The organism is Allobosea sp. AAP35, assembly GCF_001295925.1.
Classification (GTDB): domain Bacteria; phylum Pseudomonadota; class Alphaproteobacteria; order Rhizobiales; family Beijerinckiaceae; genus Allobosea.
This window is the reverse complement of sequence record NZ_LJHQ01000003.1, coordinates 1-54,379: the sequence shown is the minus strand read 5'-3', so window position 1 is coordinate 54,379 and position 54,379 is coordinate 1. Positions and strand designations below refer to the sequence as shown.

General features: G+C 66.4%; 61 protein-coding genes and 1 pseudogene (1 of these 62 cut by a window edge). 19 read left to right on the top strand and 43 right to left on the bottom strand.

All coding sequences use genetic code 11. The features are described from left to right. Positions 1–634, top strand: partial view of a hypothetical protein gene (locus tag IP69_RS01270; protein WP_054140997.1) — the final stretch only. Its footprint begins 827 nt before the window's first position; only the last 634 of its 1,461 coding nucleotides appear in the window; its start codon lies off the left edge, out of view; its stop codon occupies positions 632–634. Between the two features lie 39 nt (positions 635–673). Continuing rightward, positions 674–1,438: a hypothetical protein gene (locus IP69_RS01265; protein WP_054140996.1), complete on the top strand. Its 765-nt coding sequence runs from the start codon at positions 674–676 to the stop codon at positions 1,436–1,438. A gap of 18 nt (positions 1,439–1,456) precedes the next feature. Here the strand turns inward: IP69_RS01265 and IP69_RS01260 are convergent, their stop codons facing one another. Further along, positions 1,457–3,175, bottom strand: a complete 1,719-nt coding sequence (locus IP69_RS01260) for a methyl-accepting chemotaxis protein (RefSeq protein WP_054140995.1) — start codon at positions 3,173–3,175, stop codon at positions 1,457–1,459. Between the two features lie 257 nt (positions 3,176–3,432). Here IP69_RS01260 and solA point away from each other — a divergent pair, with 257 nt between their 5' ends. From solA to IP69_RS01245, 3 genes are read left to right on the top strand one after another with little or no spacing between them, the layout of a single operon-like run. Beyond that, positions 3,433–4,572, top strand: a complete 1,140-nt coding sequence (solA, locus tag IP69_RS01255) for an N-methyl-L-tryptophan oxidase (protein WP_054140994.1) — start codon at positions 3,433–3,435, stop codon at positions 4,570–4,572. 31 nt (positions 4,573–4,603) lie between these two features. Beyond that, on the top strand, positions 4,604–5,506 hold the full coding sequence (locus tag IP69_RS01250; protein ID WP_197279610.1) for a DMT family transporter: 903 nt from the start codon (positions 4,604–4,606) through the stop codon (positions 5,504–5,506). Next, the gene (locus IP69_RS01245) at positions 5,503–6,693 is read left to right on the top strand and encodes a multidrug effflux MFS transporter (protein WP_054140992.1); all 1,191 of its coding nucleotides are present in this window, start codon (positions 5,503–5,505) and stop codon (positions 6,691–6,693) included. Before IP69_RS01250 ends, IP69_RS01245 begins: the two co-directional genes overlap by 4 nt. Before the next feature lie 27 nt (positions 6,694–6,720). Here the strand turns inward: IP69_RS01245 and IP69_RS01240 are convergent, their stop codons facing one another. The 7 genes from IP69_RS01240 to IP69_RS01210 all read right to left on the bottom strand — a co-directional run bounded on the left by IP69_RS01240 (position 6,721) and on the right by IP69_RS01210 (position 11,999). Then, positions 6,721–7,587, bottom strand: a complete 867-nt coding sequence (locus tag IP69_RS01240) for an NAD(P)-dependent oxidoreductase (RefSeq protein WP_054140991.1) — start codon at positions 7,585–7,587, stop codon at positions 6,721–6,723. A gap of 125 nt (positions 7,588–7,712) precedes the next feature. After that, the gene (locus IP69_RS21255; protein WP_082358752.1) at positions 7,713–8,006 is read right to left on the bottom strand and encodes a type II toxin-antitoxin system RelE/ParE family toxin; all 294 of its coding nucleotides are present in this window, start codon (positions 8,004–8,006) and stop codon (positions 7,713–7,715) included. Beyond that, complete coding sequence (locus IP69_RS01230) at positions 7,994–8,266, bottom strand: CopG family transcriptional regulator (protein ID WP_054140990.1); 273 nt, start codon at positions 8,264–8,266, stop codon at positions 7,994–7,996. Before IP69_RS01230 ends, IP69_RS21255 begins: the two co-directional genes overlap by 13 nt. A gap of 64 nt (positions 8,267–8,330) precedes the next feature. Then, complete coding sequence (locus IP69_RS01225; protein ID WP_054140989.1) at positions 8,331–9,047, bottom strand: ABC transporter permease; 717 nt, start codon at positions 9,045–9,047, stop codon at positions 8,331–8,333. Beyond that, entirely contained in the window at positions 9,044–9,772 is a 729-nt protein-coding gene (locus tag IP69_RS01220) for an ABC transporter permease subunit (RefSeq protein WP_054140988.1), read from the bottom strand. The genes IP69_RS01225 and IP69_RS01220 overlap by 4 nt, the downstream gene beginning before the upstream one ends. Before the next feature lie 74 nt (positions 9,773–9,846). After that, a complete protein-coding gene (locus tag IP69_RS01215) occupies positions 9,847–10,629 on the bottom strand; it encodes a transporter substrate-binding domain-containing protein (RefSeq protein ID WP_054140987.1) in 783 nt (260 codons plus the stop codon). A 167-nt stretch (positions 10,630–10,796) separates the two neighbouring features. Beyond that, positions 10,797–11,999 carry an MFS transporter gene (locus tag IP69_RS01210; protein WP_054141394.1) on the bottom strand — a complete coding sequence of 401 codons (1,203 nt, stop codon included), beginning with the start codon at positions 11,997–11,999 and terminating at the stop codon, positions 10,797–10,799. Between the two features lie 242 nt (positions 12,000–12,241). Here IP69_RS01210 and IP69_RS01205 point away from each other — a divergent pair, with 242 nt between their 5' ends. Further along, on the top strand, positions 12,242–12,916 hold the full coding sequence (locus IP69_RS01205) for a hypothetical protein (protein WP_054140986.1): 675 nt from the start codon (positions 12,242–12,244) through the stop codon (positions 12,914–12,916). Positions 12,917–12,950: 34 nt separating this feature from the next. Here IP69_RS01205 and IP69_RS01200 read toward each other — a convergent pair whose 3' ends face one another. The 3 genes from IP69_RS01200 to IP69_RS01190 form a co-directional block, all read right to left on the bottom strand. Beyond that, complete coding sequence (locus IP69_RS01200; RefSeq protein WP_054140985.1) at positions 12,951–14,150, bottom strand: Fic family protein; 1,200 nt, start codon at positions 14,148–14,150, stop codon at positions 12,951–12,953. Between the two features lie 177 nt (positions 14,151–14,327). Further along, positions 14,328–15,380 carry an agmatinase gene (gene speB / locus IP69_RS01195; protein WP_197279609.1) on the bottom strand — a complete coding sequence of 351 codons (1,053 nt, stop codon included), beginning with the start codon at positions 15,378–15,380 and terminating at the stop codon, positions 14,328–14,330. Between the two features lie 21 nt (positions 15,381–15,401). Beyond that, positions 15,402–15,914 (bottom strand): GNAT family N-acetyltransferase, encoded by a 513-nt coding sequence (locus IP69_RS01190; RefSeq protein WP_054140983.1) that lies wholly within the window; start codon positions 15,912–15,914, stop codon positions 15,402–15,404. A 191-nt stretch (positions 15,915–16,105) separates the two neighbouring features. Here IP69_RS01190 and IP69_RS01185 point away from each other — a divergent pair, with 191 nt between their 5' ends. Both IP69_RS01185 and IP69_RS01180 read left to right on the top strand, forming a co-directional pair. After that, entirely contained in the window at positions 16,106–17,191 is a 1,086-nt protein-coding gene (locus IP69_RS01185; RefSeq protein WP_054140982.1) for a TRAP transporter substrate-binding protein, read from the top strand. Between the two features lie 154 nt (positions 17,192–17,345). Continuing rightward, the gene (locus IP69_RS01180; protein WP_054140981.1) at positions 17,346–17,732 is read left to right on the top strand and encodes a hypothetical protein; all 387 of its coding nucleotides are present in this window, start codon (positions 17,346–17,348) and stop codon (positions 17,730–17,732) included. Between the two features lie 29 nt (positions 17,733–17,761). On the opposite strand, the gene IP69_RS01175 is transcribed toward IP69_RS01180, so the two are convergent. The 4 genes from IP69_RS01175 to IP69_RS01160 form a co-directional block, all read right to left on the bottom strand. Then, positions 17,762–18,388: a uracil-DNA glycosylase family protein gene (locus tag IP69_RS01175; RefSeq protein ID WP_054140980.1), complete on the bottom strand. Its 627-nt coding sequence runs from the start codon at positions 18,386–18,388 to the stop codon at positions 17,762–17,764. A gap of 20 nt (positions 18,389–18,408) precedes the next feature. After that, the gene (locus IP69_RS01170) at positions 18,409–18,879 is read right to left on the bottom strand and encodes a hypothetical protein (protein ID WP_054140979.1); all 471 of its coding nucleotides are present in this window, start codon (positions 18,877–18,879) and stop codon (positions 18,409–18,411) included. Continuing rightward, the gene (locus IP69_RS01165) at positions 18,879–19,490 is read right to left on the bottom strand and encodes a glutathione S-transferase family protein (RefSeq protein ID WP_054141393.1); all 612 of its coding nucleotides are present in this window, start codon (positions 19,488–19,490) and stop codon (positions 18,879–18,881) included. Before IP69_RS01165 ends, IP69_RS01170 begins: the two co-directional genes overlap by 1 nt. Positions 19,491–19,590: 100 nt before the next feature. Then, complete coding sequence (locus IP69_RS01160; protein WP_082358749.1) at positions 19,591–20,142, bottom strand: thermonuclease family protein; 552 nt, start codon at positions 20,140–20,142, stop codon at positions 19,591–19,593. Between the two features lie 86 nt (positions 20,143–20,228). On the opposite strand from IP69_RS01160, the gene IP69_RS01155 reads away from it, so the two are divergent. After that, positions 20,229–21,746 carry a HAMP domain-containing sensor histidine kinase gene (locus tag IP69_RS01155; protein WP_054140978.1) on the top strand — a complete coding sequence of 506 codons (1,518 nt, stop codon included), beginning with the start codon at positions 20,229–20,231 and terminating at the stop codon, positions 21,744–21,746. A gap of 88 nt (positions 21,747–21,834) precedes the next feature. Further along, entirely contained in the window at positions 21,835–22,956 is a 1,122-nt protein-coding gene (locus tag IP69_RS01150; protein WP_054141391.1) for a D-alanine--D-alanine ligase family protein, read from the top strand. Positions 22,957–23,065: 109 nt separating this feature from the next. Here IP69_RS01150 and IP69_RS01145 read toward each other — a convergent pair whose 3' ends face one another. The 3 genes from IP69_RS01145 to cobT form a co-directional block, all read right to left on the bottom strand. Next, the gene (locus IP69_RS01145; RefSeq protein WP_054140977.1) at positions 23,066–23,296 is read right to left on the bottom strand and encodes a hypothetical protein; all 231 of its coding nucleotides are present in this window, start codon (positions 23,294–23,296) and stop codon (positions 23,066–23,068) included. Further along, a complete protein-coding gene (locus IP69_RS01140) occupies positions 23,283–23,546 on the bottom strand; it encodes a BrnT family toxin (protein ID WP_054140976.1) in 264 nt (87 codons plus the stop codon). The genes IP69_RS01145 and IP69_RS01140 overlap by 14 nt, the downstream gene beginning before the upstream one ends. A gap of 71 nt (positions 23,547–23,617) precedes the next feature. Next, a complete protein-coding gene (gene cobT, locus IP69_RS01135) occupies positions 23,618–24,637 on the bottom strand; it encodes a nicotinate-nucleotide--dimethylbenzimidazole phosphoribosyltransferase (protein ID WP_054140975.1) in 1,020 nt (339 codons plus the stop codon). 87 nt (positions 24,638–24,724) lie between these two features. Here cobT and IP69_RS01130 point away from each other — a divergent pair, with 87 nt between their 5' ends. After that, positions 24,725–25,603, top strand: coding sequence for an adenosylcobinamide-GDP ribazoletransferase (locus tag IP69_RS01130; RefSeq protein ID WP_082358743.1), 879 nt, complete (start codon positions 24,725–24,727; stop codon positions 25,601–25,603). A gap of 5 nt (positions 25,604–25,608) precedes the next feature. Next, positions 25,609–25,797, top strand: a complete 189-nt coding sequence (locus IP69_RS01125) for a DUF1289 domain-containing protein (RefSeq protein WP_197279643.1) — start codon at positions 25,609–25,611, stop codon at positions 25,795–25,797. Here the strand turns inward: IP69_RS01125 and IP69_RS01120 are convergent. From IP69_RS01120 to IP69_RS01110, 3 genes are all read right to left on the bottom strand, one after another. Further along, positions 25,792–26,187 (bottom strand): type II toxin-antitoxin system VapC family toxin, encoded by a 396-nt coding sequence (locus IP69_RS01120; RefSeq protein WP_054140973.1) that lies wholly within the window; start codon positions 26,185–26,187, stop codon positions 25,792–25,794. The two genes, IP69_RS01125 and IP69_RS01120, sit on opposite strands and share 6 nt — an antisense overlap. Then, complete coding sequence (locus IP69_RS01115) at positions 26,184–26,453, bottom strand: hypothetical protein (RefSeq protein ID WP_054140972.1); 270 nt, start codon at positions 26,451–26,453, stop codon at positions 26,184–26,186. The genes IP69_RS01120 and IP69_RS01115 overlap by 4 nt, the downstream gene beginning before the upstream one ends. Positions 26,454–26,592: 139 nt before the next feature. Further along, positions 26,593–27,426: a sulfite exporter TauE/SafE family protein gene (locus IP69_RS01110; protein WP_054140971.1), complete on the bottom strand. Its 834-nt coding sequence runs from the start codon at positions 27,424–27,426 to the stop codon at positions 26,593–26,595. 341 nt (positions 27,427–27,767) lie between these two features. Between IP69_RS01110 and IP69_RS01105 the strand changes: the two genes are divergently transcribed. Continuing rightward, positions 27,768–29,009: an SMP-30/gluconolactonase/LRE family protein gene (locus tag IP69_RS01105; RefSeq protein ID WP_054140970.1), complete on the top strand. Its 1,242-nt coding sequence runs from the start codon at positions 27,768–27,770 to the stop codon at positions 29,007–29,009. Positions 29,010–29,129: 120 nt separating this feature from the next. Here the strand turns inward: IP69_RS01105 and IP69_RS01100 are convergent, their stop codons facing one another. The 4 genes from IP69_RS01100 to dusA are packed head-to-tail and all read right to left on the bottom strand — an operon-like array spanning position 29,130 to position 31,495. Next, positions 29,130–29,570, bottom strand: coding sequence for an SRPBCC domain-containing protein (locus tag IP69_RS01100; protein ID WP_248306661.1), 441 nt, complete (start codon positions 29,568–29,570; stop codon positions 29,130–29,132). Positions 29,571–29,593: 23 nt separating this feature from the next. Beyond that, positions 29,594–29,974 (bottom strand): metalloregulator ArsR/SmtB family transcription factor, encoded by a 381-nt coding sequence (locus IP69_RS01095; protein ID WP_054140969.1) that lies wholly within the window; start codon positions 29,972–29,974, stop codon positions 29,594–29,596. Positions 29,975–30,023: 49 nt separating this feature from the next. Further along, positions 30,024–30,479, bottom strand: a complete 456-nt coding sequence (locus IP69_RS01090; protein WP_054140968.1) for a PaaI family thioesterase — start codon at positions 30,477–30,479, stop codon at positions 30,024–30,026. 11 nt (positions 30,480–30,490) lie between these two features. After that, entirely contained in the window at positions 30,491–31,495 is a 1,005-nt protein-coding gene (dusA, locus tag IP69_RS01085; RefSeq protein WP_082358738.1) for a tRNA dihydrouridine(20/20a) synthase DusA, read from the bottom strand. Positions 31,496–31,634: 139 nt separating this feature from the next. Here dusA and IP69_RS01080 point away from each other — a divergent pair, with 139 nt between their 5' ends. Beyond that, positions 31,635–32,927 (top strand): NAD(P)/FAD-dependent oxidoreductase, encoded by a 1,293-nt coding sequence (locus IP69_RS01080; protein WP_054140967.1) that lies wholly within the window; start codon positions 31,635–31,637, stop codon positions 32,925–32,927. A 3-nt stretch (positions 32,928–32,930) separates the two neighbouring features. On the opposite strand, the gene IP69_RS01075 is transcribed toward IP69_RS01080, so the two are convergent. Beyond that, positions 32,931–33,962: a DNA topoisomerase IB gene (locus IP69_RS01075; RefSeq protein ID WP_054141387.1), complete on the bottom strand. Its 1,032-nt coding sequence runs from the start codon at positions 33,960–33,962 to the stop codon at positions 32,931–32,933. Between the two features lie 259 nt (positions 33,963–34,221). Here IP69_RS01075 and IP69_RS01070 point away from each other — a divergent pair, with 259 nt between their 5' ends. After that, positions 34,222–34,917, top strand: coding sequence for a GntR family transcriptional regulator (locus tag IP69_RS01070; RefSeq protein WP_054140966.1), 696 nt, complete (start codon positions 34,222–34,224; stop codon positions 34,915–34,917). Between the two features lie 78 nt (positions 34,918–34,995). Further along, positions 34,996–36,192 (top strand): mannonate dehydratase, encoded by a 1,197-nt coding sequence (gene uxuA / locus IP69_RS01065; RefSeq protein WP_054140965.1) that lies wholly within the window; start codon positions 34,996–34,998, stop codon positions 36,190–36,192. A gap of 189 nt (positions 36,193–36,381) precedes the next feature. Here uxuA and IP69_RS01060 read toward each other — a convergent pair whose 3' ends face one another. From IP69_RS01060 to IP69_RS00985, 16 genes are all read right to left on the bottom strand, one after another. Next, positions 36,382–36,954 carry a HupE/UreJ family protein gene (locus IP69_RS01060; protein ID WP_054141386.1) on the bottom strand — a complete coding sequence of 191 codons (573 nt, stop codon included), beginning with the start codon at positions 36,952–36,954 and terminating at the stop codon, positions 36,382–36,384. Between the two features lie 31 nt (positions 36,955–36,985). After that, positions 36,986–37,618: an urease accessory protein UreG gene (gene ureG, locus IP69_RS01055; RefSeq protein ID WP_054140964.1), complete on the bottom strand. Its 633-nt coding sequence runs from the start codon at positions 37,616–37,618 to the stop codon at positions 36,986–36,988. Positions 37,619–37,706: 88 nt separating this feature from the next. Further along, positions 37,707–38,381 (bottom strand): urease accessory UreF family protein, encoded by a 675-nt coding sequence (locus IP69_RS01050; RefSeq protein WP_054140963.1) that lies wholly within the window; start codon positions 38,379–38,381, stop codon positions 37,707–37,709. Between the two features lie 29 nt (positions 38,382–38,410). Further along, positions 38,411–39,109: an urease accessory protein UreE gene (locus IP69_RS01045; RefSeq protein ID WP_054140962.1), complete on the bottom strand. Its 699-nt coding sequence runs from the start codon at positions 39,107–39,109 to the stop codon at positions 38,411–38,413. Between the two features lie 27 nt (positions 39,110–39,136). Continuing rightward, positions 39,137–39,445, bottom strand: coding sequence for a putative quinol monooxygenase (locus tag IP69_RS01040; protein WP_054140961.1), 309 nt, complete (start codon positions 39,443–39,445; stop codon positions 39,137–39,139). Between the two features lie 128 nt (positions 39,446–39,573). After that, the gene (locus IP69_RS01035; RefSeq protein WP_054140960.1) at positions 39,574–39,825 is read right to left on the bottom strand and encodes a hypothetical protein; all 252 of its coding nucleotides are present in this window, start codon (positions 39,823–39,825) and stop codon (positions 39,574–39,576) included. Positions 39,826–39,898: 73 nt separating this feature from the next. Further along, entirely contained in the window at positions 39,899–41,635 is a 1,737-nt protein-coding gene (gene ureC, locus IP69_RS01030) for an urease subunit alpha (RefSeq protein WP_054140959.1), read from the bottom strand. 8 nt (positions 41,636–41,643) lie between these two features. Beyond that, complete coding sequence (locus IP69_RS01025) at positions 41,644–42,042, bottom strand: type II toxin-antitoxin system VapC family toxin (protein ID WP_082358730.1); 399 nt, start codon at positions 42,040–42,042, stop codon at positions 41,644–41,646. Then, a complete protein-coding gene (locus IP69_RS01020; protein ID WP_054140957.1) occupies positions 42,039–42,326 on the bottom strand; it encodes an AbrB/MazE/SpoVT family DNA-binding domain-containing protein in 288 nt (95 codons plus the stop codon). The genes IP69_RS01025 and IP69_RS01020 overlap by 4 nt, the downstream gene beginning before the upstream one ends. A 58-nt stretch (positions 42,327–42,384) precedes the next feature. After that, positions 42,385–43,005: an urease subunit gamma gene (locus IP69_RS01015; RefSeq protein WP_054140956.1), complete on the bottom strand. Its 621-nt coding sequence runs from the start codon at positions 43,003–43,005 to the stop codon at positions 42,385–42,387. Beyond that, on the bottom strand, positions 43,002–43,340 hold the full coding sequence (locus tag IP69_RS01010) for a hypothetical protein (protein WP_054140955.1): 339 nt from the start codon (positions 43,338–43,340) through the stop codon (positions 43,002–43,004). Before IP69_RS01010 ends, IP69_RS01015 begins: the two co-directional genes overlap by 4 nt. A gap of 10 nt (positions 43,341–43,350) precedes the next feature. Further along, complete coding sequence (locus IP69_RS01005) at positions 43,351–44,199, bottom strand: urease accessory protein UreD (RefSeq protein ID WP_054140954.1); 849 nt, start codon at positions 44,197–44,199, stop codon at positions 43,351–43,353. 112 nt (positions 44,200–44,311) lie between these two features. After that, positions 44,312–45,205 (bottom strand): PfkB family carbohydrate kinase, encoded by an 894-nt coding sequence (locus IP69_RS01000; RefSeq protein ID WP_054140953.1) that lies wholly within the window; start codon positions 45,203–45,205, stop codon positions 44,312–44,314. Then, positions 45,202–45,633: a type II toxin-antitoxin system VapC family toxin gene (locus tag IP69_RS00995; RefSeq protein WP_054140952.1), complete on the bottom strand. Its 432-nt coding sequence runs from the start codon at positions 45,631–45,633 to the stop codon at positions 45,202–45,204. Before IP69_RS00995 ends, IP69_RS01000 begins: the two co-directional genes overlap by 4 nt. Then, positions 45,633–45,878: a type II toxin-antitoxin system VapB family antitoxin gene (locus tag IP69_RS00990; protein ID WP_054140951.1), complete on the bottom strand. Its 246-nt coding sequence runs from the start codon at positions 45,876–45,878 to the stop codon at positions 45,633–45,635. The genes IP69_RS00995 and IP69_RS00990 overlap by 1 nt, the downstream gene beginning before the upstream one ends. 66 nt (positions 45,879–45,944) lie before the next feature. Next, positions 45,945–46,394: a VOC family protein gene (locus tag IP69_RS00985; protein ID WP_054140950.1), complete on the bottom strand. Its 450-nt coding sequence runs from the start codon at positions 46,392–46,394 to the stop codon at positions 45,945–45,947. 141 nt (positions 46,395–46,535) lie between these two features. Between IP69_RS00985 and IP69_RS00980 the strand changes: the two genes are divergently transcribed. The 3 genes from IP69_RS00980 to IP69_RS00970 all read left to right on the top strand — a co-directional run bounded on the left by IP69_RS00980 (position 46,536) and on the right by IP69_RS00970 (position 53,255). Then, entirely contained in the window at positions 46,536–47,981 is a 1,446-nt protein-coding gene (locus tag IP69_RS00980) for a cation diffusion facilitator family transporter (protein ID WP_054140949.1), read from the top strand. Between the two features lie 117 nt (positions 47,982–48,098). Further along, positions 48,099–50,744 (top strand): aminopeptidase N, encoded by a 2,646-nt coding sequence (pepN, locus tag IP69_RS00975; protein ID WP_054141385.1) that lies wholly within the window; start codon positions 48,099–48,101, stop codon positions 50,742–50,744. A 213-nt stretch (positions 50,745–50,957) separates the two neighbouring features. Beyond that, a complete protein-coding gene (locus IP69_RS00970; RefSeq protein ID WP_054140948.1) occupies positions 50,958–53,255 on the top strand; it encodes a PAS domain-containing sensor histidine kinase in 2,298 nt (765 codons plus the stop codon). 13 nt (positions 53,256–53,268) lie between these two features. Here the strand turns inward: IP69_RS00970 and IP69_RS00965 are convergent. Then, positions 53,269–54,379 (bottom strand): annotated as a pseudogene (locus IP69_RS00965) (bifunctional [glutamine synthetase] adenylyltransferase/[glutamine synthetase]-adenylyl-L-tyrosine phosphorylase); the annotation flags it as partial.

Here is a 54,379-nt window from a genome sequence, read left to right as displayed (position 1 = left end):
CGTCGCCTTTGCATCGGCGGTGAAAGGGTATTCCGCCTTCGGCAGCTATCCCGGCCATGGCAACGCCTACAAGCGCTGGCGGCAGCGCTGGGACGCCGTCGAGGAGGAGCGCCGCCGCTTCGATGTCGAATTGCTTCCCGAACTCGAAGCGCTGCGTTCGGGCATCGACGGCTTCAAGGATGATTGCGCTCAGGAGCTTGCCGGGCTGCAGGCCTCGAAAGCCGCCGCCGACCAGATCCGCGACCTCTATCAGGCGCGCCTCGCGCAGTTGCGCTCGGCCAAGGATGCGGCGCTGATGCAGTATCGCGAGGCCAATCTGCGCGTGCGCACCGATGTACCGCCCGCCTATTTCTCGCAGTCGCTCAATGTCCCCGAACTGGACCAGCCGTACGACCTGGCGGAGCACCGCGCCGTCAGGGCCCTGATCGCCGATTGCGAGCGGCAGCTTGCCAATATGCCGGCGCTGGTCGAGACCAAGCTGCGCGAGCGGCTCGCTCTGGTGCGCGGGCTCGATCTCGCCGGCGAGATCGAGCGGCTGAAGACGCGCGCTGCAGAAGCCGGCCGCGATGCCTTCGAGCAGGATGAGGCGGCGCGCCGGCAGATGGATGCAGAATTTGCCGCAATGCCGCGCTAATGCCGCCCCGCCCCTGAAGCGCGAGATGAAGAGCACGACATGAAGAGCGAAAGCTGGGCGATCGTCGCCTCGATCCTGGCGGGCGTCGCGCTGGTCGGCTTCTTCGCCGCGCCGTCCTTGCTGAAAGGCCCACCGCGCGATACCGAATCGCTGTGCCTGAAGACGGGCGCGGTCGGCCATACGCTGGTGCTCGTCGACAAGAGCGACCCCTGGAGCGAGATCCAGGCCGGGCGGCTGAAGCGGCTGGTCAAGCAGATCGGCGACGATCTGCCAGCCGACCGGATGCTGTCGATCTATGTCTTCAACGACGCGTTCGAGCCGGGCTTCCCGCCGCTTCTGTCCCTGTGCAATCCGGGCCGAACCGCCAGCGAGTTGATCGGCAATCCGCGCCGCGACTATGTCCGCTGGGTCGAAAAGTTCGGCCGCCCGCTCGACGAGGCTTTGTCGGTGCTGACGCAGCCGGCGAAGGGCAACCTCTCGCCGATCGTCGAAGCGTTGGGCGATGTCGTGTCGCGACCCGAAACGCGGGTGCGCGAGGGCGACAAGGCGCTCGTCCTGGTGTCCGACATGCTGCAGAACTCGCCGCAGTTCACGGTCTTTGGCGGCAACGCCACGGCGCGCGATCCCGAGCGGCTGAAGCGCCTCGTCGGCAAGGTCTGGCAGGACACCGGCGCGAAGGATTGGAAGCTCCAGATCCATCAGGTTCAGGGCGTCTACGATCCCCAGCGGCTCGAACAGGCCGGCACCTTGTGGCAGCAGGTGCTGCGCGGGGCCAATATCCCCTTCGTCTGGGAGCGGCTCTGAGCCCGCGCGGTGGCGGCGCTACATGCGGTAGGCCATGCGCACGCCGCCCCAATGCCGGCCGTTCACCCTGAGCGGCGCATCGACCTCGCGCACCATCTGCGTGACGCCCCCGCCCATGTCGCGCGGATAGGACTGGACCAAGAAAGGCCGTACGGAGCGCGCGGCCGCGATGCCGGCGCGGTCGTCGAAAATGCGCATGTTGCGTGAGTGAGATGCATTCCAGACGGGGTCTTCGCGGCGCTGCTGCAGCGCATAGGCCGCGTTATGAACCGGGATAAAGCCGTTGCGGTCGATCGGCACGGTGAAGAGCAAACGCATGTCCGAGGCCAGGGTACGGGCCAGAACGGGCGGCAGGATCGCCTCCAGGGCCACCAGGGCGCGGTTGCGGTATTGCTGCGGATCGGTGTCGGGCACGGCGGTGTATTCGACGTCGAAAAGATCGGCTTCGGACAGGCGGCGCGCGCCGAGTGCGTCCTCGATCAAGGCTTCGACCTCGGCGGAGAACGCCTGCGCCCGCTCGATCAGCGGACGATAGGAACTCTCGATGGTTTCGATCAGGCCGTCGAGCAGCTGCGCCTGGTGAATTGCCGGACGATCGAACGCCATGTGCAGGCCAAGCTCGCTGGTCGCTGCCATTCGGCACGGCATCGGCGGCAGATCGGCGATCTCGATGACGCCCGACAGACCGGGCCTGAGCTCGCGGTCATCGGGGCGGGCAAGCAGCACGCCGCCGCGGCCGAGATCGATGGTCCGGCTGGTGAAATCGAAGGCGCCGAGCCGTGCCTTCGCGCCATGCTCGACCGGGAAGCGGTCATGCTGCCGACGATCGGCGAAGGAGGAATGCCGCAAGGTCGGGATGAAGCGCCGCAGCATCCCGCCGGCCTGACTCGCGCCCTTGGTCGTCGCCTTGCGGGCCTTTGCGCTCTCCGTTGCGGCCGACAGGGCCACGGCGTCGATCTCGTCGACGCGTTGCGCGACAGTCTCAATGAACCGGGCCGTCTCGCCGGCACTGCGCGACAATTCAGCGGTCGCCGCCGCCTGCTCCTGGGATGCGCTGCCGATGGCGGCGATCACCGGATTGACGTCGCGCACCATTTGGAGCGCGTCGGTGACGATCGCCGCCGAACCATGCGCGGCCTGGGTCAGGCGGTCGACCCGGTTGCGGATGTTCTCGACCGCCTCCCGCACCTCGACGGATAGCGACTTCACCTCTTGCGCCACGACGCCGAAGCCGCGGCCGGCCTCGCCGGCGCGGGCGGCCTCGATCGACGCGTTCAGGGCCAGGAGATTGGTCTGGCGGGCGATCTCGGCAATTGAATCGACGATACCGCGGATCTCCGCCGTCGCCATGGCGAGACCGGTCATCATCTCCGTTGCTTCGCCGGCCCGGGTCGCGGCAGCATCAAGCCGGTCGCGCGCATGGCACATCGAACTGCCGATTTCCTCGGCGGCATTGGAAACCTGCTGCGATGCCGTGACCAGGGCTGCGGAATTGGCACTCGCGGTCGCGGTTGCGGCGCGCATCCCCAGGACGCTCTCGTGGATCGCGCTCGAACGCGTCTCGGATTCGGCGGAAAAATGCTCGGCATGACTGAGGTCGAGCGTCAGGCGGCGCATCGCCGCCACGACATCCTGTTCAAGGACGGTGACCGCCTCGCGATCTGCGGCGCTTGTCGCCGGCCCGGACTCGACGACCGCGCCGACAGGCGGCGTGGCCCCGACCGGTGCGGGTTCCACGGCGTCCGTCCGGCTTCGACTGCTCAGCCAGCGTCGAACCCTGCGGTGCATCACCCCATCCAGTCCCTTCAAGCCATGTGCCTTTATGGGTCGATGTCGTTAACAAAGGCTAACCACCGCGCGCTGGCGACAAGGCGACCGGGCAGCAGAGCGCATGGATTCTCATGGCCTGTCCTTGTAAGTCTCGACGACACCGACTGCTTCGCCCACCGACGCCTCCTTCCCCCTTCTCGTCGCGCCTTCCGAGCTATCCCGCCATGACCAGCAACAGCTATGACGTGATCGTCGCCGGCGTCGGCGCCATGGGATCGGCCGCCTGCTGGCACCTCGCCCAGCGCGGTCTGAAGGTGCTCGGGCTGGAGCGCTTCGATCTCGGCCATGCGATGGGATCCTCTCATGGGCTGACGCGGATCATCCGGATCGCCTATTTCGAGGGCTCGCATTACGTGCCGATCGTCCAGCGCGCGCATGAGCTGTGGCGGCAGACCGGCGATGAGGCCGGGATGAAGCTGCTTCATGTCACGGGTTCGCTCGATCTCGCGCCGGCAGGCGCCGGGCAGGTCGAATCCTCTCTGCAATCCTGCCTCGATCACGGGCTCGTGCATGAGCAACTGGATGCCAAGGCGCTCGCGGCGCGTTTTCCCGGCTTCCAGCTGCCGGCAGGCCATATCGGCCTCTGGCAGCCCGATGGCGGCTTTGTCGCATCGGAAAAGGCGATCTACGCCCATGTCGGGCTGGCGCAATCGCGCGGTGCGGACATCCGCACCAACGAGCCCATGCTCGACTGGGCGCCCACGGCCGATGGCGGCGTGACGGTGCGCACCGCTCGCGGCAGCTATTCGGCCGGGCGTCTCGTCATCACCTCGGGCGGCTGGATCGCGGATGCGGTGCCCTCGCTGGCGAAGACCGTCACGACGGTGCGGCAGGCGATCGGCTGGTTCACCACCCGCCGGCCGGAGCTTTACCGGGAAGGCGTCTTCCCGGTGTTCATCCTCACGGTCGAGGAGGGTAGTTTCTACGGTTTCCCGCTCTACGAACATCCGGGCTTCAAGCTCGGCGGCCCGCATTTCGGCCGCGAGCCGATGGATCCGCGCGACGATGACCGCACGCCGAGCCCGCGTCAGGTGGCGCTGATCCGCGACTGCCTGGCGCGCTACCTGCCCGATGCGGCCGGCGAGCCGCTGACCCTGAAGGGTTGCGTCTACAGCGTGACGCCGGACGAGGATTTCATCATCGACACGGTGCCCGGCGTCCCGCAGGCCGTCTTCGCCTCGTGCTGCTCCGGGCATGGCTTCAAATTCGCCAGCGCGATCGGCGAGATCCTCGCCGATCTCTCGACCTCGGGGCAATCCGCCTTCGATCTCGAGCCCTTCTCGCTCCACCGTTTCGCGGCCTGAGCCAGGCCCGCACACAAAACCGGACGCCGCCTTGGCCAGCCCAGACGAAAACCGCCGCGGCATCCTTGCCATGTTGGCCGCGATGGCACTCTTCGTCTGCAACGACGCGCTGATGAAACTTGCCCGCGAGGTCTATCCCGCGGGTCAGGCCATCACCCTGCGAACGATCGTTGCCGTCGCGACGGGCTTTGCCATGGTGCTGCTGCTGCGTGAAGGCGGAAAGCTCAGGCTGGCGCTACGGCCGGTTGTTTTGCTTCGCGGGCTGATCGAAAGCCTGGTTGCGCTCAGCTTCATCTGGTCGCTCGGGCTGCTGCCGCTGGGAAACATCACCGCGATCCTGATGACCTCGCCGCTGATCATCGTCGTGCTCGCCGTCATCCTGCGCATCGAGCGGGTTGGCTGGCGCCGCACGCTGGCGGTGGCGGTCGGCTTCTGCGGCGTGCTGCTGATCGTGCGCCCGGCCGCCGACGGCTTCAATATGGCGGCCATCGTGGCGTTGATCAGCGCCGTGCTGGTTGGAGGGCGTGATCTGCTGACACGCAGCATCGGCAATGAGGTGCCCTCCACCGTGATCTCGCTGACCACCACCGCGCTCGTCGGCATGGTTGCGGTCGTCTACGGCCTGTCGGAGGCTTGGCAGCCGATCTGGCGCATCGAGACGCTTTACGTGGCCGGCGCTGCCGTATTCGTCGCGACCGGCAGCTACTTCATGGTCGGCGCGTTCCGCAACACCGACATCGGCGTCGTCTCCGGCTATCGCTACAGCGTCGTCGTTTTCGCCGTCATCCTCGGCTATTTCGTCTGGGCCGAGGTTCCCGATGGTCTGGCCAGCGTCGGCATCGCGCTGATCGTCGCCAGCGGGCTCTACACCATGCACCGCCAGCGCGTTTTGCCCGAATCCAAGCTCAAGATCGCGAGCACGCCCCCTGCATGACCGCCATGGCGCCAAAGCCGACCTTGACCGTGCTGGTCGCGATTTCGGCGCTGCAGCCGCTCGCGCTGAATTTGCTGGCGCCGGCGGCTCCGGCGCTGTCGCGCCATTTCCTGTCGAGCTACGCGACGATCCAGCTGACGCTGACGCTGTTTCTGGTGGCCGTAGCGCTGACCCAGCTCGTCAGCGGGCCGCTATCGGACCGTTTCGGTCGCAGGCCTTGCGTGAATGCCGGAATCGCGCTGTTCGTGGCGGGGTCGGTGCTCGGTGCGCTGGCGCCCTCGATCGAGGTGCTGCTGTTGGCGCGCATCCTCGAGGGCGCCGGCTCGGGCTCGGCTTTCGCCCTGTCGCGCGCCATCATCCGCGACACTGCGAGCCGCGACGAATCGGCAAGCCAGATCGCCAGCGTCACCATGGTCATGGTGATCGCCCCAATGCTGGCGCCCTGGCTCGGCGGGCAGATCGAAACCGCGTTCGGCTGGCGCATGATCTTGTGGTTCATGACCGGAGCTGGTGTCGTGGTCCTGGCGCTGACGCTGGCACGTCTGCCGGAGACGGCGCCGAATGTCGGGCAGAGAACCCCGCTTCTGGGGGTGTTCCGAGCGTTTCCCGCGTTGATCGCCAACCGCGTCTTCGTTCTGAATGTGGTTGCCGTATCGACCAGTTCGGCGGCGTTCTTCGCCTTCATCGCGGCGGCACCCTATATCGTGGTCGAGACGATGGGGCGCGGCAGCGACACCTATGGTGCCTTCTTCATCCTCAGCGCCGCGGGCTACATGGTCGGCAATTTCGCCATGGCGCGGCTTGTGGTGCGCATCGGCGCCCCGCGCATGGTCTGGATCGGGCTCGCCATCTCCTCGGCGGCGATGACGATCGCGGTGCCGCTCTCGCTGAGCCCCGGCTGGTCGCCGCTGATGCTGTTCCTGCCGCTGGCCTTCAACGCCATCGGCAACGGCATGACGATCCCCGGCTCGACCGCCGAGGCCCTCTCCGCCCGGCCCGAGCTCGCCGGTTCGGCCGCCGGGCTGATGGGCGCCATACAGCTCGGGCTCAGCGCCCTGATGACGGTTCTGATCAGCTGGCTGGTGACGATCTGGCCGCCATCGCTGGTGGTGCTGATGTGGCTCTTGACCGTGATCGGCCTGGGCGCGATCTATCTGGGCCGTCGCGGAACTGCCCCGCGCATTTGACGCGGGGCGTGCTCTGTCGCGGACGTCTCAGTCTTCGAGACGGGCGAGCAGGCTCGATGTATCCCAGCGCCGGCCGCCCATCTTCTGGACCTCGGCATAGAACTGATCGACTAGCGCGGTGACCGGCAGCTGCGCGCCGTTGCTGCGCGCCTCCTCGAGCACAATGGCGAGGTCCTTGCGCATCCAGTCGACGGCGAAGCCATAGTCGAACTTGCCGATATTCATGGTCTTGCCGCGGTTTTCCATCTGCCAGGAGCCGGCGGCGCCCTTCGAGATCACCTCCAGCATGGCCTCGACATCGAGCCCTGCCCGCTTGGCGAAATGCACGCCTTCCGACAGGGCCTGGACGAGACCGGCGATGCAGATCTGGTTGACCATCTTGGTGAGTTGGCCGGAGCCGGCAGGGCCCATCAGCTTGCACATGCGGGCATAAGCCGCGATCACCGGCTCGGCGCGGGCGTAAGTCTCAGGCTCACCGCCGCACATCACGGTCAGCACGCCGTTCTCGGCGCCGGCCTGGCCGCCTGAGACCGGGGCATCGACGAAGCCGAAGCCGCCGAGTTGGGCCGCCGCAGCGAGTTCGCGCGCGACATTGGCCGACGCCGTGGTGTGATCGACGAAGATCGCCCCTCGCTCCATGCCGGCAAAGGCGCCGTGCTCGCCCAGCGTGACGGAGCGCAGATCCTCGTCATTGCCGACACAGGCGAAGACGATCTCCTGGCCTTTGGCCGCGTCAGCGGGCGTCGGCGCCGAGATGCCGGCATGCTGCGAAACCCAGGCCTGCGCCTTCGTCGGGTTGCGGTTGTAGACCGTGACCTCGTGGCCCTTGGCCTTGAGATGGCCGGCCATGGGATAGCCCATCACGCCGAGACCGATGAAGGCGACTTTGGTCATGTTTCGCTCCGCTGGATTTTTTGTCTCGTGAAGGGGTCTAGCGCGCCGAATGGCCGGCGCAAAGCGGCGCGTATGCGATATCGGGTTGCGCGGAAGGGGGCGGAGGCCGCCGGTTCGGAAATGCTTCAGTCATCGAATTCGTGTTGATAGCGGAACCCTGTGACGACCACCCGGTCGGCTGTCGCATCAAACCGATACCGGGCGACATAACCTGAAGCGCCAAAGTCAATGATGAGTTCGCGAAGCCCGGGCCTGTCGGCCACCAGCCGCCCGATTTCTGGCTGCGATCTGAGCACGGCGATTTTGCGCTTGATCGCCTGAGATGCTGCATCGGCTGCCCTTGGATTTCGGGCGAGCAGGAAAGTTCGGCAGCGACGGATACCCGACAACGCCTCTTGCGAGATCGTCAGGTGTGGCAAGCGGGAGGCTCTTTTTCAGGATCGGTGCCCCAGGTGTCCAGCCAGGCAGACAATTCATCACCGGTGATGTGCAATCCCGTCGCCTGATAGTCGCGCCAGGAGGCTTCTTCTTCCTCGTCGAAGCTGAGCCGCGCTTCCGCGCGCGCGACATATTGCTCGATCGCCTCCACCACGACCGAATCGGCAGAGCGCTGCTGCCGTTCCGCCAGCTCACGGATCCGCGCTTCGAGTTTCGGGTCGAGATCGAGTGAAGTGTCCATGCCGTCCTCGGCGCGCGACGATGATCGCCTCCAATCTAGGCGCCAGGGTCTCCGCTGTCCAACCTCAGCGCAGCGCCATGTGCCGCGTCAGCCGGAGCTCCAGCCGGTCCCAGACGCGCCGGATGACCTCGACCAGCACGAGATAGATCAACGCGGCATAGAGGTAGATCGTCAGGTCGAAGGAGCGGGCGAAGGCCAGACGCGTCGCGCCCATCAGGTCGAACAGTGTGACCAGCGAGGCGACCGCGCTCGACTTGATCATCACGATCAACTCGTTGCCGAGCGGGCGCAGGGCCAGGATCATCGCCTGGGGCATGATCACGTGGCGCAGGCTCGCCCAGCGATGCAGACCGAGCGCGAGCGCCCCCTCGAACTGGCCGCGGGGAATCGACTGGATGGCACCGCGCAGGATCTCGGCCTGATAGGCGGCGGTGTTGATGGTGAAGGTCAGGAGCGCGCAGTAGAACGGCTCGCGGAAGAACCACCACAGGCCGACATCCGTCCAGAACAGCCGGAACTGGCCCAGCCCGTAATAGACCAGGAAGAGCTGGCAGAGCAGCGGCGTGCCGCGAAAGAAGGTGGTGTAGCCGTTGATCAGGGCCTGCGCCCAGCGCGGGCCATAGAGTCTCGCGACCGCCAGCCCAACCGCAAGCGCGAAACCGAGCGTCACCGAGATCGCCACCAGCTCGAAGGTCACCCAGAGGCCGGAGAACATCCGGCAGCCATAGTTCTGGAAGACCTCGCTGCCGACGATGTAGCCTGGGTATTCGCACCACCTCATCGCGTCGCGCCCCCGAAGGCCGCGTATCCGCGGTTGGTGCGCGCCTCCAGCCGGCCCAGCCCCCAGGCCGAGACGAGGGAGAAGAAGAGATAGATCAGCATCGCCGCCCCGAAGAACAGGAACGGCTCCTTGGTCGCGACATTGGCGCGGGTGGTGATGAACATGATGTCGGGCAGGGTGATGACCGAGACCAGCGAGGTCTCCTTCAGCAGCACCATCCAGTTATTGCCCAGCCCCGGCAGCGCGACGCGGACCAGTTGCGGCATCACCACCAAGCGAAAGGCCTGTCCTTTGGAGAGGCCGAGCGCGGCGGCGGCTTCGCGCTGACCCTTCTGGATCGAATTCAGCGCGCCGACCCAGACCTCGCTGGAGAAGGCCGAGAGAACGACCCCGAGCGCCACCATGCCGGCGACGAAAGGCGGCATCGAGAAGGAGCCGGGCAGGCCCAGCCACTCCCAGAGCCGCTGCAGCAGGATCTGGACGCCGAAATAGATGATGTAGAGCGTCAGAAGTTCGGGCACGCCGCGGAAGACGGTGGTGTAGCCGGTCGCGAGCCAGCGCAGCACGGCGTTGTCCGAGCGCTTGCCCAGCGCCACGATCAGCCCGAGCGCCAAGCCGAAAGGCAGCGTCGCCAGTGCGATCGAGATGGTGATGCCGGCGCCGTGCAGCAGGGCGAGGCCCCAGCCGCCATCGCCGAAGCCGAGCAGGGCGAGCTTTTCGATCATGGCGACCTATGCCGGCGCGACGGACGCGGGAACCACCCGCCGGCACGAGGCCGGCAGGTGCGGACACTGGCCAGTCAGTTGGTGGCTGCCAGCTTGAACCACTTCTCCTCGAGCTTCTTGTTCGAGCCGTCAGCGAGCGTCTCGGCGATCGCCTTGTCAAACAGGGCCTTCAGCGCGGTATCGCTCTTGCGGATCGCGCCAGCGACGCCGGGGCCATGAATCGCGGCGTCGCGCGGCACCTCGGCGATGAGCTTGCAGCAGTCCTTGCCCTTGCCGTTCAGGAAATCCGAGAGCGCGAGCGCATCGGCGACGATATAGTCGAGCCGGCCGTTGATCAGGTCGAGATTGGCCTCTTCCTGTGTCGGGTAGAGGCGCGGATTGGAGCCGGTGTAGAACTTCTCCAGGAAGTTCGCGTGAATGGTCGAGCCCTGCGCGCCGATCGCCTTGCCCTTGAGCGCAGCGGGCGTGATGTCATTGGTCTTGGTCGCCTTCGGCCCGACCATCCAGATCGGCGTCTTGTTGTAGACGGCGGTGAACTCCACCTGCTTCTTGCGCTCGTCGGTGGCGTTCATGCCGGCGATGATGATGTCGTATTTGTTGGCGAGAAGGGCGGGAATGATGCCGTCCCAGTCCTGCACCACCCAGGTGCATTTCACCTTCATCTTCTCGCAGAGCAGGTTGCCGTAATCGATCTCGAAGCCTTCCAGCTCCTTCTTGGCGTTGAGGTTGTTGTAGGGCGGATAGGCGCCTTCGGTGCCGATCCGGACCTCCTTCCACTCCTTGGCCTGGGCCAGGGCGCCGGTGGCGCTGACGGATGCCAACAGCGCAGCGGCGACGAATTTCACGAAACCCTTCATCGGGACCTCCCACACAGATTTGGCCGGGCGGGCTGTCAGCGCTGCCCTTGCCGGCTGTGCCCACAGATTGGGCGATGGCGTGCCCTGCCCGCAAGTGGGCATCCGCAGCTTTTCTGAGCCGGCACGCCGAATTATGCGGCAGGACGCGCAGGGCCGTTCGATGGCCGTCAGGTTCGCCGGACCTTTGCGTCTCGGCGGTCGTCGAGCACGGCGACGATCCAGATCGCGAAGCCGCCGAGCGCGAGCGCGGTGCCGACCCAACCGGTCGAACTCCAGCCATGGCCAGCCGCGATCGCCATGCCGCCGAGCCAGGGGCCGAGCGCATTGGCGGTATTGAAGGCCGAGTGGTTGAGGGCCGCCGCCAGCGTCTGGGCGTCCCCTGCGACGTCCATCAACCGCGTCTGCAGCATCGGTCCGAGGCCGCCGCTGGTGCCGATGAGGAAGACCACGGCCGAGATCGCCCAGATGTTGCCCGTCGCAAACGGAAACAGCGCCAGCGAGGCAACTGTCCAGAGCAGCATGCCGGCGATAGATGGCATCAACGCCCGATCGGCCGCCCAGGCACCGACGAGCGTGCCTGCCGTCAGGCCGAGCCCGAAAATGCAAAGGACGAGGGGGACCAGCGCGGGCGAAACCTGCGTGACCTCCATCAGCGTCGAGGCGAGATAGGTGTAGACGGCAAACATGCCGCCGAAGCCGACCGCGCCGATCGCGAGCGTCAGCCAGACCTGGCGTCGCTTGAGCGCGCCAAGCTCACGAAAAGGGCTGGCTCCGGGACGAATGGTGTCGCGCGGCGCATAGGCGAAGAGCAGCGCCATGGTCAGCAGCGCGAGCAGGGCAACGATGCCAAAACCCCAGCGCCAGCCGAGCGCCTGCCCGATCCAGTTGGCGAAAGGCACGCCGATGATGGTGGCGACAGTGAGACCCAGCATGACGCGCGCCACCGCCTGAGCGCGCCGGTTGGGCGGCGAGATCGACGCGGCAACCAGCGCTGCAACGCCGAAATAGGCGCCATGCGGCAGGCCGCTCAGAAATCGGAAAGCGAGCATCCAGCCATAGCTCGGTGCCAGCGCGCTCAGCAGATTGGCGATGCCGAACACCGCCATCAGCGCGATGAGCAGCGTCCGGCGCGCGACTTTCGCCGCCAGCACGGCAATGATCGGGGCGCCGATGACCACGCCCAACGCATAGGCGCTGATGACATGGCCGGCCGTGGGCTCGTCGATACCAAGCCCGACCGAGAAATAGGGCACCAGGCTCATCACCGCGAATTCGGTGGTGCCGATCGCAAAGCCGCCCATGGCGAGCGCAAACATCACCAGCCCGACATGGGCGACCGGCCTGATCTCGTCCGTTCCAGGCACAGCCATGCGAGGGCCGGTGTCATCGGTCGCCAGGGTCATCGGGATCGGGAGCTCATCTGCTGAACGCGCCATCGGCGCCACGCTGCAACGCAGCATGCCATAGCCATGCACCGGTTGTCGGATCAACACGGCGTGAGGCGCACGAGCATGATTTTTGTGCATGGGTGCGTTCTGGAGGCTATAGACGGCTGCAAATCTGCGCCTTCGCCTGTGCCACACGCCCCGATCAACCGCTTTAGAGATCTGCTGTGATACCCTGGATCCCGCTCGACACCGCCACGCTGCCCGGCGAGGGCCGCGAACTACGGCTGAAGCGCCGCGGCGCCGAATTCTCGATCATGCTCGGCACGATCGAGCTGATGAACAGCCGCCTCAGCGGCTCGGAGGAGGCGCTGGCGACGCTGGTCGCGACGCGGCTCGCCGGGCGGACGAAGCCGCGCATCCTGATCGGCGGGCTCGGCATGGGCTTCACCCTGCGCGCGGCGCTTGCGAGTTTCCCGGCCGAGGCCGAGATCACCGTGTCGGAGCTGATCCCCGCTGTCGTCGGCTGGGCGCGCGGGCCGATGGCCGAGCTCTTCGCGGGCTGCCTCGACGATCCCCGCGTGATGATCGCGGTGCAGGATGTCGGGCGCATGATCGGCGAGGGCGCCGGGCGCTACGACGCGATCCTGCTCGATGTCGACAATGGCCCGGAAGCGCTGACGGTGGCCGCCAATGACCGGCTCTACGAGGATGGCGGGCTCGGCCTCGCGAAGGCAGCCCTGCGCCAAGGCGGCATTCTGGCGGTCTGGTCGCAGGGGCCGGACCGGCGTTTCACGGGGCGGCTGAAGCATGCCGGATTTTCCGTCGAGGAGGTGATGGTGCGCGCCCATCGCGGCAAGGCCGGCGCCCGGCACATCATCTGGCTGGCGCGGAAGGGGTAACGGGCCGCCCTTGGGGCCGGCCCTTGCCCAGCTGTCAAGCCTGGGGATAGAGCCGCGGAAACAGGGTTTCCAGAGTATCGGCGGGGAAGCGCAGCGACACGGGCCCCTTGGGCGTGTCCGAGGCGAGCAAGCCTTCCGACACGACGTCGTTCAGGATGCGCCGCGCCGTTCTTTCGGGCAGACCGGTAATCCTGGCGGCCTCGCCCCGTTCGAATTCGCCGCGAAATAAGGCTTCCTCGAGAAGACTGGCCGCTTCCGGCCTGAGCTTGTCGCTCCGCTCGACATAGCTTCGCAATCGACGCGCCAGCGCATCGAGTTCGAACAGCCCGGTCATGAAGGTGACCTGATCTAGGCAGATTCGGAGGAACCACAGCACGAATTCGATCAACGCACGCTCGGACAGATTACCCCGCCCGTCCCTGTCGCCCTGGCGTGGCATGTCAGCATGGCTCATCATCATCTTGTACTCGGTGCGGCTCTCCAACCCGCGCGCCAAGCCCCGCGAAACCGACCACAGCCCATGCGCGCCGATGCCGGCAGAATGCGCCATGGCATGGCTCATCAGGCGGCTGACGCGGCCGTTGCCGTCGGGAAAGGGGTGGATGTAGTTCAGCCGATGATGCGCCGCCGCCATCGCCATGATCCGCCCGGCCTTGCCGAGGCGTTCAAAGCGGAAGCGGGACTCGAAATGCTGCATGAAGGCAGCGACGTGATCGCTCGACGGCGGGATATGCCGCCCAACCTGAACATCGTGCTCCGGGCGCGAGCGCAACTCGCCCGGCTGCATGATGAAGCTTCGGCCCGCACCTTCGATCCGAAGCATTGCGCCCGGCGCATCGCGATAGAATTGATAATGCAGCCAGTGCAGAAATTTTCGAGAGGCAGGCTCGGGGAGGAGTTCTTGCCGCTCCATGCCGTCGATGCTCGATTGTAACCTTACATGCGCAGCAGCCTCTATCTGAAGATTACGGCTGCCTTCGTCGTGGTCGAAGCTTCCTGCCAGCGCGCGCTCGATGTCGCGGGGCCGAGTGTCGTGGCCCTCGATCAGGTTGCTGTAATAGGTGTTCATGATGCGAACGAGGCCGGACAGGTTCGCCGCCGTCCGGGGATGCAGGCTACGCCCCAGCACCGCCGACGCGGCCGACAGGTCGGCGATCACATCGGCGATCGCGGCTGTCGGCTCCTCGATCAGCGCCGGCTCAATGCGGCTCGGCGATTCGATTGCTGAAATCATAGGGTTGGCCGATCTTCCGCTCGCCACACGGCCTGTTATACAGCAAAAATCTTAAGTTCCGCCAGCAGCTTGCTAGCGACACGCGATCGAAATGCGCTGCGGCGCCCAGGAGACTGGCCGATCCTGTGGCCGATCCTTGGCTCGGCTTTCGGCTATTGCGGTGTGAGCGCCCCCCTCTCAGGGCCGCCCCTTGCCCAGCGCCCTCGCCTCGGCGATCAGGCAAAGCTCCGTGAACAGCACCTGCGCCGCGCACTGAGCGGTGTTGGTGGTCGCGTCATATTGCGGGGCGATCTCGACGACGTCGGCTCCGACGATGTCGGCGCCTTTCAGCCCGCGCAGGATGGCGAGCGCCTCGCGCGGCGTGAGGCCGCCGACCTCGGGCGTGCCGGTGCCGGGCGCGAAGGCGGGATCGAGGGAATCGACGTCGAAGGAGACGTAAGTGGGCCCGTCACCGATGACGGCGAGTGCCTTGGCGATGACCGCCGCGATCCCGAGATCGTCGACCTCGTTGGCGTGGATCACGGTCATGCCGCTTTCATAGGAGAACTCCCAGAGATATTCGGCGCCGCCCCTGATGCCGATCTGAATGACGCGCTCGGGATCGAGCACACCATCGAGCACCGCCTGGCGGAACGGCCCGCCATGGTGGAATTTCGAGCCCTCATAGGCGCCCGAGGTGTCGCAATGGGCGTCGATATGGACCATGCCGACCGGGCGCTTCTCGCCGACCGCCTTCAGGATCGGGTAGGTGATCGAATGGTCGCCGCCGACCGCGAGCGTGGAGACACCGGCCGCGACGATGGTCTTGAACGTGGCCTCGATGTCCTCATGGCAGCTTTCGAGCGAATAGCGCGAGCGGAACGGGACGTCGCCGATATCGGCAACCTTCAGCATACCGAACGGCGCCGTGCCGAGCACATGGTCCATCGGCCCCATGCGTTCAACGGCGCGCACGGCACGCGGCCCCAGGCGGGTGCCGGCGCGGTTGGTGACGCCGAGGTCCATCGGCAGGCCGATGATCGCGACGTCGAGACCTCCGAGATCGGGCAGGTTCAGCGCATCGGGGCGATAGGGCGCGCTGATGAAGGTTGCGACGTCCGAGAAGGGCCATTTGCGCTTGTCGCCCTTGAACTGATCGGCGGCGACCTTGGCGAAATGCGGGTCGTGGATGTCGGCGCCGCTGGCGTCGGCGTAGCGCGCCCGGAGTTTCGCGAGCTTGTCCTGGTCCATGATGCCTCCCCTTGCGGCCCCTCAGGCCGGCAGATTTTCGAGCAGCGTAACCGAGCCGCCATGATAATCGGCCGATCGATAGCGCTTGTACCCGAGCTTGGCGGCGACCCGGAAGGAGGCGTCGTGGGCGGGGTCGATCATGCAGACACAGCGCCGCTCGCCCTGCGTCGCGGCAAACCATGACTGCGCCGCCATCGCCGCCTCGGTCGCATAGCCCCTGCCCTGGGCCTTGGCGGCGAGAATCCAGCCGATTTCGGGCGCTGCATCGAAATCCGGCCCGAGGCCTCGGCGGCCGTAGAACAAGCCGACCTCTCCGATGACGGCGCCGCCAGCCTTCTCCTGCGCCATGAACAAGCCATGCCCGAACAGCGACCAGTGGCCGGCGATGCGCAGCAGACGCTGCCAGGCCTCCTCGCGATCGAGCGTGCGCCCGCCCACGAAGCGCACCACGACGGGGTCGCTGCGCCACGCATGGAGCGCGTCGAGATCATCCGGGCGGGGCGGTCGCAGGAGCAGGCGATCGGTTTCGAGCATGGCCGCTGTTAACCACCCTCGAAGGGCCCTGACAAAGCGGCGCCAAACCTAGCCGAAAGTCGAAGAGCGTGCCGCTGAAAAGGCTCGCGATCAGTGAAGCCATGATTTAGAACGCAAGGGAAGCGGGGCCGACCCGCTTGGACGTCATAACGCTCGGAAAAAAATCCGGGACCGACCGAGGAGATGTGCCCATGAAGCGTCGTCAGTTTATCCAGACCGCCACCGCCGGTGCTGCCGCCGCCGCGGTCGCCTCGCCCGCCCTCGCGCAGTCGGCCCCCGAGGTGAAGTGGCGCCTGGCCTCGTCCTTCCCGAAGTCGCTGGACACGATCTATGGCGGCGCCGACGTCATGGCCAAGATGGTCTCCGAACTGACCGACGGCAAGTTTCAGATCCAGGTCTTCGCCGCCGGTGAAATCGTGCCGGCCCTCCAGGCTGCCGACGCCGTGACCAACGGCACCGTCGAGATGTGCCACACCGTGTCCTATTACTATGTCGGCAAGGACCCGACCTTCGCGGTGGCGGCCTCGGTGCCGTTCGGCCTCAATGCGCGCGGCCAGAACGCCTGGCTGTTCCAGGGCGGCGGCAACGACCTGTTCAACGAGTTCTACAAGAAGTTCAACATCTACGGCCTGCCCTGCGGCAACACCGGCGCGCAGATGGGCGGCTGGTTCCGCAAGGAGATCAAGACCGTCGCCGACATGCAGGGCCTGAAGATGCGCATCGGCGGCATCGCCGGGCAGGTTCTGGCCAAGCTCGGCGTCGTGCCGCAGCAGATCGGCGGCGGCGACATCTATCCGGCGCTCGAGAAGGGCACCATCGACGGCGCCGAATGGGTCGGCCCCTATGACGACGAGAAGCTCGGCTTCTCCAAGGTCGCCCCGTTCTACTACTACCCCGGCTTCTGGGAAGGCGGCCCGACCGTCCACGCCTTCGTCAATCTGGAGAAGTGGAACGCGCTGCCCAAGGCCTATCAGGCCGCGCTGACCGCCGCTTGCACCTATGCCAACACGCAGATGGCCGCGCGCTACGACGTGCAGAACCCGCCGGCGCTGAAGCGCCTGGTCGGCGCCGGCACGCAGCTGCGCCCCTACTCGCAGGAGATCCTGGAAGCCTGCCTCAAGGCCTCCAACGAACTCTACACCGAGATCTCGGCCAAGAACCCCGACTTCAAGAAGGCGATCGAGGCCATGGCCGCCTTCCGCGGCGACCAGTATCTCTGGTGGCAGGTGGCGGAATTGAGCTTCGACGTCTTCCAGGTGCGCTCGCGCGCCCGCTGAGCCAGACGCGCCCCGGCGCGGCATGTCAGTCTTCAAAGCCCGGCTTTCGAGCCGGGCTTTGTCGTTTGTGGGGAAGGCGGCTATCGTGGCGCGCCATGGTCGCGCCTTGTTGTTGAGTGGTGATGGCGCGCCTGCCCGTCTGTGGACCGAAGCCATGATCCGCCCCTCCACCCTTAGCGTCCTTGCCCTGCTGGTCGCCGCATCCGCGCAAGCGCAGACGATCGGCGAGCCGCTGCCGGGGCGCGGACCGACCAAGGAGCGCGCCAAGCCGGCCCATGACCAGCGGGGCGCGGCCCGCCCCTGCCCCGAATACGGGCCAGGCTTCGTGAGGATCGACGGCTCCTCCTTCTGCGTGCGGGCCGGCGGCTCGGTGCGGGTCGATTTCGGCAAAAGCTCGCGCAGCGGCTATGGCTCGTCGGCAGGTGCGCTGGTCCAGCTGGAAGGCCGTGGCGAATCGGCACTAGGCCCAGTGCGGACCGTCGTGCGGATGCGCGGCCAGGTCGATCGCGGGCTCGAATCCGGCTCCTACAGCTTCCGCTGAAAGCGTCAACGCGCCTCATGCAACGCGCCTCACGCCATGAGGCGTGCGACCTCCCGCTTCAGCACCGGCACGAGTTCGTTCTCGAACCAGGGATTGCGTTTCAGCCACATCGTGTTGCGCCAGGACGGGTGCGGCAGCGGCAGGATGCGAGGCCATGCGGGACGATCGAGGATTTCGCGCCAGTTCGTCATGGTCTCGGACAGGGTCGCGCCGGCCTGCGCCCCCAGATGCCAGAGTTGGGCATGGCGGCCGATCGCCAGCACCAGTTCGACCGCCGGCAGCGCGGCAAAGACGCGAGGGCGCCAGAGCGGCGCGCATTCCCGGCGCGGCGGTAGGTCGCCGCCCTTGGCATCGAGGCCGGGAAAGCAATGGCCCATCGGCACGATCGCGACCTTCGCCGCATCGTAGAAGGCAGCTTCATCGAGGCCGAGCCACCGGCGCAGGCGCACCCCCGAGGGATCGGTGAAAGGCCGCCCGCTGGCATGGACGCGCGTGCCCGGTGCCTGGCCGGCAAGGCAGAGCCGCGCCGTTGCCGCCGCCTGGATCACCGGGCGGGGCTCATGGGGCAGCGGCGGGCGATAGAGCGGCGCCTCGCGGCAGACGCGACAGGCCCGCAGATCGCGCAGGACCCTTTCGAGATCGGCCGGGTCCGTCATGGCGTCTGCCGGAACGAGGATCAGCGCGCCGCCAGACGCCGACGCGACATCAGCGGGGCCGGCGCTTTCGAGATCAGCCCATCGCAATACCAGGGCTCGCCCTGGTCGCCATGTTTGCGGGGGTTGCCGAGCTCCACCGAGGCCAGCGCATTGATCTGCCCGTTGCTGGTGTTGCGCAGCACATAGAGATCGCGATTGAGCTCCACCGTGAAGCAATGCACCGTGCGGTCGCTCTGGGGCCCGTAATAATAGCAGACCTCGCTGGCGCGTGTGGTCCAGCAGGCGTCGCGGTTGGGCTGCCAGCCATTATGGCCCAGCGCCCGGCCATCAGGATCATGAAACTCGGTGAAAAAGCCGCCATTGGTGTAGCGCCCGCTGACCGTATTGCCCTCGAAGGCGCGCCTGATGGCTTCACCATCGAGCCGTTCGATGGCGAGGGCCGGGAATGGCAGCGCGATCAGCAGCGCCACGAGGATCATCGCCCCGCGCATCAGGCCGTCCAGCTCGGACGGGCCGACAATTCGGCATGCCAACGCCGGATCTGAACGAAATCATCGGGCAGCGTGATGCGGGAGGGCTTCATGAAATCGATGGCGATGCCCGCCGTGATGTCGGCGACCGTCAGATCTTCGCCACAGAGATAGCGGTTGCCCGCGAGTTGCAGCTCGAGGATCCAGAGATGGTCGTCGATCTGCTCGCGATTGGCTTCGGCCCATTCGGGCACCTGCGTCTCAAGCTCGACCATCGACGGGTGTGAGTGACGGAAGATCGCCGCGACCGCTGCAAACAGGCCCAGCTCGATGCGCCTGTTCCACATCTCGACCAGCGCCTGCTCGCGGGCATCCCGCCCGAAGAGCGGCGGCTGCGGGTGCAGGCTTTCGATGTAGCGGCAGATGGCGATGGTCTCGGCCAGCGCCGTGCCGTCTTCCAGAACCAGAACGGGCAGCCTCTGCGCCGGGTTCAGCTTCGTGAAGGCTTCGCTCTTGTGCTCGCGCTTGCCGATGTCGACAGGAACGATCTCGGGCAGCGGAACGCCCTTCTCGGCAAAGAAAATCCGCACCCGTCGCGGATTGGGCGCGCGACCGCCATCATAGAGCTTCATCGACATCCTCTCCCCATCGCGCGCGACCCGATCATGCCGGAGGCCGGATGGTCAATCCTTTCAAGGCTTATCGTGATGGTTGTGTGGCAGTTGAGCGCGTTCAGCGTGCCTGACCGCGCCGCCAGGTCGCGGGCTGCTCGAACGTCAGCGCCCAGATGCCGCGACCGGCCGCTTTCGCCGCCGCCTCCTCCGCGCGATAGCCGCCATAGGCCACGGCATGCCCTTCTCTCACCAAGGTCGCGTTGATGTCGGTCTCGCCTTGCCGACAGGTCGCCAGCCCGCGCCCGTACCGGTCGCGCTTGCCGATCTCGCAGGTGACGATCCCGCGCGCCAGCATCGCCTCCAGCGCGCGCCGCGCCACTCGGCCGCAATCGACCGGGCGGCCGGAACGGTCGGTGCAGCTTTGCCTCAGTTCGGGCGCATCGAGACCCTGAAGTCGCAGTTCCTCGCCGGCAAGTCGCAAGGAGTCGCCATCGATCACACGGGCTGCACCAATGAGCGTCTGCGCCGGCCCCAGGCGATATTGCAGGACGGCCCCTGCGATTGCGAGCAAACCGAGGATCCCCAGCGCCACGACGAGATCGACCGGGCGGCTGACGCGCCGCCAGCCGAGCGGGCCGAATTTCGACGGTGTGAATCCAAAGCGCGACATCAGGAAGAGCTTAACGATTTACCGACCATGATGGCGAGCCCGTCGCGCATACCGCACCCGGGATAAGGAAGACTGCGTTCCAGACGATGGCGGAAGTGACGGCCGAACAGGTGCAGCGTGGGCGCGGGCCAGACCCGAACGCACTCGCACGCCGCAAGCTCGTCACCCGCGAGGTCAAGTCCGTGCGCGAGCGACTGACCTCCTCGACCGGACTCGAACGCGCATTCGACAATGAATTGCTGCGGGTTTTCGCCGAATACCGGATGAATGGCTCGGTCGGAACGCTGGTTCTGGCGCTCGCCATCGCCGCGGCCGCCTGCCTGTGGGTGCCCGTCTACACGGTGACGCCCTGGATCGGGGCCGTGCTGCTGGCGACGATGATCATCGTCGTGCTGAGCCGGCGCTTTCTATCGCAGGCAACCGATGAAGCCCCGATCAGACACTGGCGCCGCGCGTTCGTCGTGGCGGAAGGCCTCCACGGCATCTCCTGGGGATTGATGCTGGTCGTCTTCGCGCAGGTCGATGCGCCCGGTGCCAAGGTCTTCGTCACCACCACGCTGCTCATCGTCAGCGCGCTGACGGTCATGCTCGCAGCGTCCATTCCGATGGCAGTCTATGCGGGAATCGTTCCGGTCGCGATCGGAATTGCCGCCTTTTTCTGGGGGCGCACCGATATGGACAGCATGACGACCGCCGTGATGGCGGCTTCGGCGCAGCTGTTCTTCATCTTCCTGGCCAACCGCCTCTATGCCAGCTCGGTTTCGACGATCGCGTTTCGCGCCGAAAAGGACGCGTTGATCGCCGAACTCGAAACCGCCAACGCCAATTCCGATGAGGCGAGACGCAAGGCAGAAGAGGCCAATCTCGCCAAATCACGCTTCCTGGCGACGATGAGCCATGAATTGCGCACGCCGCTCAACGCCATCCTCGGCTTCTCGGAGGTGATGAAGAACGAGGTTTTCGGCGGACACGCCAACGCCGCCTACAAGGAATACTCGGGCGATATCCACAGTTCCGGCCAGCATCTGCTGGAGCTGATCAACGAAATCCTCGACCTGTCGCGCATCGAATCGGGCAAATACGAGCTCAACGAGGAGGCGCTGTCGCTGGCCGACATCGCCGAAGATTGCCGGCATATGCTCAACCTGCGTGCCAAGGCCAAGGGCCAGACCATCCGCGAGGCGGTCGAGCCAGCCCTGCCCAAGGTCTGGGCCGATGAGCGCGCGATCCGGCAGGTGGTGCTCAACATCCTCTCGAATGCGATCAAGTTCACCCCGCAGGGCGGCGAGATCGTCATCAAGGTCGGCTGGACGGCCAATGGCGGGCAGTATGTTTCGATCACCGACACCGGGCCCGGCATCCCGGAAGACGAGATCCCGATCGTACTGCAGACCTTCGGGCGCGGTTCGCTGGCGATCAAGACGGCCGAACAGGGCTCGGGTCTCGGCCTGCCGATCGTCAAGGGGCTGATCGACCTGCATGGCGGCGGTTTCAGCCTGAAATCGAAGCCGCGCGCCGGCACGGAGGTGACGGTCACCTTGCCGCCCGTGCGGGTGATGGACACGCTCGCCGCCTTGCCGGAACCGGAAACCTGGGCGGCGTGACATCCGCCGAATTCGCGCCACAGCCTGCCTTCATAGACGCCCTCGCCTCGTTCTCTTCCTCCCTCCTGCCTTGTCGGATTCGTCGATCATGAACCGGAAAACGCGCGTCGCCGTGCTCTATGGCGGAAAGTCCGGCGAGCATGAGGTTTCGCTGAAATCGGCGGCCTCCGTCCTGCGCTATCTCGACCGCGACCGCTTCGAGCCCGTGCCGGTGAGCATCGACAAGGAGGGCCGGTGGCAGTGCCACGACCTTGCCCGGATCGATGCGTCCAACACTGAAAGCCTGCCGATCCCGTCGGAATCGCCATCGGTCCGCTTCGAGCCGCGGGCCGATGGGCGCACTGCGATCCTGCCGTCCGACAGCGGCACTGCCGCCATCGCGCCGGTCGATGTGGTGTTTCCCGTGATCCATGGCCCGCTTTGCGAGGATGGATCGCTGCAGGGCCTGCTCGAACTTTCGGGCGCGGCTTATGTCGGTTCGGGCGTGCTGGGTTCGGCCGTCTCGATGCACAAGGACATCGCCAAGCGGCTGGCCGCGCTGGCGGGGCTGCCGGTCGCGCCCTATTTCGCCCTGGCGCGGCGCGACTTCCGGAGCGATCCCGATGGCTCAACGAAGGCGGCACGCGCCGGCCTGACGCTGCCGGTCTTCGTCAAGCCCTGCAACATGGGCTCCAGCGTCGGCGTGCATAAGGTGAAGCGCTGGGAGGATCTCGACAGGGCGCTTGCCGACGCATTCCAATACGATCTCAAGGTCCTGATCGAGCAGGGCATCGATGCCCGCGAGATCGAGGTCGCGGTGCTGGACGGGCAGCCGCCGGTGGCGAGCATCGCCAGCGAACTGAACGCCGGCCCGCAGCATGAGTTCTACTCTTACGAGGCCAAATACATCGACCAGGATGGGGCGAGCGTCGATTTGCCGGCCAAGCTCGATCCCGCGCAGATGGCGCGCGTGCGGCAGTTGGCGATCGACGCTTTCGTCGCACTCGACTGCAACGGGCTGGCGCGCGTCGACTTCTTCCTCGACCGCCAGAGCGGTGAATTCTACTTCAACGAGATCAACACGCTGCCGGGCTTCACCGCGATCAGCATGTATCCCAAGATGATGGAAGCCTCCGGCCTGCCCTACCCCGCGCTGCTGACCCGGCTGATCGAACTGGCGCAGGAGCGCCATGCCGAGCGGGCGGGGTTGAGGACGAGCTACGAGGGGTAAGGCGAAACGCACCGGACCATTGCCGTGGTCCAGGAGCCGGGAGCCTGATCGATGCGCCCGCAGCACTGCCCAACCCGTGCGTGTGAGCGGCCGCAGGTCTAAACGTGGCTCAATTGGACACCTTGTCGCCCAGCCGCTCTGCAATCCAGAGCTTGATCAGCGACTGCCGGGTCACGCCAAGATGCTGCGCCTGACGGTCCAGACCTTGGACGACCCAACTCGGAAAATCGACATTCACGCGTTTCGTCTCGATGTTCGGGCGACGCGCCTTGGCCCAGTCGATTTCGTCTTCAACGGACTGTCCGTCATCGAAAGCCTGATCGAAATCACCCGTTTTCATAGTAGTCGATCTCCTCGCTTCGAGCGCGCCGCACCGAGATGATCCGCACCCGATCGCCGCGATAGACATCAATCGCGGACCAGTGCTTTTGGCCGATCATTCCCACTGCCATGAAGCGCAGTTCGCCCTCGGTCCGGGCAGGTGCTTCAAGCAGACGCACATCTTCCCAGAGAGCCTGCGCCTGTTGGAAATCGATCCCGTGCTTGGCGAGGTTGGCCGCGCTTTGGAGAGGATCGAACTCGAATGGCATGAGTCAATATAGTATAGAAATTATACCTTTTCCATCCCTCGCAATGAGTTGCTTATATCAACGGCACCAATCTATTCCTTCCCCGCCACGCCCGCCTGGGCGAAGGTCGCCATGCCGTTGTGGATCGCGGCCGCCGCCTTGACGAGGCTGGCGGCGAGCGCGGCGCCTGTTCCCTCGCCCAGCCGCATGTCGAGCGCCAGAAGCGGCAGCTTGCCGAGCCGGGCAAGGACCTCAGCGTGGGCGCCCTCGGCCGAGAGATGACCGGCGAGGCAGTGGTCGATCGAAGACGGCTCCAGCGCATGCAGGATGGCGGCGGCGGCGGTCACGACATAGCCGTCGAGGATCACGGGGATGCGCTGCGAGCGGGCAGCGATGATGGCGCCGCAGATCGCCGCGATCTCGCGTCCGCCGAGCCGGCGCAACACCTCGAGCGGATCCTTGAGATGGGCGGCATGCAGGCTGAGCCCGGCCTCCACGGCGGCGATCTTGCGCTTCAGCCCGTCATCGTCGAGCCCGGTCCCGCGGCCGCACCACATCGCCGCCCCGCCGCCATAGAGCGCGGCATAGATCGCGGCGGCCGAGGTGGTGTTGCCGATGCCCATTTCGCCGAGGCAGAGCAGATCCGTGCCGCCGACCAGCGCCTCCATGCCGAAGGCCATGGTGGCGACGCAGGCGCGCTCGTCGAGCGCGTCTCCTTGCGTGAAATCCCCTGTCGGCAGGTCGAGCGCAAGATCGAAGACCTTGAAGCCGAGGTCGAAGGCGGCGCAGATCTGGTTGATCGCGGCGCCGCCGGCGGCGAAATTTTCCAGCATCTGGCGCGTCACGGCCTGCGGGAAGGCGGAGACACCTTGCGCCACGACGCCATGATTGCCGGCGAAGACGCAAACCAGCGGACGATCGACCGAGGGTTTGCCCTTGCCCTGCCAGGCAGCGAGCCATTCGGCGATCTCCTCCATGCGGCCGAGACTGCCGGCCGGCTTGGTCAGATCCGTGTCGCGGGCGCGCACCATGTTGGCGGCGGCCATGTCGGGGCCAGGCATGGCGGCAATGAGTTCGCGGACGTCGTCGAAGGGCAGTGCTGAAGCGGCCATGGCGGAAAAACTCATGCGGCAATGATGCGGTGGGCCGCGCCACCGAGATGGCTGGCCTGATGGCGCTGCTGCTATAGGTTGCGGCGCATGAAGACAATCGAGGACAAGGACGTCGCGGGGAGGCAAGCGCCGACCACGCCGCCAACGGCGCCCGGGCCGGTCTGGCCGGGCTGGGCGATCGCGACAGCGATCTGCATCCGGTTCTATTCGCGCCTGCCGGTGCCGGCCCTGCGCGGCGAGGCGGACCCGCATGCGGCGCCCGATTTCCGCACCGTGCCGCGCGCCCTGCCCTTCGCGGCGCTGATCATCGCCCTGCCCGCGACGCTTGTGCTGTTTGGGGCCGGAGCGGCCGGTCTTGGCGGCCTTCTCTCCGCCACGCTCGCCATCGCGACGCTCGCGGTGACGACCGGCGCACTGCACGAGGACGGGCTTGCCGACAGCGCCGATGGTCTGTTCGGAGGGCGCACCCCGGAGCGGCGGCTGGAGATCATGAAGGACAGCCGGCTGGGCAGCTATGGCGCGCTGGCAATGGGGCTTGCGCTCCTGCTGCGCGTTTTCGCGCTCGCCGTTATCATCGACCGCGCCGGGCCCGTCGCGGCGATGGGCGCGTTCCTGATCGCGGCGGTGCTGTCGCGGCTGTCGGGCGTGCGGCTTCTGGCCACGGTGGCGCCTGCCCGTGTCCATGGCGCCTCGGCCGCGGTCGGGCGACCGTCGCGGCGGACGGCGTGGCTGGCCTCCGCGATCGGCGTCGGTCTGTCGACGGGCTTCTGTCTCGCAACGGCGTTGCCGCTGCGGGGGCTCCTGCTGGGGCTGGCGCTGAGCGCGCTCAACGCCCTGCTGGTCATGCGGCTGTGCCGGCGCCTGATCGGCGGGCAGACCGGCGATATCGCCGGCGCGACGCAGCAGCTCGACGAGATTGCGCTTTATCTCGGCTTCGCGCTGATGCTGGGGACAGCCGCGTTGTGACTGCCATCTCCTCGCCCTGTGTCAAACTGTGTCAGCTCGACGCCACGACCCGGCTCTGTCAGGGCTGCGGGCGCTCGCTCGACGAGATCGGGCGCTGGAGCCGCCTGAGCGAAGCGGAGCGGCGCGCGATCATGGCGCGGCTGACGGAGCGGCTCGTCCACAAGCACGATAGGTCCCTGCCGCCAAAGTTATGATGATCGTGGCCCGATGGCCAGCGGATGTTCGACGAGAGCACGGTCAACCGTCACCAAGCGCATGCCTTCCAGCTGGCATTGGGCCAGAAGCAGGCGGTCGAACGGGTCGCGCGTCGGCGGATCCTGCTTCAATTGCACGACCACATGGTCCGGCCTTATCGCAAGGATCGCAATGCCTGCCCGATCCGCGACCTGAGGGAGCGCTTCGAGTTCCGCGTTCAAGGGCAACTTGCCCAGCCGAGACTTGATTGCAATTTCCCAAAGCGAAGCGACACTCAGGTGAAAATCGGCAACAGGATTTTCAAGCATCGCCGCGATGTCACGCCCGAAACGATGGGTCTGTTGCTCAAGCAAACCAATGAAAATGTGCGTGTCGAGCAAGCATTTCATCGCCAGGCAGCATGCTCGCCCAAGAGAATATCGTCGGGCAGAGGATCGTCGAAGTCATCAGGGATACGCATGACGAAACGCTCGATCCCGCGCTCTTTCTTGAAGGCTTCGATCGCTGCCAGATTCAGTCGGCGGCTGGGGCGATGCGGCACGAGATCAAGGATCGGACGGCCATCGCGTGTGACGATGATCGTCTCTCCCGCCTCGACAGCGCTCGCGAGTTCGGCGATCCGATCTTGCATTTCGGCGAGCGTGACGTGATGCATGGGCGCAAATCTGGCCCTGCGCGCAACGAAAGTCCAGCATACGATAGCAGGGTCTGGTCCGGCTGTTTGCGATGCGACTGATTAAAAGCCATCCGCCCCAGCGCCTTTGGCCGTCCGGCGAAGGACTATCTTCTCCGCCTCAGACCACCAGCGACCAGATGAACCGCGCCGCGACCAGCAGCAGGAAGATGCCGAAAACAACCTCCAGCTTGCGCTTCGAGAGCCGGTGCGCGAGGCGCGCACCGATCGGGGCGGTCCAGATCGAGGTCGGGATGAAGAGCATGAAGCCGATCAGCGACACATAGCCGAGCGAGAGCGGCGGCAGGATGTCCATCTTCGGCCAGCCGGCATAGATGAAGCCGAGCGCGCCGGGGATCGAGATGATGACACCCAGCCCCGAGGAGGTCGCGACCGCCTGGTGGATCGGGCGGCCGTAGAAGGTCATGAACAGGCTCGAGAGCTGGCCGCCGCCGATCCCCATCAGGGCCGACAGCACGCCGATGATGCCGCCATAGATGTTCATCAGGATCTTGCCCGGCATCTCCGTGCCGAGTTGCCAGCGGTCGGAAGCGAAGAGCAGCCGCAGCGCGCTGAAGAACGCGACGATGACGAAGATGATCTTGAACAGGTCGGCCGGCGCGAAACGGGCGATATAGCTGCCGACGAGCACGCCGAGCACGACCGGCACCGCCCAGATCTTGAGGATCGACATGTCGACCATGCCCTTGGCGCGGTGGGCGTTGAAGGAGCGGATCGAGGTCGGGATGATCACTGCCAGCGAGGTGCCGACGCAAAGCGGCATGCGAACCTCCTCGGGCACGCCGATGACCCGGAAGACCTCGTAGAGGATCGGCACGATGACCGCACCGCCGCCGACGCCGAAGACGCCCGCGAGAAGGCCGGTGAGAGCGCCAGCCGCGACGAGCGAGACCGCGAGGAAAACGAGGTCCCCGATGGGAATTCCAGCAAACATGGCAGCGATCCGACCAGAAGGAAGGCTGCTTTGGGCGATTTCGCGGGCCGGGGCAAGCGCGGCACGGCGGGGCGGATATGCACCGCCGGGATCAAGCATCGCCGCCAGCCTGCCGTTCCGCACCAGCGATGCGCAAAAGCGATGCCGGGCCCGCGCTCCACGCATGCTTGGGCTGCACGACGGCCCCACCATCAGCACCGCTCGACCCGGGGCCTCCGCCCTGATGATCTGACGTCTCGCTCACGCGTCCGCCGGGCGCTGCGACGACAGGAAAGGAACCTCAAGAGACAATGCAAGGCCGGCACAAAGCCGGTTTCAACAACAATCCAGGGAGGTAAACGATGACAGACCCTACTGCTCACGACCGCGATCCCAAGCCGCACCAGCCGGCCATCCTGTCCCGGCGCAACCTGATCCAGGTGGCCGGGCTCGGGGCGCTGGCCGCCACGGCCGGCCCCGCTTTCTCGCAGAGCGCAGGCAGCCCCGCCGCACCGCCGACCACGATCACCACCCCGCCGCGCGATTTCAGCCGCCGCGGCGCGCCGACGACCTATTTCTGGGACCCAGACGTCATCGCCGTCGACCCCGCCTTTAACGGGCTGGCCCAGCCCAATGCCGCGATCCAGCGGATCTGGACCGGGGGATTATGGGTCGAGGGGCCGGCCTGGAACGCGCAGGGCCAGTACCTCGTCTGGAGCGACATCCCGCGCAACCGGCAGATGCGCTGGATCGAGGATGACGGGCATGTCAGCGTCTTCCGCGCGCCCTCGGGCAACAGCAACGGCAACAGCTTCGATTTCCAGGGCCGGCAGCTCTCCTGCGAGCATCTCAACCGGCGCGTCGTGCGCTACGAGCTCGACGGCTCGGCGACCGTGCTCGCCGACTCGTTCGAGGGCAAGAAGCTGAACTCGCCCAACGACATCGTGGCCCACCCCGACGGCAGCTACTGGTTCACCGATCCGCCTTATGGCGGGCAACTCTACGAAGGTGCGCCCGATGCGCCGGGCGGCCCGAGCAACGCCAATGGCAAGCTCAATCCCCGCCTCGGCCAGCCGCCAGGCATCGGGCTCGCCAAGCGCGAACTGCCGACCAGCACCTACCGCCTCGATCCAAGCGGCAGGCTCGATCTCGTCGTGCCGGAATCGCAGGTGCCCGACCCCAACGGCCTGTGCTTCTCGCCGGATTTCAAGAAGCTCTACATCGCCTCGACCGGCAAGGGACCGGGCGATACGGGTGCGGGCGGCAAGGGCGACATCCACGTCTTCGATGTCGGCACCGACAACAAGCTCAGCAACGGCAAGGTCTTCTCCGACTGCATGATCGATGGCGTGCATTGCGGGCCCGACGGGCTGCGCTGCGATGTCGAAGGCAATCTCTGGGCCTCGTCCAATGCCGGGCGCAATGTCGGCTATAGCGGGGTCAACGTCTTCAACCCCGCCGGCAAGCTGATCGGCCGCATTCGCCTGCCGGAGGTGTGCGGCAACATCTGCTTCGGCGGGCCCAAGCGGAACCGGCTGTTCATGGCGGCGAGCCAGTCGATCTACGCGCTTTATCTCGGCACGCAGGGCGCCGGGCCGGGCTGACAGGGCTTTCTTCCGAGCCGTTATCGCGAGCGCAGCGAAGCGATCCAGGCCGTTGGGTTCGGCGCCCCCTGGATTGCTTCGTCGCTTCGCTCCTCGCAATGACGGAAGGGCCCGGCCGCGTCAGGCGAACAGCGCCTCCAGTTTGTCGAGCGAGCCCATCCAGCCATGGCTGTGCCCCTTGACCGCCTGCTCGTCGAAGAACTGCTCATGCAGAAGCGTCAGGATCGTGCCGTCGCCGTCTGGCTTGAAGGTCACGGTGACGCGCGAGACGCGCTCGGGTGTCGTGATCCAAGACCAGGAGAAGACCAGCCGCTCGTTCTCGACAACATCGGAATAGGTGCCGGAGACCTCGTGGCGCTCGCCGGTGTACTCCAGCATCACCACCCGGAAGCCACCGCCGATGCGGGCATCGACCTTGACCTCGTGTGTCGACACGTTCTCCGGCCCAAACCAGCGCATGAGCAGTTGAGGGTCCGTCCAGGCCCGGTAGACCGCCGCCGGCGCGGCCTTCAGCCGGCGCTTCATCGTCAGGCTGGGCGTGGTTGCGACCCGCTGGTCCAAGGCTTGGCCTCCGATGCGCTGCGTCAGCGCCTATCGGCGCCGCCTTTGGGTCCTTCGTCGGGCCGGACTTCACCGTGGCCCTCGTTCAGCATGGCCTCCAGTGCGTCGAGACGCTGCGACCAGAACTGCTGATATCGCGCGAGCCAGCCCATCGCCTCCTCCATCGGATCGGCATTGAGCCGGCAGGAGACCACGCGGCCAGTCTTGACCCGCGTGATCAGCCCGGCATCCGACAATACGTCGAGATGTTTCATGACCGCCGGCAGCGACATGGCAAAGGGCTGCGCCAGCGTACTGATCGACAGCCCGTCCTGCTCCTGCAGCCTCGCCAGCAGGGCCCGGCGCGTCGGATCCGACAGAGCCGAAAACGTGCGATCGAGACGCGAATCTTCAAACTTAACCATAAAGTTAAGTTACCATAAGTACGCCTGACTCGTCAAGCGCGATCTCGCCTCAGTCCGCAACGCCATCCCGGCTTATCATCGTCATGCAGGTCGCTGTCATCAGGGCGCAAAGCCTGGTGGCGCCGTCCTTGACGGCGAAGACCTCCGCCATGGCCAATGTCAGCGTGCGGCCGGCTTTCACGACCCTGCCCTTCGCGATCAGCCGCTCACCGGCGGCCGGCGCTAACAGGTTGATCTTGAACTCGGCCGTCAGCACACCGGCGCCGGGCGGCATCAGCGTCAGGGCGGCATAGCCGCAGGCGGAATCGGCGATCGAGGCGACCGCGCCGGCATGGACGAAGCCGTGCTGCTGGGAAACATGGGCTGCGATCGGCAATGCGATCTCGACCTCACCGGCGGCGACATGGCAAAGGGTGGCGCCCAAAGTCGTCATGAAGCTCTGCTTGCCGAAGCTCTCGGCGATGCGCTGCGCGATCTTGGATTCGGACAGGGATGCAGCGGTCATGACGCGGCCCCTCAGGCGGCAGCCTGCGCGCCATCGAGGCGCGCGACATGGGCAACCGCGGCGCGCAGATCGTCGATCCCCGCGCCTGCGGCGACGCAATGCTCGGCGAGATGGCGGCGAAACTGGCGCGCGCCGGGACGCCCCGGGAACAGCCCGACGAGATGGCGAGTGAAAGCATGCAGCCGCCCGCCGGCTTCGAGATGGGCAGCCAGATGCGGCTCCAGTGCCTCCAGCATGGCAAAGGCGTCGGACACAGGCGCGGCCTCGCCAAACAGCAGCGGATCGACCCGGAGCAGGATCTCTGGGTTCTGATAGGCCTCGCGGCCGACCATCACCCCGTCCACATGGTCAAGCTGGCCCGCCCATTCGTCGGGCGCACGAATGCCGCCATTGATGGCGATCGGCAGATCGGGATGGGCGGCTTTAAGGCGATAGGCACGGCCATAATCGAGCGGCGGCACCTCGCGATTTTCCTTGGGCGAGAGGCCCTGCAGCCAGGCCTTGCGGGCATGGACGATGAGGGCATCGACCCCGGCGGCCTTCACCGAGGCCGTCAGTGCATCGAGCGCTGCTTCCGGGTCCTGGTCGTCGACGCCGATACGGCATTTCACCGTGACGGGGATGGAGACGGCGGCCTTCATCGCGGCGACGCAATCGCCGACCAGCACCGGCTCGCGCATCAGGCAGGCGCCAAAGGCCCCGCCCTGAACGCGATCGGAGGGGCAGCCGCAGTTCAGGTTGATCTCGTCATAGCCGAAGTCGGCGCCGATCCGCGCGGCCTGCGCCAGCAGGACCGGATCGTTGCCGCCAAGCTGGAGCGCGACGGGATGCTCGAAGGCGTCGAACCCGATCAGCCGCTGCCGGTCGCCCCGGATCACGGCTTGGGCCGTCACCATCTCGGTATAGAGCCTGGCGCGGCGCGACATCAGGCGATGGATCGTCCGGCAATAGCGGTCGGTCCAGTCCATCATGGGCGCCACGGAGAAGCGCAGGAGCTCGGGCGAAAGGGCTGTCATAAGCGCTGATTACCGCGAAACACGCCCGGATGCACCTGCCCCCATGGTTGTGGGGGTTGCGGGGGGATCTGGTCCAGCCCAGTTACCGTCAAAGCGGCCCTGCTGCGGCTGCGTCGAACGGGCAGGACATTCTGGCACAATGGCAAAGATCCCGCCGCCTCCCGAAGCCCACCATCTCGTTGTCGTGGGCGCTGGTTTTGCCGGCCTTCAACTCGTGCGCGATTTGCAGGGGGCGGGCTTGCGGATCACGCTGATCGACCAGCGCAACCATCACCTGTTTCAGCCGCTGCTGTACCAGGTCGCGACCACCATCCTTGCCACCTCGGAGATCGCCTGGCCGATCCGGCGGCTGTTTCGCGAGCGGGCCGACGTCACCACGCTGCTGGGGCAGGTCTCCGGCGTCGATCCTCAGGCCAAGCGGGTGCTGCTCGATGATGGCGGCACAGTGGCTTACGACACGCTGGTGCTCGCCACCGGCGCGCGGCACTCCTATTTCGGCCGCGACGACTGGGAGGGCGTGGCGCCCGGCTTGAAGACGCTGGAGGATGCGACCACGATCCGGCGGCGGCTGCTGCTCGCCTTCGAGCAGGCCGAGCGCGAGACCGATCCAATCGCCCGGCAGGCACTGCTGACCTTCGCGGTGATTGGCGCCGGGCCGACCGGCGTCGAACTCGCCGGAATCATCGCCGAATTGGCCCAGAAGATTTTGTGGCGCGAATTCCGCAACATCGACACCCGCGAGGCCCGGGTTCTGCTGATCGAGGCCGGCGCCAGGGTGCTGGCAGCGTTTCCGGAGTCGTTGTCGGATTATGCGCAAGGAGCGCTGGAAAAGCTCGGTGTCAAGGTCCTGTTCGGTCGGCCGGTCTCGGACATCCGCGCCGACGGGGTGACGATCGGGACTGAATTCGTCGGCTGCCGCACCGTGGTCTGGGCGGCCGGCGTCGCTGCCTCGCCCGCCGCAGCATGGCTCGGCATCGCTGCCGACCGGGCGGGACGGGCGAACGTCGATGCGAACCTCAACGCGCCCGGCCGGCCTGAGATCTTCGTCATCGGCGATACGGCGGCGGTCGCGACAAGCGACGGAAAGCCCGTGCCAGGGATCGCTCCAGCCGCCAAGCAGCAAGGCGCCCATGTCGCCAAGGTCATTCGCGCGCGGCTCGCCGGGAAGCCAGCCCCCGCCCCGTTCCGCTATCGCCATCAGGGCAACCTCGCCACCATCGGCAAGAGCGCGGCCGTGGCCGATTTCGGCTGGCTGCGCCTGCGCGGGGCGATCGCCTGGTGGATCTGGGGCATCGCCCACATCTTCTTCCTGATCGGCGCGCGCAGCCGCGTCGCCGTCGCCTGGAGCTGGTTCTGGACCTTCATCTCCGGCCAGCACAGCGCCCGGCTGATCACGCAAGGTCGTAGCAGGGTTCCGGATCGGACGCCCTGACGATCAGGCGGCGAGCAGCCCAAGCGCCCGTTCGATGCGCGAGCAGCCGCCGCGCGCCTTGGCCTTGTCGAAGCAGCGCTTGAGGCGCCCGCTGGCATGGGAACGCACGACGATCTCATGGACATAGCTCTTGCGAACCACGGCCGGCGTGTTGACCAGCCGCTCCGAGATCGCGCGCATGATGTCGGCGAGCTGGCGCCTGCGGCCGGTTTCGGTCGCGACGAGTTCTCCGGCCAGCAGCAGCTCGGCGGCGGCGGCATTGGCGGCCAGCATGCGCAGATCCTTGCTGCTGACCGGCAGGCCGGAGACGCGCTTGAGATAGGCGTTGATGTCGCCGGCCCTCAATTCGCCGACAGTACCGTCCTCGCGCTGGTACTGAAAAGCACGGCGGCCTTTCAGGGTCATGACGCGCGTCAGGGCGCGGGCCAACGTCGCGTCCTCATGCGCGCAAGCGATCTCCTTGCCGCTCTTACCCTTGAAGGCGAGTTCGACGCGGCTGCCGGTGATCGTGACGTGACGCTTGAGCAGCGTCGAGGCGCCATGGCTGCCATTGGCCTTGGCGTAGCTCTCATTGCCGACGCGGATATGGCAGCGGTCGATGATCGCGGCGGCACAGGCCAGCGCCTTGTCCCGGCTGAGCTTGCGATCCTTGAGATCGCGCGCGATCGCGGCCCGCAGCTTGGGCAGCGCATCGATCAGGCATTTCAGGCGTTTGAGCTTGCGACGCTCACGCACCTTGTCCCAGGCCGGATGATAGCGATGCTGGATGCGGCCGGCTTCGTCATGGCCGACAGCCTGAAGATGGGCGCGAGGGTCGGCGGCGATGCGGACGTCCGCATAGGCCGGCGGAATCGCGAGCGAACGGATGCGGGCCAGCGTCGCCGCGTCGGTGATGCGCTGGCCTTCGGCATCGCGATAGCTGAAACCCTTGCCTGATTTGCGGCGTGTGATCGTCAGCTTGGCGGCCGAGCTGCGTTTCAGCCGTGTAGGGGGCGGTGGGATCGGAACGGCATCGTCGAAGATCACGCGCGCCATGGCTTGACACTCCGGACGGATGAGACGCCATCCGCGCTGCCCGGGTTCAATCGCGACCGCCCCCGTCCGGTTCCGGCCGGGGGCGGATTTCTTTCGCGCCTGGCGCGGGCCCGATCTGCGTCGGAGGATGCCCAGCGCCAGCAGCGGCAGCAGGAAGAGCAGCATCACCAGCTTCCTCTCCCCATATCCATGGCGCGCGCTGATTGACGCGGGCTCGGATTAGTCGGTATCCTAGTATACCAGTCGATAAGAGCTTGGTATGGCCCTTCCCGCGACCCGTCAAAGCACCGAACAGATCCACCGCCTGTTGCGAGGGGACATTCTCGCAGCGGTGCTGCGCCCGGGCGAGGCGATGTCGGAGGCGGGCATGGCCGTGCGCTTCGGCGTCAGCCGCACGCCGGTGCGCGAAGCCTTCAAGCGCCTGGTCGAGGAAGGCTTCCTGATGGTGGTGCCGCAGGTCGGCACCTTCGTGGCCCCGATCGATCTCACAGCCGTCCATGACAGCCAGTTCGTCCGGGAAACGCTGGAATGCCGGACGGTCGCGCTCGCCGCGCGCCATGCCGACGACGCCGGCAAGGCGGCACTGGAACAGAATGTGCGGCAGCAGGAGCGCTTTCTCGCCATGGGCGACCGCGCGGGCTTCTTCCGCCAGGACGAAGCGTTCCACGCCGAACTGGCACGGCTGGCCGGCCACCCCTCGGTCTGGAGCCTGATCGAGGGCGTCAAGGCGCAGCTCGACCGGGTCCGCTGCCTGTCGCTAGAGAGCGAGGCTTGGCCCGGCATGATCCTCGCCCAGCATCGCGAGATCACGCATTGCGTGGTGATCGGAGACGAGCCCCGCGCCGAAGCGGCGATGCGCGCGCATCTGCGCATGGTCTTCGACGCCATCGAGGCCATCGCCCGCGAGCATGTCGATGCTTTCGCCGGCAGCGCCACCCCCGCCCGCCTCGATTGACGGCGATGGCCTTACCACAACAAGCAACGCTGGAGGATTCGCGACCATGACCCATGCACTGACGGAACGGGCCTCCTGATGGAACAGAGCTGGCGCTGGTTTGGACCCGACGACGTGGTGACGCTTGCCCAGGCACGGCAGGCGGGCGCGCGCGGCATCGTCAACGCGCTCCATCAGATCCCCTATGGCGTGGTCTGGAGCGTCGAGGAGATCGAGGCGCGCCAGGCGATCATCGCGGCCGATCCGAGCTTGGGCCTGCGCTGGAACGTGGTCGAGAGCCTGCCGCTGCATGAGAGCATCAAGATCGGCGAAGGCGATCTGGAGCCGGTCTTCGCAAACTACCGGCAGTCGCTGCGCAACCTCGCTACCTGCGGGCTCGAGGTGGTCTGCTACAATTTCATGCCCGTTCTGGACTGGACGCGCACCGAACTCGCCTTCCCCCTGCCCGGCGGCGGCACGGCGCTGCGCTTCAACATCCACGAATATGTCGCCTTCGACCATTTCATGCTGCAGCGCCCCGGCGCCGACGAAGGGCACTCGGCGGATGTGATGGATCGCGCCAAGGCCTGGTTCGAGAGCTCGACGGAGGCTGATCGCGACAGGTTGCTGGCCAATATCATGGCGGGGCTGCCGGGCGCCTATGACCGCTACGACGTGCCGGGGTTGGCACGCATGCTGGAGCGCTATCGCGGCATGAGCCATGAGGCGCTGCGGGCCAATCTCAAGCGCTTCCTCGAAGCCGTGATCCCGACGGCCGAAGAGGTCGGCATCCGGATGTGCATCCACCCCGACGATCCGCCGCGCCCGCTCTTCGGCCTGCCGCGGATCTGCTCGGACGAGGACGATATCGCCTTCATCATGGGTGCGGTCGATCGACCAGCGAACGGGCTGACATTGTGCTCCGGCTCGCTCGGCGCCAATCCTAAGAACGACGTGCCGGGAATCGCGCGGCGCTTCGCCGACCGGATCTGGTTTGCGCATCTGCGCAATGTCGCCAAGGACGCCGACGGCTCCTTCATGGAGGCCGAGCATCTCGGCGGCGACACCGACATGGTGGCGCTGGTCGAGGCGCTGCTCACCGAGGAGCAGCGGCGCAAGGCGGCGGGCTTAGCCCATTGGCAGATCCCGATGCGGCCCGACCACGGCCATGCCTTGCTCGACGATGTCGGCAAGGGCTCCTTTCCCGGCTATCCGGCGGTCGGGCGTCTGCGGGGGCTCGCGGAACTTCGGGGCGTGATGGCGGCAGTGAGCGCACTGCGCGGCTACGAAGGCTGAGGCCGTCTTTGTGCGGCGATCTGCGCGGGGCGACGCGAGACCGCGCTGGCGCATGCTCATTTGACAGGGAACCATGGCGTCGTCCCGGGCTTGTTCCGGAACGCGTCCGGTCAAGGTTCAGGCATGGATCCCGGATCTCCGCTTCGCTGCGTCCGGGATGACCCGCGTTTCCCTGAAAAATATCACGCCCTAGCTGGCGAGAATGGCCATGCCCGCCAGCGCCAGACCGCCGCCGGCGACCCGGGCCAGCAGCGGCGCGCGCGTCGCCATGATACCGGCGAGGCCAAGCCCGGCGCCGTGCAGGGCAAGGGTCGCCAGCACGAAGCCGATGGCATAGCTCATTCCGCTCGCCCCATCTGGCAGTTCGGCGCCATGGGCGTGGCCGTGGAAGATCGCGAAGATGGCGCAAGCCGCCGCGCCCGCCGCCAGCGGCGGGGTTGCCTTCAAGGCGATGGCGAGGCCCAGCACGATGACCGAGACCGCAATCCCGATCTCGACGCCCGGCAGCAGCGCGCCCGACATGCCCCAAAGCCCGGCGAGGATCATCATGCCGACGAAGGCGAGCGGATAGGCCAGGCGCGCCCGGCCGCCCGTCAACCCGGCCCAGAGGCCGACCGCGACCATGGCCAGGACGTGATCGAGCCCGAACAGCGGATGCATCAGGCCGGACTCGAAGCCGTGTACGGCGCCGACACCCGTATGCGCCAGGGCCGGCCCGGCCAGCGCCGCCATCACCAGGACCAGTCCCGTTCGTTTCGCCATCGTCCGCATCGTCGTTTCCCTTGCACCTTCGTCACGCTGCCGAAGCGGCCCGCAGGCCGCCTGCCGTCTCGATGAATTCGATCACGGCATCGACGCCTTCGCCCGCCTTCGTGTTGGTGAAGGCGAAGGGTCGCTTGCCGCGCATCAGCCTGGAATCCCGGTCCATCACTGCAAGATCCGCGCCGACATGGGGCGCGAGATCGGTCTTGTTGATCACCAGAAGATCCGAGCGGGTGATGCCGGGCCCACCCTTGCGCGGGATCTTCTCCCCGGCGGCGACGTCGATGACGTAGATCGTGAGGTCCGCCAGTTCCGGCGAGAAGGTCGCGGCGAGATTGTCGCCGCCGGACTCGATCAGGATCATGTCGAGGTTGGGAAACTTAGCCCGCATCTCCTCGACGGCGGCGAGGTTGATCGAGCAATCCTCGCGGATGGCGGTGTGCGGGCAGCCACCCGTCTCGACGCCCATGATCCGCTCCTGCGGCAGGGCGCCAGCCACGGTCAAAAGCCGCGCATCCTCCTTGGTGTAGATGTCGTTGGTGATGGCGCAGATGTCGTAGGTGTCGCGCATGCGCTTGCAGAGCACCTCCATCAGCGCGGTCTTGCCGGAGCCGACGGGGCCGCCAATGCCGACGCGGAGGGGGCCATGGGGAGAGCGCGACATCGTCAAATTCCCTTGAACGGAAAGGCAACCCCGCCGGCCGGAACGGCGCGGTGATAGGCGGAGGCATGGTGCAATTCGCGCGCCGCGCTCACGATCGGAACAGCCGCGAATACTGGGTCTCGTGGCGCAGCGAGGCGAGATCGGAGCGGTAGCAGCAGCCGCCGAGATCCTCCAGGGTTGACAGCGCGGCCTCTGCCGCCGCCGCGCGCAGGGCTGGCACCAGGGCGGCGGTGAGTTTCTGCCCGTCGGTCTGGCCGACGATGCCGAGCCGAACCGATGCCGAAACGAGATTGGCGACGAAGGCCAGCCCATAGGCCTCCAGCGAGGCGGGCAGCGGCAGGCCATGACCCGCGCTGGCGGCGGCCACCGCGACCGGATAGGCGACGTCGCCCGGCCAGACCTGCTTGAGATGGTCGACGGTCGCGCAGGGCCAGGCGGCCCGCAGTGCCGAGACGAAAGCGTTGCCCTGCGTCACCGTCTCCAGCCTCCGCTCGGCGGAATTCGCCAGCGCCAGAGCCAGTTCGGCGATCTCTGTCAGCGCCGCATCGTCGCGAGACTCGAGTACCCGGACGGTACAGGCGAAGAGGATCAGGTCGTTGCGCAGCGAGCCATGAGAGACGAGCGCATCGAGCCAGTCATGCAGCGTCTGCGCATCATGCAGGTCGCCGCTCTCGAAGGACCATTCCAGGCCGTGCGAATAGGCGAAGGCGCCGACCGGGAAGGACGGCGACAGCCAGACCATCAGGGGCAGATGCGCCGCCATGCCTGCTCGCTCGGTGCTGCCTGCGTCGCTCAATGATCGTGCGTGTGGCCCTTGGGGCTGTGTTCGGCACCGTGCTTGTGGCCGTGATCGTGATGGGCGTGATCATGCCCGCAGCCGCAGGCGTCGCCATGGGCATGCGAATGCTGTTCTGCATGGCTGTGGGCGCGGCCCTTGTCGTCGTGAGCATGCGCCTCTGCATGCCCATGGGCATGCGCCGCGTGATCGTGCCCATGGTGATCATGATCGTGGCCGTGATGGCGGTGATCATGGCTGGGATGGTCGCAATTGGAATGGTCGTGGTCGTAGGCGCCGCGCTCGGGCTGGAACGGCCGCATCACCGCGCTCATCGCGCAGCCCTGCCCGCGTACCATTTCGGCCAGCACATGGTCGTTCTCGATATAGATCGCGTCGGCTGTGATCTCGGCCGGGGTGTGGCGGTTGCCGATATGCCAGGCGACGCGCATCAGGCGCAGCGGATTCTCGGCCCGGATCTCGAGCAGGCTCTGCGGCGCGGCCTTGACCAGGACAAGCCGGCCATCCTCGAGCTTAACCGCGTCGCCATCGCCGATCGCGGTCGCCTTGTCGAGATCGAGCAGGATGCCGAGCCCGCCATCGGCCTTCAGCGCCAGGCGGCGGCGGTTGCGGTCGTCATGGTCGAGCGTCAGCGTATCGACGACGCGGTCTTGCCTGACGGCGGCCTTGCGAACGACGGATGTGGCGCGAAGCATGATGAATACGTCCGTGTAGATCGTGGATCAGAGGCGGTCGATCGACCGCGGTTCGACCACTTCGATCACTGGAGGCGCCGCGGCGCAAGCCCTCACCGCCTCCAGAAAGGCCCGCATGTGATCCGAGCCCATGTGCCGGTCGATGTCGGCGCGGGTTTCCCAGCTTTCATAGGACACGAAACGCCCCGGCTGCGTCAGGCTCTCATGGATCTCATAGGCGAGGCAGCCCTGCTCACGTCTGGTCGCTTCGATACAGTATCCGGCGGCAGCGACGAAACACTCCCAGGCATCGGAGCGAACCTCGATGCGGGAGATCACGATGAAAGGGTCGGACAAGCGGGCAGGCTCCGATACGCAACAGGTATGGAGCATGGCTACGCGCCGCGCCCGAGTGCGGATGCAGATCGGTCGGAGAAACAATCATGCCGTTCGACGCCATCACGCGCTGCATCCGGCACACGTCATCAGCTTTCTCGCGTCCGGTCGGGCAGCGCATCGACCGCCTCGTCCGCACCCTGATCGCGCTTGAGCACGCCTTCGCGCAGCACTTTCGTCGCGGCCTCGGCCTTTTTCTCGCTCGATGTCGGCACGGGTCCCGTTTCCGGCGTCGCCGTCAGCCCGACATCGTCCGGCTTCTTGCCATCATTGCGAGCACTGGCAGCGAAAGTGGCCAGCGCTTCCGGCTGCTGTCCCTTGTTGACGTTTTCATTGGCCATGGCGAACCTCCCTGTTCTGGCAGGTAAGGAACGTCGGGCCCGCGCGCGCTGTTCCGCCGGTGGCGTTCCTCGCTCAGAAAAGGAAATACCGCTGCGCCAGCGGCAGTTCCTTCGCCGGTTCGCAGACCAGCAGTTCGCCGTCGGCGACCACGGCATAGGTCTCCGGGTCGATCTGGATGTCGGGTGTGGCGTCGTTGTGGATCATGCTCTTCTTGGAGATGCCTCCGCGGGTGTTCTCGACCGCGACCATCTCCTTCTCGGTGCCGAGCCGGTTGCGCAAGCCGTTGGCCATCGCGGCCTGCGATACGAAGACCAGCGAGGTCGAGGTGACGGCCTTCCCGAAGGCGCCGAACATCGGGCGGTAATGCACCGGCTGCGGCGTCGGGATCGAGGCGTTGGGGTCGCCCATCGGGGCGGCCGCGATCATGCCGCCCTTGATGATCAGATCGGGCTTCGTGGCGAAGAAGGCCGGCGACCACATCACGAGGTCTGCGAGCTTGCCGACCTCGACCGAACCGATATGGCGCGAGATGCCGTGCGCGATCGCGGGGTTGATGGTGTATTTCGCGACATAGCGCTTGGCGCGGAAATTGTCGGCGCCGATGCCGACATCCTGCGCGAGCGTGCCGCGCTGGACCTTCATCTTGTGCGCGGTCTGCCAGGTGCGGGTGATGACCTCGCCGACGCGGCCCATGGCCTGCGAATCCGACGACATCATCGAGAGCGCGCCGAGATCGTGCAGGATGTCTTCCGCCGCGATAGTCTCCTTGCGGATGCGGCTTTCGGCGAAGGCGAGATCCTCCGGGATCGAGGGCGACAGATGATGGCAGACCATCAGCATGTCCAGATGCTCGTCGAGCGTGTTGACAGTGAAAGGCCGTGTCGGATTGGTCGAGGACGGCAGCACGTTCTCCAACCCCGCCACCTTCATGATGTCGGGCGCATGGCCACCGCCCGCCCCTTCCGTATGGAAGGCGTGGATGGTGCGGTTTTTGAAAGCGGCGATGGTGTCCTCGACGAAGCCGCTCTCGTTGAGCGTGTCGGTGTGGATCATCACCTGCACGTCGTAATCGTCGGCGACGGAGAGGCAGTTGTCGATCGCGGCGGGCGTCGTGCCCCAGTCCTCGTGGAGCTTGAGCGCGCAGGCGCCGGCCTCGACCATCTCGACAAGCGCGCCCGGCAGCGCGGCATTGCCCTTGCCGGCGAAGGCGAGGTTCATCGGGAAGGCGTCGGCCGCCTTGATCATCTGGCCGAGATGCCAGGGGCCGGGCGTGCAGGTCGTCGCCAGCGTGCCGTGCGCCGGGCCGGTGCCGCCGCCGAGCATGGTGGTGAGCCCGCTCATCAGCGCGTCCTCGATCTGCTGCGGGCAGATGAAGTGGATATGGCTGTCGAAGCCGCCGGCGGTGACGATCTTGCCTTCGCCGGCAATGACCTCGGTGCCCGGACCGACGATGATCGTCTCGGCGGGATCGAAATTGCCGAAGCCGGCCTGGATGTCGGGGTTACCGGCCTTGCCGATGGCGCAGATGCGCCCGGCGCGAATGCCGATATCGGCCTTCACGATCCCCCAATGGTCGAGGATCAGCGCGTTGGTGATGACGGTGTCGACCGCGCCGTCGGCATTGCGGACCTGGCTCTGGCCCATGCCGTCACGGATGACCTTGCCGCCGCCGAACTTCACCTCCTCGCCATAGGTAGTGAAGTCCTTCTCGACCTTAATGACGAGTTCGGTGTCGCCGAGGCGCACCGTGTCGCCGGTGGTGGGGCCAAACATCGCGGCATAGGCATTGCGGGGGTAGTTGAAGGGCATGGTTGATCCTACAGTACAGCAGCTTTGAAGCCGGCCTCGTAAGGGGCCCCATGATCGAATGTCCAAGTCGCGCCGCAGTCTGCGCGCTGATTCAAGTATCCGATCAGCGCGTCGGCAAATCCATATCTCCCAGCCTTCGCCAGCGACAGCGCCGCGACGACTTCGTTTCGGCTCTGAACGACATAGGCTGCCCCACTCAATAGGGTCTCAAGCGCTGCGTGGAGATGGTCCGGCTTGCCCTTGAAACGAGTCCGAATGGTCCAAACGACCTCCATCAGCACGACGAGGTTGATATAACCGGCCTGTTCCGGCGTCAGTTTTGCAAGCAACTCCCGGGCCATCGGAGATTGGACCGCGTCGTCGTCGAGCAGGACCCGCAACAGGATGTTTGCATCGAGGCCGATCAAGCCGCACGCGGCTTTCGGCCCTTCGACTTGGTCGCTTCGTCCTCGGCCACGATCTGGGCACCAATGGCGTCGTCGTCGCTGTCGTAGGCCGGATCAGGGGTCAGATGGGCCAGCAAGCCGAAGATTGCAGACGCCGGCAGGTTGCGGGGTCTAAGACAAACCCGTCCGTCATGCGTATGATAAAACTCAACGGAATCGCCTTCTTCGAGCTTCCACTCCCGTCTCAGTTCGACGGGCAGCGTCAACTGGCCTTTGGAGCTGATCTTGACCTCATAGCTCGCCATTCCGGTGACCCTCATAATTCCAACTTACGCCAAAATGTAGGGAATGCCCATCACGCGCTTACAATTTCCCCATCACTTCCTGGCGGAAGCCGTAAACCTCGCGCTTGCCGGCGAGCGCGACGAGTTTCACCTCGCGGGTCTGGCCGGGTTCGAAGCGCACCGCCGTGCCGGCGGGAATGTCGAGGCGGAAGCCGCGGGCCTTGTCGCGATCGAAATGCAGCGCCGGGTTGGCCTCGAAGAAGTGGTAATGCGAGCCGATCTGGATCGGCCGGTCGCCGGTGTTGGACACCGTCAGGCTGAGGCTCTCGCGGCCCTCGTTCATGATCAGGTCGCCGGGCACGGTCGTCACTTCGCCCGGCTTCATCGCGTCGGAGGCGCCGCGGATCGGCTCGTGCACGGTGACGAGCTTGGTGCCGTCGGGAAAGGTCGCCTCGACCTGCACATCGTGGATCAGGGCGGCGATGCCATCCATGACCTGGTCGGCCGTAACGACATGGGCTCCGGCCTGCATCAGATCGGCGACGGATCGGCCGTCGCGCGCACCTTCGACGACGAAGTCGGTGATCAGCGCAACGGCCTCGGGATAGTTGAGCTTGACGCCGCGCTCAAGTCGTCTGCGGGCCACAATGGCGGCCATGGCGACGAGCAGCTTGTCCTTTTCGCGCGGCGTCAAATTCATTGCTTGCCCTTCTTCTCATCCTCGTCGGAGCCGTCCTCGGACACCTCTTCATCGGCGTCGTCGTCCTCGGCGTCCTCGTCTTCTTCGTCTTCGTCTTCTTCGTCATCGGCGCCGAAATCGGCGTATTCATAGGCGAAGATGATCTCGCCGGTGGCGGGATCGAAGGCGCTGGAGGTCGAATCCTCGAAGGCTTCGATCAGCATTTCGGCGTCGTCGGGCCCATCGACGTCGAAGCGGCGCACCGCTTCCTCGCCTTCGCCGCTGAGCGCCAGTTCGATGGCCCAGCCCCGCGCGCCGGTGTCATAGATGCATTTCAGACCCTGGATCGCCAGCATGATGCTCTCCTCAAGTTGACCAGGTGCGCGGCAGCGCACGGCCAGTCAGTTGCCCGAGCAGCGTGACGAGAACGCGACGCAGCGCCTGGGCATCGGGCGAGAGCAGACGAATGACGAGAAGATCCGCGACGATGCCGGCACCGATCTCGACCTGGAGTTCATCGGCCGCCAGCGCGCGGACCTGTTCCAGCTTGTCGGCGAGATCGGAACCGGCGGCGACAACCGTGGCGGCCGCCTTCGCGCCGGCGCCGATGGCCGAACGCGTCAGCGTCTCTGCGATAGCGCCCTCCAGCCGCACATCCTCGGCGAAGATCAGCCTGCCCTCGCGGCGGATGCGCCAGCGGTCGCGCAGCGCACCGCGCAGCATGGTCTCGCCCATGGCGCCACGGCCGAAGAAGACAGTTTCGCAGGCGATCAGGCGGGCATCGGCGGCGAGGTCGACGGCGAGATGGCGCGCCAGTCTCGCGCCGGAAAACAGGATGGTTTCCTGCGGCAGCCAGGCAAGGCGCGCGCCTGCGGCGACCGACAATTGAGTCTTGATGCGGGTGTCCGAGCCCTGGCTGCGATAGATCTTCTCCGCCGCCTGCGTGGTCACGATCGCATCGGCGCCAGCACCGAGGTCGATATTCACAGCCATGGCGTCGCCGCCGGCCATGCCGCCGCCGGTGTTGATCAGCACGGCCTCGCTGGTCGCGTCGAAGGTCGTTGGAAAGCGCGCGCGGTAGCCGCCGGATTCACCGACATCCAGACGGTGGGTCCGCGCCCCGACAAGCCCGAAGCGCAGCCGAACGCCGCCGGCCGCGCGGACATAGGCCGGAAGCAGCGGCTCATGGGCTGCCGGAACGGGCGGCGCGAACATGGAGGATCCCGAGACGAAGAATGCAGCCTATCTTCCGCGTGCCGGCCGGCCGGGCAAGAGCCTCGAGGCCCTCAGCCGCCTAAATTTCAGGCATGCATGCCTTGCAAACCGTTCAGCCGGCGGCGGCCAGGAAGGCCAGGACCTCGTCGCGCCCCGGCGCGCCGGTCCGGCCACCGAAGCGGGTGCATTTGATGGCCGCAGCGGCGGAGGCGAAGCGGATCGCCGCGCGTGCGCCCTGCCCTTCCGCCAGCGCCAAAGTGAAGGCGCCGTGCCAGACATCGCCAGCGCCCAGCGTATCGACGGTCTCGATCGGAAAGGCCGGCGTATGGACGACCTCGCCATCCTCGACGAACAGCACCCCCTCCCTGCCCAATGTGACAGCGAGCCAGGTCGCGGCGTCCTTCGCCAGCCGGGCCAGCCCGCGCCGGGGATCGGCCTCGCCCGATAATTCCGCCAAAGCCTGGGCGCTGAAGGCGACATGGCTCGCGGTCGCCACGAGATCGGGATGGGGCGGCGTGCGGTCGCCGTCGAGGACGCCGGGAATACCCGCGGCCCGCGCCATTTGCAGCGCGGCGAGCGACCCCAGGCCCCAGCGTGTGTCGGCCAGCACGGCGCCCACGCCGTCGGGAAGTTGCGAGGGCAGCCAGCCGGCCTCCTCCGGCATGTCGGGATCGGAATAGGAGATGATCATGCGCTCGCCCTGGGCATCGACCAGAATGGCCGAAACCGGCGAGCGCAGGCCGGCCACGCGCCGGACGAAGTCCGTCTCGACGCCCTCGCTGGCGAGATCGGCCACAATCTGGTCTCCGGTGACGTCATCGGCCAGGCGTGTCGCGAGCCAGGAGCGGCCGCCGAGCCGCGCGATCGCGACCGAGGCGTTGCCGGCGCAGCCGCCGCCGACCACCGCGAGTCCCCTGGAGCGGTATTTCTCGCCGCGGGTCGGCAGCGTCTCGACGCTGTAGACATAATCCAGCGTCGAGATGCCCAGGCAGAAAACGCCGGTCATGAGCGAACAGGGCCGGCTTCGGGCCCGAAGCGGGCGCCATCGATATCGGTATGGACGAAATCATTGCCCTTATAGGCCAGCTTCAGTCCCGAGGTTCGGGCGGCCGCATAGGCGAAACAGTCACCCATGTTGAGTCGGGCGGGGTGGCCCGTGAGGTGATGATAGCGGGCGGCGCAGGCGTGAGCGACAGCTCCGACCTCGGCATCGATAGCCAACTCGGCGACACCCAGTATCTGCAGAAAGTCGATGACCTCACGATGAGCATCCGCGACCGAAAGGCCCCGCAGTTTCGCCAGACGGCAAGATGTTTCGAAGATCGCGACCTGCGATGTCGACAACGTCATGGTCTGCAGCATAGCGGATTTGACAGCCAGGGCCTCGGGCTCGCCCGCCAGGACAGCAATGAGTACGGAGGCATCAAGAAACATCAAGCGTCGCCATATTCGCGGTCGAAGAACTCCTTATGCGATAGTCCGTCGTCGATCACGGGAAATGCCGTGAGCCGTTCCTGGGCGCGGCGGAAGGCCTTTTCCACCTGCTCCCGACGGGCATCGATACGCTGGAGTTCGTTTTCGACCGCCTGACCGATCGCACCCTGGAGCGTCTTTCCGGACTTGGCCGCGAGTTCGCGCACCTGCCGATCGATCTTTTCGTCCCGAACCAGAATTCCCATTCAAGCCTCCATGATATCAAACCTTGATATCATGGAGGCTATCCTCGGGCAATCAAGTCGTGGGGGTCACCAAACGCCGGTATTCGGCATGCTCGCCCAAGGCTCGGCCGGGGGCTTGGGGTCGCCCTTCTGGAGAAGCTCGATCGAGATGTCGTCGGGCGAGCGGATGAAGGCCATGTTGCCGTCGCGCGGCGGCCGGTTGATGGTGACGCCCGCCTTCATCAGCGCCTCGCAGGTGGCGTAGATATCGTCGACCTCATAGGCGAGATGGCCGAAATTGCGGCCGCCGGTATAGGTCTCCGGATCCCAGTTATAGGTCAGCTCCAGCGTCGGCCGGCCGCGCGAGCCGGTCGCCTTGACGGTATCGAGATCGTCGGGCGCGGCGAGAAAAACCAGCGTGAAGCGGCCCTTCTCGCTTTCGATGCGCCGGGTCTCGATCAGCCCGAACTTGGTCACGTAGAAATCCAGCGCCGCGTCGAGATCGGTGACGCGCACCATGGTGTGCAGATATCGCATCTTGAAGTTCCTCTTTGGTCGGCTGAAGGCCGCGCTCCGCCCATGTCGGCAAGATAGTATCGGTTGATCCTACCCATGAATCGGGCGAAAGGATCGCCGCTCACGAAGACACTTCCAAGACGCGAGCGCGCAGGACAGGCCATGACCTCAACGCAAGACGGGCCAGGCGGTTCGCCTGCCCGCGCGACGCCCGCCCAGATGGCGCAGATCAAGCAGCGCGCCGCCATCCTCTCGGTGATGGCCACGCTGCTTTTGACCGGCGCGAAGATCATCGGCGCGATCCTGTCTGGCTCGCTTGCCCTGCTGGCCGACGCACTGCAGGGCCTGATCGATGTCGGCTCGACGCTGTTCACCTGGTTTGCCGTGCGCGTCTCGGACAAGCCGGCCGATGACGAGCATCATTACGGGCATGGCAAGGTCGAGGCGCTGGCCGCTCTCGTGGAAACGGCGATCCTGTTCACGCTCGCTGGCGCGATCCTGTGGGAGGCCGGCAACCGCCTGTGGACGGGGCTGATCGAGACGGTTCAGGTCACGCCAGTGGTGATCGGCATCCTGCTGCTGTCGATGGTGGTGGACGCCATTCGCTGGCGCTCGCTGACGCAAGTCGCAAAGGAGACCCGCTCCGAGGCCCTGGCGGCGGAAGCGACGCATTTCGCCGCCGATTTCGTCGGCTCCACCCTGGTGCTGCTCGGGCTGCTCGGCGTCTGGTACGGGATTGCCCGGGCCGACACGGTTGCCGCTTTCGCAATCGCCGCCTTCACGGCACTGTCGGCTTACAGGCTCGGCCGCCGCACCATCGACACCCTGCTCGACGCCGCGCCCAAAGGGGTCAGCGAGCGCCTGCGGGAGGCTGCCGAGGCGGTACCCGGCGTGGTCGGCGTCAACTGGCTCAAGGTCCGCCCCACTGGTGGGCGGGTGCTGGGCGAAATCGGGATCAACGTGTCGCGCACCCTGCCGCTGGAAAGGGTCGCGACGATCCGCGAGGTGCTGGCCAGCGCGTTGCAGCGCATCGAGCCCGGCGCCGAGATCGCGGTGACCACCGACCCGGTGCAGGTCGATGACGAGACGGCGCTCGAGCGGGTGCTGCTGATCGCGCTGAAGCTGAAGATCCCGGTCCACCATGTCTCGGTCCACACCATCGGACAACGGCTCTCGGTCAGCCTCGATATGGAGGTCGAAGCGCAGTTGCCGCTGGGCCATGCACATGAAATCGCGACACGACTGGAAGCGGCGATCCGCGACGAATTCGGCGGCGAGACCGAAGTCGAGACCCATATCGAGCCGATGGAGACCGGCGCGCCCGAAGGCCATGACGCCGCCTGGGACACGGTCGAGGATATCGGCAAGGCGCTCGCCACCGAAGCGGCGAAGCTTGCCGGCCCCATCCACGACATCCACAGCGTCCGGGTGCGGCAGACGCGCAACGGGCTGGTGGTCAACTACCATTGCCGCGTCGATCCCGCTCTCGACGTCGCCTCCGTCCACGCCGCGGTCGACCAGATCGAACGGGCGGTGCGGATCGCGCGGCCGCAGCTGTGCCGGCTGGTCAGCCATGCCGAGCCGATGATCGCGAGCGCGAACCGCTAGCGCGACACCAAGCCCCCGCCCCCGCCCTTTCAGGCGCCTGGCCTGCACGCTACACAACGAGCTTGACGCCGCGACCTTGTCCAAGGCGCAACCGCCGGCTGTATTCCAGAGATGTCCATGCGCTCCGAAGACACCAAGCTAATTCGCCTCGAGGACTACCGCCCGTCCGACTGGCTGATCGACACGGTCGATCTCGATATCAGCCTCTATCCGGTTAAGACGCGGGTGCGCGCGCTTCTCGGCCTGCGACCCAATCCGGCCGGGCAGCCCGACGCGCCGCTGGTTCTCGATGGCGACGAGCTATCGCTGTCCGCGCTGCTGCTGGATGGTCTGCCGGTCGAGACCAACGCCTACAGCGTCACGCCCCAGGGCCTGACGCTGCATGCCCCCCCGGCGCGCCGCTTCACCCTGACGATCGACACCGAAATCGACCCGTCCGCCAACACCAAGCTGATGGGCCTCTACCGTTCGTCGGGGGTCTACTGCACCCAATGCGAGGCCGACGGCTTCCGCCGGATCAGCTATTTCCTGGACCGGCCGGACATTATGTCGGTCTACACGGTCCGGCTGGAGGCGGCGCAGGCAGAGGCGCCAGTTCTGTTGTCGAACGGCAATCTCGTCGCGGCGGGCCAGGTTCCCGGCGGCGAACGCCATTTCGCTGTCTGGCACGATCCCCACCCCAAGCCGGCCTATCTGTTCGCGCTGGTCGGCGGCGCGCTCGATGTCGTGCGACAAGACTATGTTACCGCCGATGGGCGTAGCGTCGAGCTGGCGGTCTATGTCGAGCCTGGCAAGGCCGATCGCGCCGGCTGGGCGATGGACTGCCTGGTGCGTTGCATGCGCTGGGACGAGCGTGTCTTCGGCCGCAATTACGATCTCGACATGTTCAACGTCGTCGCCGTCTCGGACTTCAACATGGGGGCGATGGAGAACAAGGGCCTCAACATCTTCAACGACAAATACGTGCTCGCCGATCCCCAGACCGCGAGCGACGGCGACTATGCCTCGATCGAGGCGATCATCGCGCATGAGTATTTCCACAACTGGACCGGCAACCGGATCACCTGCCGCGACTGGTTCCAGCTCTGCCTGAAAGAGGGCCTGACCGTCTTTCGCGACCAGGAATTCTCGTCCGACGAGCGCTCCCGCCCGGTGAAGCGCATCGCCGATGTGCGCACCCTGCGCACGACGCAGTTCTCCGAGGATGCGGGGCCGCTCGCTCATCCGGTCCGGCCGCGCGCCTATAAGGAAATCAACAACTTCTACACGCCGACCGTCTATGAAAAGGGCGCGGAAATCATCCGCATGCTCAAGCTCCTGGTTGGCGATGACGCCTTCAGGGCGGGCATGGACCTCTATTTCTTGCGCTGCGATGGCATGGCAGCAACGATCGAGGATTTTCTCGCCTGCTTCGCCGAGACCTCGGGCCGGGAGCTGGCGGCCTTCGCGCGCTGGTACGAACAGTCCGGCACGCCGACGATCGTGGCATCGGGCCATTACGACGCCGCCGCCCGCAGCTACACGCTCGACCTCGCCCAGACCACCGCGCCGACGCCGGGCCAACCGGACAAGGTGCCCGTCGTGCTGCCCATCGTGCTCGGGCTTGTCGGTGCCGGCGGCGACCTGCCCCTGCAGACGACGTCGCCTGCCTATGCCGGCGCGGGCATGATCGTGCTCGACCAGGCCTGTCTGTCGGTGACCTTCACCGACGTGGCCGAGCCGCCGATCCCTTCGCTGCTGCGCGGCTTCTCGGCACCGGTGCGGCTGGAGCTCGATCTCGGCGACGCCGAACTGCTGCGGCTGTTTTCCGCCGACAGCGATCCGTTCAACCGCTGGCAGGCCTGGCAGACGGTGGCGAGCCGGGCGCTGGTGAGCGCCGGGCGCGACCCTGCCAAGCACGACACGCTCGCTATGAGCGCCGCCGCCATGGCCGATGTGCTGGGCGTCTTCCTGCGCGACCAGGCTCCGGCGGACCCCGCCTTTGCCGCCCAGGTGCTGCGTCTGCCAAGCCTGGGCGACATCGCACGCGAAATTGGCCGAGACGTCGACCCCGACGCGATTTTCGCCGCCCATCGCGGGCTCAGCGCAGAACTCGGCCGCCGGCTCGGGCCGCAGTTGCTCGCGTTGCGCGATGCCCTGGACACGCAGACGCGTTACAGCCCCGATGCCGCATCGGCCGGACGGCGCGCCTTGCGCAACGAGGGGCTGGGCCTGATCGCGATCGCCGCTCCGCAAGAGGGCGCGCGCCTGGCCGAAGCGCAATTCTCGACAGCAGACAATCTCACCGACCGGCTGGCGGCGCTGGCGGCGATGACGCTCGTCCCCGGTGAGGCCCGCGAGGCGCTGATCGCGCGGTTCGCCCAGAGTTGTGCGGCCGAGCCGTTGGTGATGGACAAATGGCTGATGGCGCAGGCGCTGATCCCGGAGCGCGCGACCCTCGACCGGGTTCGGACGCTGATGCAGCATCCGGCCTTCTCGCTCGGCAATCCCAACCGGGTCCGGGCGCTGATCGGCGGCTTCGCGGCCAATATGACCCAGTTCAACCGGCCCGATGGTGAAGGCTACGGCTTCATCGCTGATATGGTGATCGCGCTCGACCGGACCAACCCGCAGATTGCCTCGCGCCTGCTTGGTTCGTTCAAGAGCTGGCGCATGCTGGAGCCCGGCCGTAAGGCCCTGGCCGAGGCCCGCCTGGCGATGGTGGCGCAGACGCCAAACCTCTCGCGCGACGTCGCCGACATCGCCGAGCGCACGCTCGCCTGAGCAGGTTAACGCAATCCTGTCGGGAAGGTTAACGTTTCATTACCCGCGCAGGATTCATCGACCCTGATCACGCAACCTGAGCGCGAATTCGATACAGTCGATTCAACTCAAAGCTAGACAAATCAGACCGCGCGGATTCTATTGAATGTGATTCGCGGGGATGCGGCACGTCTCCCGATCTACTCACGGTAAAGTATCCGAAGGGGGACGGGCATGACGCGTGCCAACGCGAGCTGCGCACCTGTGCGCGCAAGTTCGATTCTGGGTGTCGCGAGATCGCTGACACATCCGCTGTATCGGCGCTTCGAAAGCTTCGAGCCGACATTCCGGACCGTCATTCCCGGCCTCGTTGCCCTCTTCATCGTTCTGCTCGCGACCGGCGCCGCGATACAAACCACGGCCATGCGCGACGATGTGCTGCAGGATGCGGCAGCCGACATCGACCTCGTCTCCGCCCTGCTCGCTCGCGAACTCGACACGGCAACCCAGAAGGGCGTTGCCGTCGCCACGATTCTCACGGCGCTGTCCTCCCGCCATCTGGCCGCTCATGGCCGTTCCGTCCATGTCAGCGGCGAAGGCGGCCAGGTCGTCTCCAGCGAGCCCACGATCGGCCAGACGCAGCGCACCCTGGTCGACCTTCTCGGCCCGACCCAGCCGCTCACCGCCTTCGGCGATCGTGCTGGCGTGATGCGGATCACACTCCCCAACGGCACCGAGGTTCTCGCCGCGGTCAGAAACCTCACCGCGCCGCTCGGGCAGGTTGCGGTCCTGCAACCGGTATCGCGCGCCCTGTCGACCTGGCAGCAGCGTCGCGGCGGGCTGGCGCTTCTCTTCGCCACGGCCGGAATCGTGCTGGCGGCGATTACCATCGGCTTCGTGGTGCAATCGCGGCGCGCCCGCGCCGCCGATGAGGATTGCGACTGCATCCGCGAGCGGATCGACACGGCGCTCAACCGCGGCCATTGCGGCCTGTGGGACTGGGATCTGGCGCGCGGACGCATCTACTGGTCCGATTCGATGTACGCGATGCTCGGCTATGACCGCGTCGGCCAGTATATGTCTTTCGGCGAGGTCAGCGGCTTCATCCACCGCGACGATGTCGATCTCTATGCGCTGGCCGATGCGATCAGCCGGGGCGAGGCCAACCATCTCGATCAGGAGTTCCGGGTCCGCGACAGCGCCGGCAACTGGATCTGGCTGAAGGCGCGAGCCGAACTCGTCACCGACCGACGCACCCATGCCAAGCATCTTGTCGGCATCGTCGTCGATATCTCCGAGCAGCACCGCATGGCGGAGCGCACGGCCACCGCCGATGCCCGGCTGCGCGACGCGGTCGAGGCCATCTCGGAAGCCTTCGTCCTGTGGGACGCCGACAACCGGCTCGTGCTCTGCAACGCGAAATACCAGCAACTCCATCAGCTGCCCGCTGAGATGGCCCAGGGCGGCGCCAGCCATGACGAGATCATGCAGTCGAGCGCGCAGCCGACCATCGACCGCGAACCGGTGCGTTCGTCGCGCGGCAGCGACGGCTCATCATCCTACGAGGCGCGGCTCTCGGACGGGCGCTGGCTCCAGATCAACGGCCGGCGTACCAAGGATGGCGGTTCGGTCTCGGTCGGGACCGACATCACCAAGCTGAAGCAGCAGGAAGAGCGGCTGACCCAGTCCGAGCACCAGCTCCTGATGCATGTCACTGACCTCAAGGCCTCGCGCCAGAAGTTGGAGGCGCAGGCGCAGCAACTCGCCGACATGGCCGAGCGTTATCTCGAGCAGAAGGCCGCCGCCGAAACGGCCAACCGCGCCAAATCCGAATTCCTGGCCAATATGAGCCATGAGCTGCGCACGCCGCTGAACGCCATCATCGGTTTCTCCGAGATCATGGACAACGCCATGTTCGGACCCCTCGGCGAAAAATACACCGATTACGTCCGCGACATTCGCTCCAGCGGCGGCTATCTGCTCGGCATCATCGAAGACATCCTCGACATGTCGCGGCTCGAATCCGGCAAGGTCCAGCTCGAAAAAGCCGAGATCTCGCTCGGGCTCGTCATCGAGGAAGCGGTCCGCAAGGCCCAGGACGAAATCGACCGCAAACGCCTGGCGCTCACCATCGAAGGCTCGCGCGACACCCATGTCGAGGCCGATCCGCATGCCCTCTACCAGATCCTCGGCAATCTCCTCGACAACGCGGTCAAGTTCACACCCGACGAGGGCCAGATCGCCATCCGAATCCGGCAGGTACCCGGCGCGCTCAACATCTTCATTGAGGATACCGGCATCGGCATCCCGAAGGACAAGATCGACCGCATCGGCCGACCTTTCGAGCAGGTCGAGGGCGATCTGACGCGCTCCTACAAGGGCTCGGGTCTCGGGCTCGCCATCGCCCGCTCGCTGACCGAGTTGCATGGCGGCTCGCTGCGGCTGCGCTCGGCGATCGGCGCCGGAACCATCGTGATGGTGCGTCTGCCGATCAACGGCACCACCGCCCGGATCACCGCCCGCGCGGCCTAACGGCGGGGCGGCGTCAGCTGGCCTTCGCGGCTCCCAGGACACGGTTGAAGATTACCCGCACGCCGGCGCGAACCTCGTCGAGTTCAGCGCGCAGTACCTTGGTGTCGGGCCGCCCGACAGCGGTGGCGATCCGGTTCATCACCCTGGCCGGCACGGCGGCGGGGTCGAAGGCCTCCTCCACCGTGAAGCGCTGCCAGAGCTGGACATCTCCGATCAGCCGCGCCGCCTCCCCCAGGGCCGCCGCATCGGCCGCCGCCAGCAGGCCGGCCTCCCGTGCCGCGGCGAAGACGGAGGCTGTGTCGCGCACCAGCAGCCCGGGATGGTCGCAGGCATAAGCCAGCACGAGGAACTGGGCGAGGAAGTCGAGATCGGTCAACCCGCCGAGCGCGAGCTTGAGATCCCAGGGGTTGGTCTCGCCCTTTTCCTTGGCGATCAGCGCCCGCATCTCCGCCACGGCCGTAGCGACCTTCGCGGGCTTGCGCCGGCGGCTCAGGATCGCGCGGATCGAGGCCTCCGCCCGCTGCGCCAGCTCCGGGTCGCCGGCGACGACGCGGGCTCGGGTCAGCGCCATCTCCTCCCAGATCTCGGCCTCGCCTTCGTGATAGGCCGCGAAACCGGCAAACTGCGTCGCCGCCGGGCTCTTGTTGCCCGAGGGCCGCAGCCGCATGTCGACCTGGTAGAGCGAGCCGCGCCGCGTCGGCACCGTCAGCGCGGCGACGAGGCGCTGGGTGAAGCGGACATGCCAGGTCACGGGATCGAGGCTCTTGCGGCCCTGGCTCGGCTCGGCGTCCTCCGGTCGGTCGTAGAGCAGGATCAGGTCGAGATCGGAGGACGGGGTGAGTTCGCCCGCGCCGAGCCGGCCGAGCCCCAGCACAACGCTCTGCGCGCCCGCGACGACGCCGTGATCGGCGGCGAAGGCCTCGCGCGTGTCTTCGAAGGCCACACGCAGGCAGGCTTCCGCCACCGCGCAATAGGCTTGGGCCGCTCCCTGCGCGGGATAGACGCCCGAGAGCAGCCGCGCGCCGACGAGGAAATTCTCCTGGCGCGCGGCGTCGCGCAGCCGGTCGAGCCCATCCTCGACGCTGGGCGGCGGCGAGCCGACGACGCTGCGGATGCGGCGGGGG

Bases quoted from the DNA above. Each gene is read 5' to 3' on its own strand.
- IP69_RS01265 (WP_054140996.1), top strand. From the start codon at position 674: ATGAAGAGCGAAAGCTGGGCGATCGTCGCCTCGATCCTGGCGGGCGTC.
- solA (WP_054140994.1), top strand. From the start codon at position 3,433: ATGACCAGCAACAGCTATGACGTGATCGTCGCCGGCGTCGGCGCCATG.
- IP69_RS01245 (WP_054140992.1), top strand. From the start codon at position 5,503: ATGACCGCCATGGCGCCAAAGCCGACCTTGACCGTGCTGGTCGCGATT.
- IP69_RS01240 (WP_054140991.1), bottom strand. From the start codon at position 7,587: ATGACCAAAGTCGCCTTCATCGGTCTCGGCGTGATGGGCTATCCCATG.
- IP69_RS01230 (WP_054140990.1), bottom strand. From the start codon at position 8,266: ATGGACACTTCACTCGATCTCGACCCGAAACTCGAAGCGCGGATCCGT.
- IP69_RS01225 (WP_054140989.1), bottom strand. From the start codon at position 9,047: ATGAGGTGGTGCGAATACCCAGGCTACATCGTCGGCAGCGAGGTCTTC.
- IP69_RS01220 (WP_054140988.1), bottom strand. From the start codon at position 9,772: ATGATCGAAAAGCTCGCCCTGCTCGGCTTCGGCGATGGCGGCTGGGGC.
- IP69_RS01215 (WP_054140987.1), bottom strand. From the start codon at position 10,629: ATGAAGGGTTTCGTGAAATTCGTCGCCGCTGCGCTGTTGGCATCCGTC.
- IP69_RS01210 (WP_054141394.1), bottom strand. From the start codon at position 11,999: ATGGCTGTGCCTGGAACGGACGAGATCAGGCCGGTCGCCCATGTCGGG.
- IP69_RS01200 (WP_054140985.1), bottom strand. From the start codon at position 14,150: ATGATTTCAGCAATCGAATCGCCGAGCCGCATTGAGCCGGCGCTGATC.
- speB (WP_197279609.1), bottom strand. From the start codon at position 15,380: ATGGACCAGGACAAGCTCGCGAAACTCCGGGCGCGCTACGCCGACGCC.
- IP69_RS01190 (WP_054140983.1), bottom strand. From the start codon at position 15,914: ATGCTCGAAACCGATCGCCTGCTCCTGCGACCGCCCCGCCCGGATGAT.
- IP69_RS01185 (WP_054140982.1), top strand. From the start codon at position 16,106: ATGAAGCGTCGTCAGTTTATCCAGACCGCCACCGCCGGTGCTGCCGCC.
- IP69_RS01180 (WP_054140981.1), top strand. From the start codon at position 17,346: ATGATCCGCCCCTCCACCCTTAGCGTCCTTGCCCTGCTGGTCGCCGCA.
- IP69_RS01175 (WP_054140980.1), bottom strand. From the start codon at position 18,388: ATGACGGACCCGGCCGATCTCGAAAGGGTCCTGCGCGATCTGCGGGCC.
- IP69_RS01170 (WP_054140979.1), bottom strand. From the start codon at position 18,879: ATGCGCGGGGCGATGATCCTCGTGGCGCTGCTGATCGCGCTGCCATTC.
- IP69_RS01165 (WP_054141393.1), bottom strand. From the start codon at position 19,490: ATGAAGCTCTATGATGGCGGTCGCGCGCCCAATCCGCGACGGGTGCGG.
- IP69_RS01160 (WP_082358749.1), bottom strand. From the start codon at position 20,142: ATGTCGCGCTTTGGATTCACACCGTCGAAATTCGGCCCGCTCGGCTGG.
- IP69_RS01155 (WP_054140978.1), top strand. From the start codon at position 20,229: ATGGCGGAAGTGACGGCCGAACAGGTGCAGCGTGGGCGCGGGCCAGAC.
- IP69_RS01150 (WP_054141391.1), top strand. From the start codon at position 21,835: ATGAACCGGAAAACGCGCGTCGCCGTGCTCTATGGCGGAAAGTCCGGC.
- IP69_RS01145 (WP_054140977.1), bottom strand. From the start codon at position 23,296: ATGAAAACGGGTGATTTCGATCAGGCTTTCGATGACGGACAGTCCGTT.
- IP69_RS01140 (WP_054140976.1), bottom strand. From the start codon at position 23,546: ATGCCATTCGAGTTCGATCCTCTCCAAAGCGCGGCCAACCTCGCCAAG.
- cobT (WP_054140975.1), bottom strand. From the start codon at position 24,637: ATGGCCGCTTCAGCACTGCCCTTCGACGACGTCCGCGAACTCATTGCC.
- IP69_RS01130 (WP_082358743.1), top strand. From the start codon at position 24,725: ATGAAGACAATCGAGGACAAGGACGTCGCGGGGAGGCAAGCGCCGACC.
- IP69_RS01120 (WP_054140973.1), bottom strand. From the start codon at position 26,187: ATGAAATGCTTGCTCGACACGCACATTTTCATTGGTTTGCTTGAGCAA.
- IP69_RS01115 (WP_054140972.1), bottom strand. From the start codon at position 26,453: ATGCATCACGTCACGCTCGCCGAAATGCAAGATCGGATCGCCGAACTC.
- IP69_RS01110 (WP_054140971.1), bottom strand. From the start codon at position 27,426: ATGTTTGCTGGAATTCCCATCGGGGACCTCGTTTTCCTCGCGGTCTCG.
- IP69_RS01105 (WP_054140970.1), top strand. From the start codon at position 27,768: ATGACAGACCCTACTGCTCACGACCGCGATCCCAAGCCGCACCAGCCG.
- IP69_RS01095 (WP_054140969.1), bottom strand. From the start codon at position 29,974: ATGGTTAAGTTTGAAGATTCGCGTCTCGATCGCACGTTTTCGGCTCTG.
- IP69_RS01090 (WP_054140968.1), bottom strand. From the start codon at position 30,479: ATGACCGCTGCATCCCTGTCCGAATCCAAGATCGCGCAGCGCATCGCC.
- dusA (WP_082358738.1), bottom strand. From the start codon at position 31,495: ATGACAGCCCTTTCGCCCGAGCTCCTGCGCTTCTCCGTGGCGCCCATG.
- IP69_RS01080 (WP_054140967.1), top strand. From the start codon at position 31,635: ATGGCAAAGATCCCGCCGCCTCCCGAAGCCCACCATCTCGTTGTCGTG.
- IP69_RS01075 (WP_054141387.1), bottom strand. From the start codon at position 33,962: ATGGCGCGCGTGATCTTCGACGATGCCGTTCCGATCCCACCGCCCCCT.
- IP69_RS01070 (WP_054140966.1), top strand. From the start codon at position 34,222: ATGGCCCTTCCCGCGACCCGTCAAAGCACCGAACAGATCCACCGCCTG.
- uxuA (WP_054140965.1), top strand. From the start codon at position 34,996: ATGGAACAGAGCTGGCGCTGGTTTGGACCCGACGACGTGGTGACGCTT.
- IP69_RS01060 (WP_054141386.1), bottom strand. From the start codon at position 36,954: ATGGCGAAACGAACGGGACTGGTCCTGGTGATGGCGGCGCTGGCCGGG.
- ureG (WP_054140964.1), bottom strand. From the start codon at position 37,618: ATGTCGCGCTCTCCCCATGGCCCCCTCCGCGTCGGCATTGGCGGCCCC.
- IP69_RS01050 (WP_054140963.1), bottom strand. From the start codon at position 38,381: ATGGCGGCGCATCTGCCCCTGATGGTCTGGCTGTCGCCGTCCTTCCCG.
- IP69_RS01045 (WP_054140962.1), bottom strand. From the start codon at position 39,109: ATGCTTCGCGCCACATCCGTCGTTCGCAAGGCCGCCGTCAGGCAAGAC.
- IP69_RS01035 (WP_054140960.1), bottom strand. From the start codon at position 39,825: ATGGCCAATGAAAACGTCAACAAGGGACAGCAGCCGGAAGCGCTGGCC.
- ureC (WP_054140959.1), bottom strand. From the start codon at position 41,635: ATGCCCTTCAACTACCCCCGCAATGCCTATGCCGCGATGTTTGGCCCC.
- IP69_RS01020 (WP_054140957.1), bottom strand. From the start codon at position 42,326: ATGGCGAGCTATGAGGTCAAGATCAGCTCCAAAGGCCAGTTGACGCTG.
- IP69_RS01015 (WP_054140956.1), bottom strand. From the start codon at position 43,005: ATGAATTTGACGCCGCGCGAAAAGGACAAGCTGCTCGTCGCCATGGCC.
- IP69_RS01010 (WP_054140955.1), bottom strand. From the start codon at position 43,340: ATGCTGGCGATCCAGGGTCTGAAATGCATCTATGACACCGGCGCGCGG.
- IP69_RS01005 (WP_054140954.1), bottom strand. From the start codon at position 44,199: ATGTTCGCGCCGCCCGTTCCGGCAGCCCATGAGCCGCTGCTTCCGGCC.
- IP69_RS01000 (WP_054140953.1), bottom strand. From the start codon at position 45,205: ATGACCGGCGTTTTCTGCCTGGGCATCTCGACGCTGGATTATGTCTAC.
- IP69_RS00995 (WP_054140952.1), bottom strand. From the start codon at position 45,633: ATGTTTCTTGATGCCTCCGTACTCATTGCTGTCCTGGCGGGCGAGCCC.
- IP69_RS00990 (WP_054140951.1), bottom strand. From the start codon at position 45,878: ATGGGAATTCTGGTTCGGGACGAAAAGATCGATCGGCAGGTGCGCGAA.
- IP69_RS00985 (WP_054140950.1), bottom strand. From the start codon at position 46,394: ATGCGATATCTGCACACCATGGTGCGCGTCACCGATCTCGACGCGGCG.
- IP69_RS00980 (WP_054140949.1), top strand. From the start codon at position 46,536: ATGACCTCAACGCAAGACGGGCCAGGCGGTTCGCCTGCCCGCGCGACG.
- pepN (WP_054141385.1), top strand. From the start codon at position 48,099: ATGCGCTCCGAAGACACCAAGCTAATTCGCCTCGAGGACTACCGCCCG.
- IP69_RS00970 (WP_054140948.1), top strand. From the start codon at position 50,958: ATGACGCGTGCCAACGCGAGCTGCGCACCTGTGCGCGCAAGTTCGATT.